The organism is Pedococcus sp. P3_C7 (assembly GCF_056402615.1).
In genome coordinates, this window is the sequence record NZ_JBFUHC010000001.1 from 56812 (window position 1) to 113248 (window position 56437).

Annotated in this window: 51 protein-coding genes and 2 riboswitches (2 of these 53 running past the window's edge); of the genes, 28 read left to right on the forward strand and 23 right to left on the reverse strand. The window is 70.8% G+C overall.

The genetic code is table 11. From position 1 onward, the window contains the following. The 3 genes in view from AC1DS4_RS00270 to AC1DS4_RS00280 are tightly spaced (at most 17 nt apart) and all read right to left on the reverse strand, a layout consistent with a single transcriptional unit that may run on beyond the window. A protein-coding gene (locus tag AC1DS4_RS00270) for an AAA family ATPase (RefSeq protein WP_477613403.1) crosses the window boundary here: on the reverse strand, window positions 1-193 show its beginning. 791 nt of this gene lie to the left of the window's left edge; the window shows 193 of its 984 coding nt (coding positions 1-193); it begins with the start codon at window positions 191-193; the stop codon falls past the left edge of the window. A 6-nt stretch (window positions 194-199) separates the two neighbouring features. Next, window positions 200-697 carry a hypothetical protein gene (locus AC1DS4_RS00275; protein WP_477612455.1) on the reverse strand — a complete coding sequence of 166 codons (498 nt, stop codon included), beginning with the start codon at window positions 695-697 and terminating at the stop codon, window positions 200-202. 17 nt (window positions 698-714) lie between these two features. Beyond that, a complete protein-coding gene (locus AC1DS4_RS00280) occupies window positions 715-1443 on the reverse strand; it encodes a DUF4129 domain-containing protein (protein ID WP_477612456.1) in 729 nt (242 codons plus the stop codon). A 212-nt stretch (window positions 1444-1655) separates the two neighbouring features. Here AC1DS4_RS00280 and AC1DS4_RS00285 point away from each other — a divergent pair, with 212 nt between their 5' ends. From AC1DS4_RS00285 to AC1DS4_RS00295, 3 genes are all read left to right on the forward strand, one after another. Continuing rightward, entirely contained in the window at window positions 1656-2663 is a 1008-nt protein-coding gene (locus AC1DS4_RS00285) for a sigma-70 family RNA polymerase sigma factor (RefSeq protein ID WP_477612457.1), read from the forward strand. Then, a complete protein-coding gene (locus AC1DS4_RS00290) occupies window positions 2660-3283 on the forward strand; it encodes a TIGR03086 family metal-binding protein (protein ID WP_477612458.1) in 624 nt (207 codons plus the stop codon). Before AC1DS4_RS00285 ends, AC1DS4_RS00290 begins: the two co-directional genes overlap by 4 nt. A gap of 120 nt (window positions 3284-3403) precedes the next feature. Beyond that, on the forward strand, window positions 3404-4105 hold the full coding sequence (locus AC1DS4_RS00295) for a hypothetical protein (protein WP_477612459.1): 702 nt from the start codon (window positions 3404-3406) through the stop codon (window positions 4103-4105). Here the strand turns inward: AC1DS4_RS00295 and valS are convergent. Next, window positions 4036-6657 (reverse strand): valine--tRNA ligase, encoded by a 2622-nt coding sequence (gene valS, locus AC1DS4_RS00300; protein ID WP_477612460.1) that lies wholly within the window; start codon window positions 6655-6657, stop codon window positions 4036-4038. The genes AC1DS4_RS00295 and valS overlap by 70 nt on opposite strands. 142 nt (window positions 6658-6799) lie before the next feature. On the opposite strand from valS, the gene AC1DS4_RS00305 reads away from it, so the two are divergent. Further along, window positions 6800-7543: a lysophospholipid acyltransferase family protein gene (locus tag AC1DS4_RS00305; RefSeq protein ID WP_477624649.1), complete on the forward strand. Its 744-nt coding sequence runs from the start codon at window positions 6800-6802 to the stop codon at window positions 7541-7543. Between the two features lie 38 nt (window positions 7544-7581). Here AC1DS4_RS00305 and AC1DS4_RS00310 read toward each other — a convergent pair whose 3' ends face one another. The 8 genes from AC1DS4_RS00310 to AC1DS4_RS00345 all read right to left on the reverse strand — a co-directional run bounded on the left by AC1DS4_RS00310 (window position 7582) and on the right by AC1DS4_RS00345 (window position 17433). Continuing rightward, the gene (locus AC1DS4_RS00310) at window positions 7582-9123 is read right to left on the reverse strand and encodes a hypothetical protein (RefSeq protein WP_477612462.1); all 1542 of its coding nucleotides are present in this window, start codon (window positions 9121-9123) and stop codon (window positions 7582-7584) included. A gap of 185 nt (window positions 9124-9308) precedes the next feature. After that, window positions 9309-9845, reverse strand: a complete 537-nt coding sequence (locus AC1DS4_RS00315) for an NUDIX hydrolase family protein (protein ID WP_477612463.1) — start codon at window positions 9843-9845, stop codon at window positions 9309-9311. Window positions 9846-9934: 89 nt separating this feature from the next. Further along, a complete protein-coding gene (locus AC1DS4_RS00320; protein WP_477612464.1) occupies window positions 9935-11290 on the reverse strand; it encodes an FAD-binding oxidoreductase in 1356 nt (451 codons plus the stop codon). Further along, window positions 11287-12129, reverse strand: coding sequence for an ECF transporter S component (locus AC1DS4_RS00325; protein WP_477612465.1), 843 nt, complete (start codon window positions 12127-12129; stop codon window positions 11287-11289). Before AC1DS4_RS00325 ends, AC1DS4_RS00320 begins: the two co-directional genes overlap by 4 nt. Further along, a complete protein-coding gene (locus AC1DS4_RS00330) occupies window positions 12129-13817 on the reverse strand; it encodes an ABC transporter ATP-binding protein (protein WP_477645974.1) in 1689 nt (562 codons plus the stop codon). Before AC1DS4_RS00330 ends, AC1DS4_RS00325 begins: the two co-directional genes overlap by 1 nt. Beyond that, window positions 13814-14905 carry an energy-coupling factor transporter transmembrane component T gene (locus AC1DS4_RS00335; RefSeq protein WP_477624652.1) on the reverse strand — a complete coding sequence of 364 codons (1092 nt, stop codon included), beginning with the start codon at window positions 14903-14905 and terminating at the stop codon, window positions 13814-13816. Before AC1DS4_RS00335 ends, AC1DS4_RS00330 begins: the two co-directional genes overlap by 4 nt. A 6-nt stretch (window positions 14906-14911) precedes the next feature. Next, on the reverse strand, window positions 14912-15784 hold the full coding sequence (locus AC1DS4_RS00340; protein ID WP_477612468.1) for a hypothetical protein: 873 nt from the start codon (window positions 15782-15784) through the stop codon (window positions 14912-14914). Beyond that, window positions 15784-17433 carry a prenyltransferase/squalene oxidase repeat-containing protein gene (locus AC1DS4_RS00345; RefSeq protein WP_477612469.1) on the reverse strand — a complete coding sequence of 550 codons (1650 nt, stop codon included), beginning with the start codon at window positions 17431-17433 and terminating at the stop codon, window positions 15784-15786. Before AC1DS4_RS00345 ends, AC1DS4_RS00340 begins: the two co-directional genes overlap by 1 nt. Window positions 17434-17536: 103 nt before the next feature. Further along, window positions 17537-17663, reverse strand: a riboswitch (cobalamin riboswitch). A gap of 369 nt (window positions 17664-18032) precedes the next feature. Between AC1DS4_RS00345 and ileS the strand changes: the two genes are divergently transcribed. After that, window positions 18033-21341 carry an isoleucine--tRNA ligase gene (gene ileS, locus AC1DS4_RS00350; protein WP_477612470.1) on the forward strand — a complete coding sequence of 1103 codons (3309 nt, stop codon included), beginning with the start codon at window positions 18033-18035 and terminating at the stop codon, window positions 21339-21341. A gap of 20 nt (window positions 21342-21361) precedes the next feature. Beyond that, window positions 21362-22747 (forward strand): bifunctional folylpolyglutamate synthase/dihydrofolate synthase, encoded by a 1386-nt coding sequence (locus AC1DS4_RS00355; protein ID WP_477612471.1) that lies wholly within the window; start codon window positions 21362-21364, stop codon window positions 22745-22747. 30 nt (window positions 22748-22777) lie between these two features. Here the strand turns inward: AC1DS4_RS00355 and AC1DS4_RS00360 are convergent, their stop codons facing one another. Further along, window positions 22778-22909 (reverse strand): hypothetical protein, encoded by a 132-nt coding sequence (locus AC1DS4_RS00360; protein ID WP_255358323.1) that lies wholly within the window; start codon window positions 22907-22909, stop codon window positions 22778-22780. Between the two features lie 188 nt (window positions 22910-23097). Here AC1DS4_RS00360 and AC1DS4_RS00365 point away from each other — a divergent pair, with 188 nt between their 5' ends. Continuing rightward, the gene (locus tag AC1DS4_RS00365; RefSeq protein WP_477612472.1) at window positions 23098-23496 is read left to right on the forward strand and encodes a DUF4233 domain-containing protein; all 399 of its coding nucleotides are present in this window, start codon (window positions 23098-23100) and stop codon (window positions 23494-23496) included. On the opposite strand, the gene AC1DS4_RS00370 is transcribed toward AC1DS4_RS00365, so the two are convergent. Continuing rightward, complete coding sequence (locus AC1DS4_RS00370; RefSeq protein WP_477612473.1) at window positions 23396-24115, reverse strand: DUF998 domain-containing protein; 720 nt, start codon at window positions 24113-24115, stop codon at window positions 23396-23398. The genes AC1DS4_RS00365 and AC1DS4_RS00370 overlap by 101 nt on opposite strands. A gap of 43 nt (window positions 24116-24158) precedes the next feature. Between AC1DS4_RS00370 and ndk the strand changes: the two genes are divergently transcribed. Next, window positions 24159-24587: a nucleoside-diphosphate kinase gene (ndk, locus tag AC1DS4_RS00375; protein ID WP_477612474.1), complete on the forward strand. Its 429-nt coding sequence runs from the start codon at window positions 24159-24161 to the stop codon at window positions 24585-24587. A gap of 45 nt (window positions 24588-24632) precedes the next feature. Here ndk and AC1DS4_RS00380 read toward each other — a convergent pair whose 3' ends face one another. Continuing rightward, window positions 24633-25160 carry a MarR family winged helix-turn-helix transcriptional regulator gene (locus AC1DS4_RS00380; RefSeq protein WP_477612475.1) on the reverse strand — a complete coding sequence of 176 codons (528 nt, stop codon included), beginning with the start codon at window positions 25158-25160 and terminating at the stop codon, window positions 24633-24635. A gap of 68 nt (window positions 25161-25228) precedes the next feature. Here AC1DS4_RS00380 and AC1DS4_RS00385 point away from each other — a divergent pair, with 68 nt between their 5' ends. The 8 genes from AC1DS4_RS00385 (at window position 25229) to AC1DS4_RS00420 (ending at window position 34220) form a co-directional block, all read left to right on the forward strand. Beyond that, window positions 25229-26488 carry an MFS transporter gene (locus tag AC1DS4_RS00385; protein ID WP_477612476.1) on the forward strand — a complete coding sequence of 420 codons (1260 nt, stop codon included), beginning with the start codon at window positions 25229-25231 and terminating at the stop codon, window positions 26486-26488. A gap of 84 nt (window positions 26489-26572) precedes the next feature. Then, a complete protein-coding gene (gene mreB / locus AC1DS4_RS00390; protein WP_477613404.1) occupies window positions 26573-27586 on the forward strand; it encodes a rod shape-determining protein MreB in 1014 nt (337 codons plus the stop codon). 36 nt (window positions 27587-27622) lie between these two features. Further along, window positions 27623-28444 (forward strand): rod shape-determining protein MreC, encoded by an 822-nt coding sequence (gene mreC, locus AC1DS4_RS00395; protein WP_477612477.1) that lies wholly within the window; start codon window positions 27623-27625, stop codon window positions 28442-28444. Window positions 28445-28446: 2 nt separating this feature from the next. Beyond that, entirely contained in the window at window positions 28447-28938 is a 492-nt protein-coding gene (locus AC1DS4_RS00400; protein WP_477612478.1) for a rod shape-determining protein MreD, read from the forward strand. A 16-nt stretch (window positions 28939-28954) separates the two neighbouring features. Next, the gene (gene mrdA, locus AC1DS4_RS00405) at window positions 28955-30973 is read left to right on the forward strand and encodes a penicillin-binding protein 2 (protein ID WP_477612479.1); all 2019 of its coding nucleotides are present in this window, start codon (window positions 28955-28957) and stop codon (window positions 30971-30973) included. Between the two features lie 48 nt (window positions 30974-31021). Then, window positions 31022-32416: a dihydrolipoyl dehydrogenase gene (gene lpdA / locus AC1DS4_RS00410; RefSeq protein WP_477612480.1), complete on the forward strand. Its 1395-nt coding sequence runs from the start codon at window positions 31022-31024 to the stop codon at window positions 32414-32416. Between the two features lie 62 nt (window positions 32417-32478). Then, a complete protein-coding gene (locus tag AC1DS4_RS00415; RefSeq protein ID WP_477612481.1) occupies window positions 32479-33066 on the forward strand; it encodes a GNAT family N-acetyltransferase in 588 nt (195 codons plus the stop codon). Beyond that, window positions 33024-34220: an acyltransferase family protein gene (locus AC1DS4_RS00420; protein ID WP_477631939.1), complete on the forward strand. Its 1197-nt coding sequence runs from the start codon at window positions 33024-33026 to the stop codon at window positions 34218-34220. The genes AC1DS4_RS00415 and AC1DS4_RS00420 overlap by 43 nt, the downstream gene beginning before the upstream one ends. 5 nt (window positions 34221-34225) lie before the next feature. On the opposite strand, the gene AC1DS4_RS00425 is transcribed toward AC1DS4_RS00420, so the two are convergent. Further along, window positions 34226-34615: a TfoX/Sxy family protein gene (locus AC1DS4_RS00425; protein WP_477612483.1), complete on the reverse strand. Its 390-nt coding sequence runs from the start codon at window positions 34613-34615 to the stop codon at window positions 34226-34228. A 218-nt stretch (window positions 34616-34833) separates the two neighbouring features. On the opposite strand from AC1DS4_RS00425, the gene rpsO reads away from it, so the two are divergent. Both rpsO and AC1DS4_RS00435 read left to right on the forward strand, forming a co-directional pair. Beyond that, complete coding sequence (gene rpsO / locus AC1DS4_RS00430) at window positions 34834-35103, forward strand: 30S ribosomal protein S15 (RefSeq protein WP_140737145.1); 270 nt, start codon at window positions 34834-34836, stop codon at window positions 35101-35103. Between the two features lie 131 nt (window positions 35104-35234). Next, on the forward strand, window positions 35235-37652 hold the full coding sequence (locus tag AC1DS4_RS00435; RefSeq protein WP_477612484.1) for a polyribonucleotide nucleotidyltransferase: 2418 nt from the start codon (window positions 35235-35237) through the stop codon (window positions 37650-37652). A 100-nt stretch (window positions 37653-37752) separates the two neighbouring features. On the opposite strand, the gene AC1DS4_RS00440 is transcribed toward AC1DS4_RS00435, so the two are convergent. Then, a complete protein-coding gene (locus AC1DS4_RS00440) occupies window positions 37753-38457 on the reverse strand; it encodes a helix-turn-helix transcriptional regulator (RefSeq protein ID WP_477612485.1) in 705 nt (234 codons plus the stop codon). Window positions 38458-38592: 135 nt separating this feature from the next. On the opposite strand from AC1DS4_RS00440, the gene AC1DS4_RS00445 reads away from it, so the two are divergent. The 5 genes from AC1DS4_RS00445 (at window position 38593) to AC1DS4_RS00465 (ending at window position 44145) form a co-directional block, all read left to right on the forward strand. Continuing rightward, on the forward strand, window positions 38593-39822 hold the full coding sequence (locus tag AC1DS4_RS00445; RefSeq protein ID WP_477612486.1) for an NAD(P)/FAD-dependent oxidoreductase: 1230 nt from the start codon (window positions 38593-38595) through the stop codon (window positions 39820-39822). Window positions 39823-40022: 200 nt separating this feature from the next. After that, a complete protein-coding gene (locus AC1DS4_RS00450; RefSeq protein ID WP_477612487.1) occupies window positions 40023-42566 on the forward strand; it encodes an ExeM/NucH family extracellular endonuclease in 2544 nt (847 codons plus the stop codon). 86 nt (window positions 42567-42652) lie between these two features. Next, window positions 42653-43405 (forward strand): 4-hydroxy-tetrahydrodipicolinate reductase, encoded by a 753-nt coding sequence (gene dapB, locus AC1DS4_RS00455; RefSeq protein WP_477631940.1) that lies wholly within the window; start codon window positions 42653-42655, stop codon window positions 43403-43405. Next, window positions 43406-43753 carry a hypothetical protein gene (locus tag AC1DS4_RS00460; RefSeq protein ID WP_477612489.1) on the forward strand — a complete coding sequence of 116 codons (348 nt, stop codon included), beginning with the start codon at window positions 43406-43408 and terminating at the stop codon, window positions 43751-43753. It begins immediately after the preceding gene. A 23-nt stretch (window positions 43754-43776) separates the two neighbouring features. Further along, window positions 43777-44145: a VOC family protein gene (locus AC1DS4_RS00465; protein ID WP_477612490.1), complete on the forward strand. Its 369-nt coding sequence runs from the start codon at window positions 43777-43779 to the stop codon at window positions 44143-44145. A 9-nt stretch (window positions 44146-44154) separates the two neighbouring features. On the opposite strand, the gene AC1DS4_RS00470 is transcribed toward AC1DS4_RS00465, so the two are convergent. Genes AC1DS4_RS00470 through AC1DS4_RS00490 form a run of 5 tightly spaced genes read right to left on the reverse strand, consistent with a single transcriptional unit; the run spans window position 44155 to window position 47237 of the window. Then, window positions 44155-44469: an AzlD domain-containing protein gene (locus tag AC1DS4_RS00470; RefSeq protein WP_477612491.1), complete on the reverse strand. Its 315-nt coding sequence runs from the start codon at window positions 44467-44469 to the stop codon at window positions 44155-44157. After that, window positions 44466-45272 (reverse strand): AzlC family ABC transporter permease, encoded by an 807-nt coding sequence (locus AC1DS4_RS00475; protein WP_477612492.1) that lies wholly within the window; start codon window positions 45270-45272, stop codon window positions 44466-44468. The genes AC1DS4_RS00470 and AC1DS4_RS00475 overlap by 4 nt, the downstream gene beginning before the upstream one ends. After that, on the reverse strand, window positions 45269-45865 hold the full coding sequence (locus AC1DS4_RS00480) for an N-acetyltransferase family protein (RefSeq protein ID WP_477612493.1): 597 nt from the start codon (window positions 45863-45865) through the stop codon (window positions 45269-45271). Before AC1DS4_RS00480 ends, AC1DS4_RS00475 begins: the two co-directional genes overlap by 4 nt. Window positions 45866-45899: 34 nt before the next feature. Next, the gene (locus AC1DS4_RS00485; protein ID WP_477612494.1) at window positions 45900-46367 is read right to left on the reverse strand and encodes a dihydrofolate reductase; all 468 of its coding nucleotides are present in this window, start codon (window positions 46365-46367) and stop codon (window positions 45900-45902) included. Between the two features lie 60 nt (window positions 46368-46427). Further along, the gene (locus AC1DS4_RS00490) at window positions 46428-47237 is read right to left on the reverse strand and encodes a thymidylate synthase (protein WP_477612495.1); all 810 of its coding nucleotides are present in this window, start codon (window positions 47235-47237) and stop codon (window positions 46428-46430) included. A gap of 195 nt (window positions 47238-47432) precedes the next feature. Between AC1DS4_RS00490 and dapA the strand changes: the two genes are divergently transcribed. Beyond that, a complete protein-coding gene (dapA, locus tag AC1DS4_RS00495; protein ID WP_477612496.1) occupies window positions 47433-48323 on the forward strand; it encodes a 4-hydroxy-tetrahydrodipicolinate synthase in 891 nt (296 codons plus the stop codon). Continuing rightward, on the forward strand, window positions 48320-50005 hold the full coding sequence (locus AC1DS4_RS00500) for a ribonuclease J (RefSeq protein WP_477631941.1): 1686 nt from the start codon (window positions 48320-48322) through the stop codon (window positions 50003-50005). Before dapA ends, AC1DS4_RS00500 begins: the two co-directional genes overlap by 4 nt. A 124-nt stretch (window positions 50006-50129) precedes the next feature. Here AC1DS4_RS00500 and AC1DS4_RS00505 read toward each other — a convergent pair whose 3' ends face one another. After that, window positions 50130-51539, reverse strand: a complete 1410-nt coding sequence (locus AC1DS4_RS00505; RefSeq protein ID WP_477612498.1) for an aminotransferase class V-fold PLP-dependent enzyme — start codon at window positions 51537-51539, stop codon at window positions 50130-50132. 40 nt (window positions 51540-51579) lie between these two features. Beyond that, window positions 51580-51692, reverse strand: a riboswitch (SAM riboswitch). Between the two features lie 390 nt (window positions 51693-52082). On the opposite strand from AC1DS4_RS00505, the gene AC1DS4_RS00510 reads away from it, so the two are divergent. The 3 genes from AC1DS4_RS00510 to AC1DS4_RS00520 form a co-directional block, all read left to right on the forward strand. After that, window positions 52083-54821, forward strand: coding sequence for an FtsK/SpoIIIE family DNA translocase (locus AC1DS4_RS00510; RefSeq protein ID WP_477631942.1), 2739 nt, complete (start codon window positions 52083-52085; stop codon window positions 54819-54821). A 61-nt stretch (window positions 54822-54882) separates the two neighbouring features. After that, window positions 54883-56196, forward strand: coding sequence for a multidrug effflux MFS transporter (locus tag AC1DS4_RS00515; protein ID WP_477631943.1), 1314 nt, complete (start codon window positions 54883-54885; stop codon window positions 56194-56196). Window positions 56197-56277: 81 nt separating this feature from the next. Further along, window positions 56278-56437: the start of an ion channel gene (locus tag AC1DS4_RS00520; RefSeq protein WP_477612501.1), read on the forward strand. It continues 503 nt past the right edge of the window; only the first 160 of its 663 coding nucleotides appear in the window; it begins with the start codon at window positions 56278-56280; the stop codon falls past the right edge of the window.

A 56437-nucleotide genomic window follows, 5' to 3' on the forward strand; every position in this document is an offset into this window, starting at 1 on the left:
CCAGTCCCAGTGCCTGCGCGAAGGACCTCGCCGCGAGGGTCTTGCCCAGCCCGGGGAAGTCCTCCATGAGCACGTGACCACCGGCCAGGATGCCGGACAGGACGATCTCCAGGCTCTGCCGCTTGCCGACGACAGCGCGTTCGACCTCGGCGAGGATGGCGGTCGCGCGGGACGCGACCTGGTCGAGGGTCAGGGTCACTTAGAGCTCCTCCAGAGTGGTGATGAACGCCGCGAGCTGGGCGGCGGTGACGCGAGTGGTCGGGCTCCCGGCGAGGTATGCCGTGAGCTGGGGTCCCAGCGCGACGGTGGCGTCGGCGGTGGTGTCGTCAGGCGTCGTGCCCTGGGCGAAGGTCAGGCCGCGGCGGTCCCGCAGTCTTTCCACGGCGAGGCCGCTCAGGGCGGCATGGAGCCGGGCGGCGGAGGCCGAGTCGCCCGAACCGGCTTCACGGATGTCGACAGCCAGGCGGCTGATCCGCGAGTCGGCGCCGCGGGGCGGAGCTGACTCCGTGAACGTGTTGTCCCAGTCCGTCGACTGCCGGGACTGCCACAGCCACTGGGCGAGCACGGCGAGGGCCGCGAGCATGGCCAGCGCGGCAAGGAGCATCCCCGCGTTGCCGAGGACGGGGACCGACACCGCGAGGGCGCCCACGGCCACAGAGACGCCGAGGACCACGAGAATCAGCTGGGCAGGTGCCAAGCCGGAGAGGCGGCGGATCACCGTGCGGCCGCCCCGGCCCGGCCAGCCCTGGCCTGCGCGAGCTGGGCGACGGTCCGCTGGAGCTCGGCCTGCACCTGCACGAGGGCCACGCGCGCCGTCGTGCGCTGCTCCTCGGTGATCGGGTGACGGGAGAACCGAGCCTCGCGGTAGAGCGCGGCCAGGGTGTCCAACGGTGCCCGGTCGACCCGGTACGAGCGCAGCACCGTGCTCACGAGCTCGGCCGACGTGCGCGAGTCGTCGTCCCTCACGCCGGCGCTGCGGACGGCGTCCTCGAGCGACACCCAGGCGGCGATCACGGCGTTGGCGGGGGTGCCCCGGGCGAGGAGCTCCACGCCCTCGCGGGCGCCCTCGAGCAGGACCTCGGGGAGGACGTCGACCGTGCCCTGCGGAGCGGCGGCATCGGCGCGCGTCGCCCAGCGGTCGCGCAGCGCCCGTCCGATGGCCACCAGCACCACGATCACGACCACCGCGAGCACCAGCTTCATCGCGAAGCCGACCAGGCTGACCAGCAAGGGGTCGCTCGTCCGGACCGGTGCGGCCTTCAGGCCCTGGTTGGTGGCCGAGGCGATGGGGCCGGGTCCGTACTCCTCGCCCGGAGCCTTGGAGTCGGGGCCGGAGAAATCCTGCCGCGCGAAGACTCCGACCGGTCCGGCCGCGGACACCCAGGCGGCGAGCAACAGCGTTGCCAGCGTCCCCACGCCCAGGCCCAGTCCACGTCGCGTCACGGTCATCGACCTTAGGGATCTGGGCCCGCTGTGGCGAGCGAATCGCCCCAATCCGTGCACAGTTCGTTACGCAGCGATGAGTTCTGCACTCCCGCAGGGTCTGTCCTCATGTGGCACCGGTGTGCCTAGGCTGGACCAGCTGGTCGGAGGACTGCTGGCTGGGCGGACCAGCTCCTCGGAGGGCTGTGGACGGGACGACGAAAGGGGACCTGATGACCGAGGTGCGCGAGCGGCCTGACGTGGAGGACTTCCCCGAGGCCACCGACGGCTTCAGGCGAGAGCTGACGGCCCACTGCTACCGCATGACGGGGTCGATCCACGACGCAGAGGACCTCGTCCAGGAGACCTACCTGCGGGCGTGGCGGGCCTATGCCGCGTTCGAGGGGCGCTCGTCCGTGCGGACGTGGCTCTACCGCATCGCCACCAACGTCTGCCTCACCGCCCTCGAGGGCAAGGACCGCCGGCCGCTCCCCGCTGGGCTGGGGACGCCGTCGAGCAGTGCCGGCGACCAGCTGGTGGAGTCCACCGAGGTGTCCTGGCTGGAGCCAGCCCCGGACCCCCTGGTAGCGGGGGAGACGTCCGACCCGGCCGCCATCGTCGCGCAGCGCGAGAGCATCCGGTTGGCCTTCGTCGCGGCCCTCCAGCACCTGCCGGCCCGCCAGCGCGCCGTTCTCATCCTGCGCGACGTCCTGCGCTGGAAGGCCTCGGAAGTCGCCGAGGCGCTCGAGACGAGTGAGGCCGCGGTCAACAGTGCGCTGCAGCGCGCCCACGCCCAGCTCGCAAAGGCTCGCGTCACGCAGGACGACGTGCAGCCCGAGCTCGACCCGCAACAGCAGGAGATGTTGGACCGCTACGTGAAGGCGTTCTGGGACAAGGACATCACCGCCATCGTCGGGATGCTCACCCGCGACGCAGTGTGGGAGATGCCGCCGTTCACGGGCTGGTACCTCGGGGCAGAGAACATCGGCCGGCTCATCGACACGCAGTGCCCCGGTGGTGAGCACGACATGCCCATGGTCGCGACGAGCGCCAACGGCCAGCCGGCGTTCGGTCTCTACATGCGTCAGCGCGACGGGTCGTTCGCCCCGTTCCACCTCCAGGTGCTCACGCTCGACCGCACAGGCAAGGTCAGTCACGTCGCGGCGTTCTTCGACGCGGCGCTGTTCGACACGTTCGGGTTGCCCGCCTCGCTATCGGCCGGCTACACCGGTCCCTCGTGAGGCCGCAGGTGCCCGCCGCGACCGGTCACAGCCGGCCGCCCAGCGCAGTGGAGCTGCTCGAACGGGCCATCGCGTACACCCGTGCCAGCCTGGTCCTGGTGACCGAAGCCGACCTCGACCGCGCGACGCCCTGTCACGGGTGGTTGCTGCGAGACCTGCTCGGCCACATGGACGACTCGCTCGAGGCGATGGCAGCCGCGGCCCAGGCCACCTCGCTCAGCCTGGTGCCCTCCGTGCCACCGACCGAGGGCGCCGACCTCCTCGACAGCATCTGCATCCGGGCTCGGGGACTGCTCGGCCACTGGCAGCCGGTGCGTGGCGGCGCGGCGGACGCCGACATCGACGTGGCCGAGCTCAGCCTGCCCCGTGAGCTGCTCGGGGCGGTCGGCGCCCTCGAGATCGCCCTCCACGGATGGGACGTCGCCGAAGCGATCGCCCAGCCCAGGGCCATCCCCCCGGAGCTCGCCATGGACCTGTGGCCGGTGGCTCGCGACCACATCACGGCCGCCGACCGCCCTTTCCGCTTCGGTTCGCCGGTCGAGGTGTCGGACTGGGCGACGCCCGCGACGCGCCTGCTGGCCCACGCTGGCCGGTCCGCGCGGTGGTGCACACCGGTCTGAGCCTCGCCCCCGCCGGCACCTCGCCGGCAGCCCGCCGGCAGCCCGCCGGCGCCCGTGCTGGCGCCCCTGCCGCGAGCCGGACCGGTAGAAGTTTGCGGCCCCACCCGCGAGGATGGGGCCATGTCCTCGGGGTTCCGGTTGCGCAGCGGTGACATCGGCCCCATCCAGCAGAGTCCGGTGACCTGTGGGTCGGCCTGCCTCACCGTCGCCCGGATGCTCGTCAACCCGGCCTTCGCACGCTGGATCACCACGGGTGAGGGCCCGCGCGGTGACGCACCCGCGGGAGCGACCGAACAGGAGCGGTTCGCGGCATACGAGCGCGTCGTCATGCGGCGCACCAACCGCCTGTATGCCGGGGGACGACGACTCAACCTGCCGTGGCCGCGCGCACTGGGCACGCCACCCTGGGGCGCCCGCAAGGAGCTCGAGTTCGGTGCCTCCCGCCGGGGCACGGACTACGAGCTGCGACCGGTGCGGCAGCTCACGCGGGGGGGACTCCGGGAGGCCCATGCCCGGCTGGTCGAGGTCGTGGCCGACGGCGAGCCCGCTCTGCTCTACATCGGCAACGGCCTGCTGCCGCGACACGTCACCCTCGTCCTGCCGGGTGACGGTGACCGCGTCCTGGATGTCTACGACCCGGCGACCGGTCAGGTGACCCTGCTCGACGAGGGACGCTTCGCCAGCCGTGAGCTGCGGATCGCGGGCTGGGATGTTCCGTGGATCACGGTGCAGCCCAACGGAACTCGTCGAGCTCAGGCCTTCGGCTTCTCCACCGGGATCAGTTCGGCGTCGCGCACCTCGGGCATCTCCGCCTCCGCGTAGTCGACAGTGCCGGTGATTCGGCCCGCCGCGCGCAGGTCGGCCTCGGCAAGCCGCACCCGCTCCGCCCACTCGGCAGAGCCGGCCAGCACGATCGAGGCCACCTCGGCACGCATGCCGACCTTGGCCTCCGACTTGGCCTTGCGCACGCCCGCCAGGGCCTCGCCCACGGCCGTCAGGACGTCCGTGTCGCCGCCGGCTCCCGCCGCCGTGTCCGCGGTCGTCGGCCAAGGGGCACGGTGGACCGAGCCCTCGTGCCACCACGACCACACCTCTTCGGTCACGTAGGGCAGCATCGGCGCGAAGAGGCGCAGCAGCACGTCGAGGGCGATGCGCAGGGCGGCCCTGGCTGACGCGGCCTCGGCCTCGCCCTGGCCGCCGTATGCGCGGTCCTTGACCAGCTCGAGGTAGTCGTCGCAGAAGGTCCAGAAGAACGTCTCGCTCACCTCGAGCGAGCGCGTGTGGTCCCAGCCCTCGAACCCTGCGGTCGCCTTCGAGACGACGTCACCGAGCTGGGCGAGCATGGCGCGGTCGAGCGGGTTGGTGACGGCCGTCTCAAGCTCCCCGTCAACCTCCCCGAAGGAGAGGGCGAACTTCGTGGCGTTGAGGATCTTGATCGCCAGGCGACGACCGACCTTCATCTGCCCGGTGTCGTAGGCCGCGTCGGCGCCCAGGCGCCCACTCGCCGCCCAGTAGCGCACGGCGTCGGCGCTGTGCTCCTTCACGACGTCCTCTGGGGTGACGACGTTGCCCTTGGACTTGCTCATCTTCTTGCGGTCGGGGTCGAGGATCCACCCTGACAGGGCGGCGTTGCGCCACGGGACCGAGCCGAACTCGAAGTGCGACCGGACGACGGTCGAGAACAGCCAGGTCCGGATGATGTCGTGCCCCTGGGGGCGGACGTCCATCGGGAACACGCCCGCGAACAGCTCGGGGTCGTCGCGCCAGCGACCGGCGATCTGCGGAGTCAGCGACGACGTCGCCCACGTGTCCATGATGTCGGGATCGCCGACGAAGCCGCCGGCCTGACCGCGCTGTGACTCGTCGTAGCCTTCGGGAGCCTGGGCCGCGGGATCCACCGGCAGCTGGTCCTCCGCCGGCACGAGCTGCTTGTCGAAGACCGGCTCGCCGTTGTCGTCGAGCGGGTACCAGACCGGGATCGGCACACCGAAGAATCGCTGGCGCGAGATCAGCCAGTCGCCGTTCAGGCCGCTCACCCAGTTCTCGTATCGGGCCTGCATGAACGCCGGGTGGAACGAGACCTGGCGACCGCGCTCGATCATCTCGGCGTTGAGCTCCGCGTCGCGCCCGCCGTTGCGGATGTACCACTGCCGGGACGTGACGATCTCGAGCGGCTTCTCGCCGCGCTCGTAGAAGTTGGCCTTGCGCTGGGTGGGCTTCGGCTCCCCATCGAGGTCACCGGACTCGCGCAGGGCAGCCACGATCGCCTCGCGTGCGCTGAAGGTGGTCTTCGTCGCGACGTGCTCGGAGAACAGCTGCTCGCCCGGACCGCCGACCAGCCACTCCGGCACCTCGGCCTGGATCCGGCCCGAGCGGGTGATGACGGACCTCGTCGGCAGCTGCAGCTCACGCCACCACAGCACGTCGGTGAGGTCGCCGAACGTGCAGCACATCGCGATGCCGGCGCCCTTGTCGGGCTCGGCGCCCGGGTGGGCGACCACGGGGATCTCGACCCCGAACAGCGGTGAGCGGACCGTCGAGCCGAACAGGCCGGCATACCGCTCGTCGTCGGGGTGGGCGATCAGGGCCACGGCGGACGGGATCAGCTCGGGCCGGGTCGTCTCGATGTAGATCGGACCGTCCTCGCCGTGGAAGGCGACGCGGTGGTAGGCGCCGGGATAGTCACGCGCCTCCAGCTCGGCCTGGGCGACTGCGGTCTGGAAGGTGACGTCCCACAGCCCTGGCGCCTCGGACTGGTATGCCTCGCCGCGCGCGAGGTTGCGCAGGAACGCCTGCTGCGCAGTGGCTCGCGAGTGGTCGTCGATGGTGCGGTAGCTGATGTCCCAGTCGAGGCTGAAGCCCATCCTCCGGAACAGCGACTCGAAGGCCTTCTCGTCCTCGACCGTCAGCTCGTCGCAGAGCTCGATGAAGTTCTGCCGCGAGATCGGCAGGGTGTCGGCTGCCTTGAGGCTCTTGGCGTCACCGCGGTGCGGCGGCTCGAAGTCCGGGGCGTAGGGCAGCGAGGCGTCGCCGCGCACGCCGTAGTAGTTCTGCACTCGCTTCTCGGTGGGCAGCCCGTTGTCGTCCCAGCCGATCGGGTAGAACACCTCGAGGCCCTGCATCCGCTTGTAGCGCGCCATGCAGTCGGTGTGGGTGTAGGAGAACACGTGCCCCATGTGCAGGCTGCCGCTCGCGGTCGGGGGCGGGGTGTCGATCGAGAAGACCGCCTCGCGACCCTTCCCGAGTGCTGCAACCCGGTCGAACGCGTAGGTGCCCTGGTCCCGCCATACCTGCGCCCACTTGTCCTCGAGCCCGTCGATCGAGGGCTTGTCGGGGATCGTGGCGGCGCCGGACGTGGTGGGTGCATCGGTCATGGCGTGAATCTTCCCATCCCCCCGCGCTGGGTGACGAACTGGTTGCGGGTATGCCGCGTCCGGGCCCGCGTCAGGGCCCACGTCCGCCTGCCCGGCCCGCTTCGCGCGCCCTGCGGATCTGCTGCACCCCTAGGGTGGCCCCATGGAGCCCGTCTACACCCCCGTCATCGGGTTGGCCCGCGCGTTGTTCGCCGCCCAGGGCCTCAAGATCACCCTGAAGGGCACTGAGCACCTGCCGAGGCACGGGGGAGCGGTGATGGCGATCAACCACACCGGGTACTTCGACTTCACGTATGCCGGGCTGGCGGGTGTCGACGTCGGGCGCTACGTGCGCTTCATGGCCAAGAAGTCGATCTGGTCCAACCCGGTGGCCGGGCCGTTGATGCGGGGGATGAAGCACATCCCGGTCGACCGCGAGGCCGGTCTGGGGTCGTTCGACGCCGCGCGCGACGCGCTGCGCGCCGGCGAGATCATCGGGGTGTTCCCCGAGGCAACCATCTCTCGGTCCTTCGAGCTCAAGGCGTTCAAGTCCGGCACCGTGCGCCTCGCGCAGGAGGCCGGGGTCCCCGTGCTGCCGACCACGATCTGGGGTTCGCAGCGAGTCTGGACCAAGGGGCAGCCCCGTCGGATGGGCCGGCACGGCATCCCGCTGCTCATCACGGTCGGCCCTCCCATCGAGGTCGGCGCCGACGAGAACGCCGTGGCCGCCACTGCACGGGTGAGGGCAGCCATGGACGCCCAGCTGCGCGCGGACCAGGCGGTCTATCCGGCGTGGCCGGACTCCGAGCGACACCTGCTGCCGGCACGCCTGGGCGGCACCGCGCCGACCCCCGAGGAAGCGGACGCCATGGACGTTGCCGACCGCCGCCGCCGTCGCACGACCTGACCGTCGTTGCGGCGCCGGATGACGGTCGGCGCCCGTGCTCAGGACTTGTTGTGTCCGGCTGCCTTGCCGTTGGCCTTGGGCTTGTCGTGGCCCAGCGCCTTCCCCTTCGACGTGGCCTTGCCGTGGCCCAGGGCCTTGCCCTTGCCGCGACCCTTGTCGTTGGCGTTGGAATCGGCCCTTGCGGCGACTTTGGCGGCGGCTTTGACGGCCTTGTCGTTGGCCCTGGCGCTCACCCTGGCCTGGCGGATGGCCCTGCGGGTCTCCCGCGCCGAGGCGTGGCCGTTGCCGTGGCCGTTGCCACCCGACACCCCGGGCCCGCTCGGCGGCGGGACGACCGGCGGCGTGCTCGGCGGTGTGCTGGGCGGGGTGGTCGGGGGAGTGGTCGGTGTGCTCGGCGTGGTGGGCGTGGTCGGGACCTCGGTGGGCGTCGACGGCGTCGAGCCCTGGGGGACGAAGGACGCCAGCACGATCTCGGTTCCCTTCGACCGTCCCGGCAGGGTCACTGTCTGAGGTGTCCTGCCACCGCCCGTTGCCGGTGGCTCGTCGGTGCCGGGCCGACCTGGCACGACCGGTGGGTTCTCGGTCGTGGCGTCACCATCGGAGGACGGAGACCCCGGGCGGGCCGGACCCTCTGCCGTGACGAGCGGACCCCCTCCGTGATCGCCGAAGAGGCCATCGATGGCCACGGTGATGAGACCGCTCATCGCAGCCGCCATGCCCACGCCACCGACGGCGAGCCCCCACACACCCACTCCGACGCCGACCCGGGCCGGCCGGCTCAGGGCCCCCGTCACAGACCCGACGGCAGCCAGGGAGATCGCCGGCGGGGACCCGGTGGCGGCTGCCTCCAGGCCGAGTAGCTCGGCCAGGGGGAGCTGCTCGACAGCGCCCACGGCCGGTCCGGCTTCGGCCCCGATGGCCGCGCCCACCGCGCCCGCGGTCACGATGGTCGTGGGGGGCGCAGCGTGGGCGGGGCCTTTCGCCGTCGGTGCCGGACCAGCGAGGGCTGCTGTGATGAGCGGGGTGACGAGCCGCACGTCGGCGACCTCGCCATCGCGACCGGGAGCGCGGAGGGCCTCGGTCAGCTCCCCGAGCGACATCGTCAGGCGCTGCTCGCTGCTCTGGACGAGGGCCAGCACGTCAGTGGGCTCGTGGTCGGTCAGGCGGGACGTGGCATCGCGATCCAGGTTGGCGACGAGCCCCATCGCGAGCACCTCCGCCTGCTCGGGTGGGCACGCCCGCAGGGTCTCGATGGCGTGGTCCACGTCGTCGCCGGTCGTCGAGGCGGTCTCGGGTGCGGTGCTCCCGGTGTCAGTCCTCAGGCTGCCTGCCGCGGCGGCCCGAGCCGAGCCGATGATGAGCTCGAGCCAAGCGTCCTCATCGGGAGGGCAGGCCATCAGCTGAGGGAGTGCCGCGGTCCACGCGCCGAGGGCCAGGTCTGACAGGGCGGCGGGGTCAGCGTCGGTCGTGACGCGCAGGTACCGCATCAGCACCGGGTTGGTGGCCGCGTACAGTCGTGCGAAATCGTCCTCGACGCCCCCCTGGGCGCCGAGGAGGTATGTGGCGATTTCCCACGGCACGCGCCCATTCTCCTCCGGTTGACGGTCAGTCTGCCTCAGCCGTTCGGCCCGGAGTTGGCGATTTCAGTTGTGGATCCGGTGCTCGACGTGCTTAGCCGCAGGTCACAGGGCTGACCGAGTCGGATGACGCCTGGCAGCGTGTCCGATGTCGGCGGGCTGAGACGGCGTGTCCGATGTCGACGAGCTCAGACGGCGTGACCGAGGTGGGCCATCGCCTGACGCAGCAGCGCGCCGTGGCCACCGTCCATCTCCTCGAGCAGCGAAGGGGCCACCGCCTCGTCGGGGGTGAGCCAGGCCAGGTCGAGGGCGTCCTGCTGCGGCTGGCAGTCGCCCGCGACCGGGACGACGAATGCGAGTGACACCGCGTGCTGCCTCGGGTCGTGGAACGGGGTGACGCCCGGTGTGGGGAAGTACTCGGCGACCGTGAACGGCAGGGGGCTCGCCGGGATCTGCGGCAACGCCATCGGCCCGAGGTCCTTCTCGATGTGCCGGATCAGGGCGTCGCGCACGCGTTCGTGGTAGAGGACGCGACCCGAGACGAGCTCGCGGTTGATCGCTCCGTCGGAGGCTCGCAGGAGCAGGCCGACTGCGGTGAGCGCCCCCCGCTCGTCCACACGTACAGGGACGGCATCGACATAGAGGATCGGCAACCGCTCTCGCGCCGCATCGAGCTCCTCGCGGGTCAACCAGGACTCACTGCGGCCGAGTTCGAGGTGGCTCATGTCCCTGTTTCTACCAGTCACCCCACCGCATCACCTTTATCGGGTCACTACACCTGGACCCGACAAGGGTGGGAACGGCGGGAGAAGGGTCAGGACCAGTAGACCCGGCCGGGGTTGAGGATCCCGCGCGGGTCGAAGAGGGCCTTCACGGCGCGCTGGCGCTCCAGCTCCCGCTCGCCGAGCTCCTGCGCCAGCCACGGGGCCTTGAGCGTGCCCACACCGTGCTCGCCGGTGATGGTGCCGCCCATCTGCAGGGCGGCCGTGATGATCTCGGTGAAGGCCAGGTGCGCGCTCTCGCGACTGGCCGGGTCGGCGGGGTCGAAGAAGATGCTGGGGTGCAGGTTTCCGTCGCCCGCATGCCCTGCCATGACGATCTCCAGTCCGCGCTGGGCGGCGATGGCCTGCCCGGTCCGGATGAGGTCGGTGAGCCGTCCGACCGGCACGCAGACGTCCTCCAGGTAGCGGGCGCCCTTGGCCTCCAGCGCCGGGCTGAGCGCCCGCCGCCCGGCGAGCAGCAGATCGGCCTCCGTGGGGTCGTCGGCCACGGCGACGTCCACGGCACCCGCGTCGGCGAGCACCGCGGCATACCGTTGCACGTCCTCGGCCGTGTGGTCGGGGCGGTCGGACTGCACGAGCAGGGCGGCCTCGCAGTCCTGCGGGAAGCCGTAGTCGGCCAGCGACTGCACGGCGGCGATGGCGGCTCGGTCGAGCAGCTCGACGAGCGAGGGCACGTGACGTTCGAGCCGCAGGCCGACGATGGCGCGCCCTGCCGCGTCGAGCGAGTCGAACGTCGCGAGCACCGTGAGCGCGGGGTCGGGCGCAGGCACGAGCCGGGTGGTCACCTCCGTGATGACGCCGAGGGTGCCCTCGGACCCGACGAACAGCCCGGTCAGGTCGAGTCCGGCCACACCCTTGGCGGTGCGGTGGCCGGTGCGGATCACCTCGCCCCCGGGCAGCACAACCTGCAGGGCGCGCACGTAGTCGGCGGTGACGCCGTACTTGACGCAGCACAGCCCGCCCGCGTTGGTCGCGACGTTGCCGCCGATCGTGCAGAACGCCGAGCTCGCGGGATCGGGTGGGTAGAACAGGCCCTGCGCCGCGGCGGCGTCCTTGAGGTCCTTCGTCACGACCCCGGGGCCTAGCACCGCCAGGCCCTCGAGCGGGTCGATGGTGGTGATCCGGTCGAGCCCCTCCAGGTTGAGGACCACGCCGCCCTCGATCGCCACCGAGCTGCCCGTGAGGCTGCTGCGGGCACCTTGGGGCACGACCGGCGTGCGCGTCTCGTGGGCCCACCGCATTACTTCGACCACGTCGCCCAGGTCTCGGGCCCGCACGACCTCGAACTGGTGGGGAGCCGTGGCACCCACCGACTCGTCCACGGCGTAGGTGGCCTTGACGTCGGGGTCGGTGACGGCGCGGATGGGCAGCGAGGTGTCCGTGCTCATCCTCGGAGCGTATGCCGCGGGGCCGGCTCCTCGCCGCTGCGCCGGTCCACGAAACCCGCCTCTGCGTCGAAGGCGGCTCGGCGGGAGGCCCGCCGCAGGGTCCCGAGGACCGCTCGGCCGGTGACCGCGATGAGGACGACGTTGGTCAGGGCTCGCCCGATGTCCCACCAGAGCGAGGTGGCCAGTGAGAAGACCCCGAACCGGCGCAGGTTCTCCCAGGGGGCGGCACCCGCCACGAACGAGACGTCGCTGGCGAGCCCGCTGGCGAACGGCCAGAAGGAGAAGTTGAGGGCCACGCCGTAGAGGAGCCCGGACACCGCGCCATAGGCGGCCAGCGTGACGAGCTCCCAGCGCGCCGGCACGCGGGGCAGCAGGCCTGCGCCGAGGCCGACCCAGGCGGCGCCCAGCATCTGATAGGGCAGCCAGGGCCCGACACCGCCGGTGATGAGCGCGGACGCGAAGAGCGTCGTGGACCCCAGGACGAACCCGAAGCCTGGACCGAACACCCGGCCCCCGAGGACGAGCAGGAAGAAGACCGTCTCCAGACCGGCGGTGCCGGCGCCGAGCGGGCGCAGCGCGGCACCCACGGCCGACAGAACGCCGAGCATCGCCACCGCCTTGACGTCGAGCCCTCCCTCGCTGATCTCGAACAGCACCACCGCCATCAGCAGCGGCAGGAGCAGGGCGAACAGGAGCGGCGCGTCGGCGCTGTGGCCGAGGCGGGAGTCCGCGGTGGCGAACAACGGCCAGCCGAACGCGAGCAGCCCGGCGACCGACACGAGGACGAGCGCCACGGTGGAGCGAGGACGAAGCGCGATCACCCTGATCGGTGAGGCCATCAGCGCACCCCTCCCGCCGTCGCCGTGACCGCGGCCTGCACCTGGTCGAGCCGGAGGAGCCGGGTCGGCGCGAGGACCTTGGCGACCTGAGGCGCGAACGCGGGGGAGTCACACAGGATGTTCGCCGCCGGGCCGTCAGCGACCACCCTGCCTTCCGACATCACGACCACGCGGTCGGCGACGTTCGCGGCGAACTCCACGTCGTGGGTCGCCACCACGAGGGCGCGGCCGCTGGCCGCGAGGTCGCGCAACAGGTCGCCGAGGACCGCCTTGGCGGGGTAGTCCAGACCGCGTGTGGGCTCGTCGAGCAGCAACGCGCCCGGTGCGGCAGCGAGCTGGATCGCGAGAACGAGGGCGAGCTGCTGCCCCTCGGAGAGGTCGCGTGGATGGTGGTCGTCGGGTATGCCGGGTGCGAGCCTGTCGAGGGTGGCCCGCGTCGAGCCGGGCTCCGCTGCCGCCTCGTGGTCGGCCTGGCGGCACTCGGCTCCCACCGAGTCGAGGTAGAGCAGGTCTGGCGCACTCTGGGGCACCAGCCCGATGTGGCTGCGCCGGACCTTGGGGGACTCGGTGGCGGGGTCGACCCGGCCACCCGTGGCGGTGAGGACGGTGACCTCGCCCGCGCTGCGGCTGCCCGTGCCGTGCAGGGCCCACAGGAGCGAGGACTTGCCGGAGCCGTTGCGACCCATGAGGACAGCGACCTCTCCATCGTGCAGGGAGAGGTCGACCGAGCGCACGGCGGCCACGCTCCCGTGCCTGACGTCCACGCCCACGGCTGCAACCCGATCGTGGCCACCCGTGGTTGAGGTGACAGGCGCGGGAGCGGTGGGGGACCCGTCGGCGGCAGCGTCTGCGGCGCGGGTCAGGTCCCGTCGAAGGGTGGTCGCGGCCCGCCTGGCGTCACGGACCGTCAAGGGCAGCGGTTGCCAGCCGGCCCATCGACCGAGGTGGACGACCGGTGGGGCGAGCGGAGCGGTGGCCATGACGTCCCGCGGGAGGCCGTCGCTGACCGTGCCGTCGTCCGCCACCAGGATCACGCGGTCCGCGGTGCCGACGATGCGCTCGAGCCGGTGTTCGGACAGCACCACTGTCAGGCCCAGGTCGTGGACCAGGCGCGACAGCGTCGCGAGGACCTCCTCGRCTCCCGTCGGGTCGAGCGCCGACGTGGGCTCGTCGAGGACCAGCAACCGGGGGCTCGCGGTGAGGACCGAGCCGATGGCGACGCGCTGCTGCTGGCCACCGGACAGGTCGCGCAAGGGCGCATCCCGCAGGTCCGCGATCCCGAGCAGGTCGAGCACCTCCTCGACGCGGCGTCGCATCGCCGGGGGATCGAGGGCGAGCTGTTCGAGCGTGTAGGCCAGCTCCTCCTCCACCGTGTCGGTCACGAAGCCGGCCAGCGGGTCCTGCCGCACCACCCCCACGATGCCGGCGAGGTCCCTCGGACGGTGCGTGCGGGTGTCCCGACCGCAGACGGTGACCCGTCCGGAGAGGTGGCCACCGGTGAAGTGCGGGACGGTTCCGTTGACGGCGCCGAGGAGGGTGGTCTTCCCCGAGCCCGTGCGGCCGGTGACGACGACGAGCTCCCCCTCCTCGAGCACGAACGACGCCTCGCGGAGGGCGGGGCGGGGGCTGCCGGCATACCGGATGGTCACGGCGTCGAACACGACCGGCGCCCTGGGGTCGGTGCTCATCGACCACCACTCCTTCGGGCTGCCGGAGGGGCCGGAGCCACGAGGGCGGGCACGGCGGCCAGCAGGATCCCCAGCACGGCGAGGAGTGGCAGCGCCGGTGCCGCCAACGGCTGGATCGGCAGGGCGAGGGCGTCGGGTGCTCGCCCGGCCTGGACCACCATGAGTGCAGCGGCCGCCACCCCGGCCCCGGCGACCAGCCACTCCGGGAGGGCCCACGGGTCGGGCCGGTAGACGCTGCGCTGCACGCTTGCGCCACCGACGCGCACGCCGATGGCGGACAGGGCCAGCCCCAGGGCAAGCATCGGCATCCCGATCACTGCCGGTGCGGTGCCGTCGAGCAACCCGTACATGCCGACCCCGGCGCCCATCAGCCCGGAGAGGGTCAGCGCCCCGGTGAGGCGGCGGGTGGCGGCCGACTGCTCGGAGCGTCGGCCGTAGCCGCGCGAGTCCATCGCCGAGGCGAGGGACAACGACCGGTCGAGGGTGTCCTGCAGCACGGGCAGGGCGACCCGGCCGACCGACCTGATCCCGCCACCGCCCTCGCCGCGCAGCACCCTGGCGCGACGCACGCGTTGGACACTCTCGGCGAGCTGCGGGGCCACGGTCACGGAGATGACGACGGCGGTGCCGATCTCGTGCAGGGCGCTGGGCAGGGCGCGAAGCAGCCGTTTGGGGTTGGCCAGCGCGTTGGCGGCCCCGATGCACGCGATCAGGCTCGCGAGGCGCAGCCCCTCGGCGGCGGCAGCGAGGACGCCCTCGAGGTAGAGCGGGCCCAGCACCGTGATGCCGGGGAGCTCGACGCTCGGCAGCCAGTAGAGCCGCGTGGTGCCGAACTTGAAGCCCACCAGCACGTGCAGCACCACCCTGAGCACGATGATGAACCCGCCGAGCACGAGGTAGAGCCGGAACGCACGCGACCACGGCGAGCTGCCGCGCCTGGCCGCGACGACCAGGCTGGCCACGCTCACGGCCAGCAGCAGCAGGAGCGGGTTGTTCGTGCGCGAGCAGGCCACCGCCAGCCCGATCGCCCACACCCACCAGGCGACGGGGTGCAGGTGACGGGACAGCGGTGTGCCGGCGGCGCGCACGAGCGGCTACGCGGTTCCTCGACGACGCACTGCGAGGTATGCCGCGCCGGCACCGACCAGCCCCACCAGACCGAGGCCAGCGAGCAGGGTCAGCGGCGAACCGGAGTCGGGCGTGGCCGATGCTGCGTTGTCCGACTCACCGCTGCCGGTGGAGCCGGCGGAGGTGGTGCCCGATGACGTCGCGGAGGTCGTGGTGGTGCCTGGCGAGGTCGTGGTGGTCGACGGCTTGGCGCCCGGAGTCGCGCTGCTCGGCGATCCCGGCCGGGTGCCGGCGCCAGCGCCTGTGCCGGCACCGGCGCCGGCCGCGGGGGTCGAGCCGGAGGTGCTGGAGCTGCTGGGCCGGGCCGGGGTGGTGCCCGCGGGTTTGGGTGCGGGTGGCTTGCTCGACGAGCTGGAGGCGCTCGGCTTGGGCGACGGCTTGGGCGTGCTCGGGCTGGCAGCCGGAGGCGGGCTGCTGGGGGCGCCGCCGGACCCGAACGCGAACCCGATCACGGTGCCCGGGGCGGGGTTGTAGCTGGCCACCCCCGAGCTGCTGTAGGTCCACGATCCACCGCGCGAGGCATGGAAGAACGCCCAGTAGGCGTTGGCCGGCGGCATCTGGACGCACGGGTCGCTGGCCGGTGTCCCGTTGATCCGGCACACGACGGTGCCGGGGTAGCGCTGGGGGCTCACCACCGTGGCCACGGCCTTGAGGGCGGACATGGCCGACGCCGGATCGCCAGGCGCGCAGGACGTTGACGAGCTGGATCCGTAGTCGATGACGACGGTGACCCCGGACGTGCCCGAGCACGCCGCCGCCTGGGCGGCCCCGCCCGGGAGGGCGAGGCCGCCGGCGACGACGAGTCCGGCGACGGCGACGAGGCGCGCGAGCAGCCGCATCAGGCGTGCACGCCCTTGCGCCGTGCCAGCACGATGGCCCCTGCTCCGGTGAGCAGCAGCAGCGCTCCGAGGAGGGTCGCCGCCGCCACATCGGCACCGGTGAAGGCCAGGTTGCCGGGCACGGCCGATCCGGGGTCGGAGGGGTCGGCCGGCGCCGGCGCGGCCGCGGTGGTGCTGGTGCCGGCACTGTTCGAGCTCGTCGAGCTGGTCGAGGAGGTCGTGGTGGAGGTCGTGACCGCGGGGCAGTCGAGTTCGGGCGCCGTGGCGTCGGCGCCGACGGCCGACACTGCGTACAGCGGCGTGCCGGCGAGTGCGAGGGCGGCCTGCGACGTCGAACGACGGTCCTGGTCCACAGGGGCTGCGGCGGTTCCGGCGTCTGCCTGGTCGTCGTAGGCGGTCTGGTCGTAGGCGATGCCACCGCGAACGCCTGCCGGGAACGTGCAGCCGTACTGCAGTGCGGCGACGAACGATGCGGCGCGACGAGCATTGGCGCTGCGTCCACCTGCCAGGAAGGCCTGTCCGGCGAGACCGGTGGTGTTGGCGTTGAGTCCTGTCTGGGGTCCGCCGCCTCCGACACCCCCCGACGCTGCCTGGCGCGTGGCGAGGTAGTCGAGGCCTGCGCTGACCTGAGCCGTCGCGCCGCCGATCGCGATCAGGGCCTGGACGGCCATGGCCGTGGCATCCGGGTCCGCGGAGGCAGGATCGGTGCAGCCGGCATCGGTCATGAACAGCAGGAAGCCACCGTTCGAGCACTGCTGGGTCAGCAGGTACGCCCGCGATGGGGCGCTCGTGGTGACGGCGGCCCGGTGCAGTCCGATGAGGGCGAGTGACTGGCCGAACGTGTTCGAGAAGTCGCCGTACTGCGACTGGTCCGAGAACCGGCCGTTCTGTGCCTCTCGCGCCTGCAGGGTCGCGACGAGGTTCTGACCCCCGAAAGCGGTCGGGTCCACACCTTGCGCGATGGCGACGTTGAGGAGCTTCGCGACCGCGCCCGCCGCGATCTCATTGGGATCGCCGAAGCCGACGTAGTCGAGGACGTGGTTGGCGAGGTACGCGGTGGTCAGGGCGGCCTCATCCTGCCCGGCCCCCGCTGCCGCGAGCGCCAGCACGGCGTCCGCGGTGACGCCGTAGTCGGCGAACGTGCCGAAGCCGGGGACCACGGTGGAGAAGTGGTGCTGGCCTGCGGCAAGCTCCCTGACGAGGTAGCCGGCGGCGACCAGGGCCGGGTCGGTGGAGGTCTCGGGGAGGACGGCGGCAGCGTTCAGCCCATACCGGCCCGCCCGGCCGCCGGGGACCAGTCCGAGGGTGGGGGAGGTGGTCTTGGCGGCGCTCGACTTGGTCAACCCGGTGGTGGCGGTCGTGGTGCTGGGAAGGGTGCTCGTCCCGGTGGTGGTCGAGCCTGTGGCGGACGTGGTCGTCGAGGTGTCGCTGGGGGGCGGGGTCGTGGTGGTGGCCGAGGTCGAGCCGGTGGGCTCGCTCGTGGCGCTGCCGGTCCCGGTGCTCGTGGTCCCGGTGCTCGTCGTGCTCGTGGTGCTGACCGGGGTGGGCTCGGTCGTCCCGGCGAACGCCGCGCCGGGCAGGACCAGGGCTGCCCCCAGTGTCAGGGCCAGTGCAGCGGCCGGACGGGCGCTGCGGAGGGTGCGGTGCATGGTGCCTCTTCACTGCGAACGGTGTCGCGACGGGTGCACCGGCACCAGAACGTGAAAGACCCCCGGCGTCGCTGGAGCGACATCGGGGGGCGGCCTCGGACCTGGTGTCCGGGCTCCGCCCCGCGTACCTCGACGGAAATGGAGCCGCTTCGCGATCCAGGTGTTCCGGCTCGCCGCGTTTCACTGCGGCCTACGGTTGCGGGTCAGCGCCGGAGTTGGACCGGCTTCCCCTGGTGTCGCGTCGTGGTGTTGCCCTGGGGCAACGCCGCTCAGACTACACCGCAGCACGGTGCCCTTCCGCCGCGCGGACGTGCCCTTCGTCACGGCCCGCTAGACTTGGGTGCACAGGCACTGAACCGGCCATCACCGGGGAGCCTCCGGAAGAACGGTCACGGCGCCACGCGGCATACGCGCGGGGTGGTGGCTCACTAGAACCGGACGGGTGGGTCCGTCACAACCTCGAGCAAGAGCGGTCGTATGCCGCGGGCCTCCTCGGGCGCGTGGGTGCGGCAAGCGAGGTGGTACCGCGGTGCCGCCGGGAATCCCGGCGATGTCGTCCTCGTGTGAAGAACACGAGTGATGTGAGGACCGCCGACACCATGACCTATCCGAAGGTCTCCAGCCACACCGAGCCCTCTGGCGTGCCCGCCTCGCCCCGATTTCCCGAGATCGAGGAGCGGATCCTCAGGTACTGGGACGAGGACGGCACCTTCGTCGCGTCGGTGGAGAACCGGTCGGCGGGCACGAACGGTGACAACGAGTTCGTCTTCTACGACGGGCCGCCGTTCGCCAACGGGCTGCCGCACTACGGCCACCTGCTGACCGGCTACGTCAAGGACCTCATCCCGCGCTACCAGACGATGCGCGGACGCCGGGTCGAGCGACGGTTCGGGTGGGACACCCACGGGCTCCCCGCGGAGCTCGAGGCGATGAGCCAGCTCGGCATCAAGACCAAGGACGAGATCCTCGAGCTCGGGCTGGAGAAGTTCAACGCCAAGTGCCGCGAGTCCGTGCTGAAGTACACGGGGGAGTGGCGCGACTACGTCACCCGTCAGGCGCGCTGGGTGGACTTCGACAACGACTACAAGACCCTCAACCCCGACTACATGGAGTCGGTCATCTGGGCCTTCAAGGCGTTGTACGACAAGGGCTACGTCTACGAGGGCTTCCGCGTGCTGCCCTACTGCTGGAACGACCAGACCCCGCTGTCCAACCACGAGCTGCGCATGGACGACGACGTCTACCAGAACCGCCAGGACCCGGCTGTCACCGTGGGCCTGCGCCTGGAGACCGGCGAGCTCGCGCTGGTCTGGACGACGACGCCGTGGACCCTGCCCGCGAACCTCGGCATCATGGTCGGCCCCGACATCGACTACGTCGTGGTCGAGTCCGACGTCACCGGCACCACCGAGCGCTACCTCATCGGTGAGGCGCGCCTCGCGGCCTACGCCAAGGACCTGTTCGGCGCAGACACCTCCGACGGCACCGACCCGGTCGACCCGCAGTCGCGCGTCGTGGAGCGGCTCAAGGGCAGCGACCTCGTCGGCCGGTCGTTCACCCCGCCCTTCTCCTACTACCTGGGCCACGAGCGTGCGCACAGGGTCTTCCCGGCGGAGTTCGTCACCACCGAGGACGGCACCGGGCTGGTCCACACGGCCGGCGCCTTCGGTGAGGAGGACAAGATCGTCACCGATGCCGCCGGCATCGAGCCGGTCATCCCCGTCGGTCCCGACGGCTGCTTCACCTACCCGGTGACCGACTACGAGGGTGTCCAGGTCTTCGACGCCAACGCGATGATCATCGACCACCTGAAGGCTCGGACGCGCGGTGAGGGCGAGACTGGTTCGGTCACCGAGGGCACCGTCCTGCTGCGCCGGGAGACCTACGACCACTCCTACCCGCACTGCTGGCGCTGCCGGCAGCCGCTGATCTACATGGCTGTCTCGAGCTGGTTCGTCGAGGTCACCAAGTTCAAGGACCGGATGCTCGAGCTCAACGAGCAGATCACCTGGGTGCCCGAGCACGTCAAGCACGGCCAGTTCGGCAAGTGGCTCGAGAACGCCCGCGACTGGTCGATCTCACGAAATCGCTTCTGGGGCAGCCCCATCCCGGTGTGGAAGTCGGACAACCCGGAGTACCCACGCCTTGACGTCTACGGCTCGTTCGCCGAGCTGCAGGCCGACTTCGGCGTGGAGGTCACGGACCTGCACCGGCCGTTCATCGACAACCTCACGCGGCCGAACCCCGATGACCCGACCGGGCAGTCCACCATGCGCCGGGTCGAGGACGTCCTCGACGTCTGGTTCGACTCGGGGTCGATGTCGTTCGCGCAGGTGCACTACCCGTTCGAGAACGCCGAGTGGTTCGAGCACCACTTCCCGGGTGACTTCATCGTCGAGTACATCGGCCAGACGCGGGGGTGGTTCTACACCCTGCACGTCCTGGCGACGGCGCTGTTCGACCGACCTGCCTTCTCGTCCTGCGTGAGCCACGGCATCGTGCTCGGCTCGGACGGCCAGAAGATGTCGAAGTCCCTGCGCAACTACCCCGACGTGCGTGAGGTCTTCGACCGCGACGGCGCCGACGCCATGCGGTGGTTCCTCATGTCGAGCCCCATCCTCCGGGGCGGCAACCTGGTCGTGACCGAGCAGGGCATCCGTGACGGCGTGCGCCAGGTGCTCATCCCGCTGTGGAACACCTGGTACTTCTTCTCCTTGTACGCCAACGCTGCTGGTGGCGGACAGGGCTACGAGGCGAAGTGGTCGACGGCCTCCACCGACCCGCTCGACCGCTACCTGCTGGCCAAGCTCGGCGAGTACGTCCGCACCATGCAGGAGCAGCTGGACGGCTACGAGGTCGCCAACGCCTGCGAGACGACCCGTGGCTTCCTCGACGTGGTGACCAACTGGTACGTCCGCCGCTCGCGCGAGCGCTTCTGGGACACCGGGACGGGCACGGGCTCGGGTTCGGAAGGCCGCGGTGCGGAGCAGGCGTTCGACACCCTCTACACCGCCCTCGAGGTCGTCTGCCGCGTGGCGGCGCCCCTGCTTCCTCTCACCACCGAGGAGATCTGGCGAGGACTGACAGGCGGCCGTTCGGTGCACCTCACCGACTGGCCGGACCACACCGACCTGCCGGCAGACCACGCCCTGGTCTCGGCCATGGACCGGGCCCGCGAGGTCTGCTCCGTGGCGTCGTCCCTGCGCAAGGCAGGTGGTCTGCGGGTGCGACTGCCACTCCAGGACCTCACCGTCGTGACGTCAGACGCGTTGTCGCTCAAGGACTTCGGCGGGATCATCGCCGACGAGGTCAACGTGCGCACTGTCACCCTCCGCGACCTCGGCGACGCCAGCGAGGCCGACTTCGGCATCACGCAGCGGCTCACCGTCAATGCCCGGGCAGCCGGTCCGCGGCTCGGGCGTGACGTCCAGCAGGCCATCAAGGGCAGCAAGTCCGGCGACTGGTCCGTGGCGCCCGATGGCACGGTGACTGCTGGGGGGCTGGACCTCGTCGAGGGGGAGTACACCCTCGAGATGGTGGTCGACTCGGAGCAGCAGGGCGGGGCCAAGGCCACGGCGATGCTGCCCGGTGGCGGCTTCGTGGTGCTCGACACCGAGGTCACCGCCGAGCTGGCCCAGGAAGGTCTCGCACGTGACGTCGTGCGGGCTGTCCAGCAGGCCCGCCGTGAGGCCGGTCTCGACGTGTCGGACCGGATCTCGCTGACCGTCACGGGGTCCCCGGCCGTCTGGGAGGCGACTGTGGCCCACCAGGCCCTGATCGTCGAGGAGACCCTGGCGACCCAGTTCGGCAGTGCCCCCCAGCTCGACGCGCTGCCCCAGCGCGAGGACGTCGCGGAGGCCACGGTCGGCGACGGCGAGCCGGTGCGCATCAAGGTCATGAAGCTCTGACGGAAGGAAGACTGAAACCCATGCCTGCCCCTGATGCCGCCCAGCGCGAGGCCGCGCACAACCTCGAGGTCATCAAGGCGATGCGAGAGGCCGAGGAGGCCATCCTCGCCCGCGCCCCCGAGCACGACCTGCAACCGAGCCTGGACCGGATCGCCGCGGTCATGGAGCTCCTCGGCGACCCCCAGCGCACCTACCCGGTCATCCACCTCACGGGGACCAACGGCAAGACGTCGACGACCCGGATCATCGACTCGCTGCTGCGTGAGATGGGCCTGAAGACGGGGCGGTTCACCTCACCCCACCTGCACAGCGTGCGCGAGCGGATCGCTTTCTCCGGCGAGCCGATCAGCGCCGAGAAGTTCCTCGAGGCCTACGACGACGTGCTGCCCATCATCGAGATCGTCGATGCCCGGTCGGTCGCCGACGGGGGGCCGCGGATGACCTACTTCGAGGTCCTCGTGGCCGTTGCGTATGCCGCGTTCGCCGACGCCCCCGTCGACGTCGCCATCGTGGAGGTGGGCTTGGGCGGCAGCTGGGACGCCACCAACGTGGCTGACGGTTCGGTCGCCGTCGTCACTCCCATCGCGCTGGACCACCAGCACTTCCTCGGCAACGACGTCGTCGACATCGCCACCGAGAAGTCCGGCATCATCAAGCCCGACTCCGTGGCGGTCATCGGTGTCCAGGAGCCGGACGTCGCCCAGATCCTCGCCGACCGTGCGGCCGAGGTCGGCGCCCGGATCGCGTTCGAGGGCAACGACTTCGGCTTGCTGACAAGGGACGTGGGTGTCGGCGGGCAGCAGATCGCCATCCGTGGTCTGGGTGGCGACTACGAAGACCTGTTCCTGCCCCTCCACGGCGCGCACCAGGCGCACAACGCCACGCAGGCCCTGGTCGCCGTGGAGGCGTTCTTCGGTGGGGGAGAGCAGCGGCTGGATCCCGACATCGTCCGGGCGGGCCTCGCCCGGGTCGCCTCGCCGGGTCGCCTCGAGATCGTGCGGCGTTCACCGACCGTCATCGTGGACGCAGCGCACAACCCCGCTGGCGCGATGGCACTGCGGGACGCCCTGGAGGACTCGTTCAACTTCGCGAAGATCGTGGGAGTCATCGCCATCCTCAAGGACAAGGACGCCACCGAGATGCTCGAGATCCTCGAGCCGGTGCTCGACCACGTGGTGGTCTCGCGCACGACCTCGCCCCGCGCCATGAGGCCTGACGACCTGGGTGAGCTGGCCGTGGACATCTTCGGCGAGGACCGGGTCACGGTGGTCCAGGACCTGCCCGACGCCCTGGACGTCGCGGCGGGACTCGCCGACGAGGGCGGCGTCGGGGGCGGTGTGCTGGCGACGGGCTCGGTCACCACTGCCGCCGAGGTGCGGATGCTGCTCGGCGCGACCGACGTCTGAGCCGGTCGCGCCGACAGCGTGTGGGTACGGCTACTTCTTGCCGATCTGCCCCACGTCGAGGTGGGTCTTTGCGTCGGCCTTGGCGTGCTTCTCGGCGCGCTTCTCCTTGATGGACTTGCCGGCCTTCTTGGCCAGGTGTTGTCGAGGTGACTTGTCGGCCATGGTGGTGCTCCCAGCGCTAGGAAGCCTGAATGACTCCGTTCTGTGACAGTACGCCAGGTCCGGCGCTCTCGGCCCGGCCACACGGCATACGCTCGGAGCATGTTCGGGAAGCTGATCGTCCTCGCCATCGTGGTCGCCGTGGCCTTCTGGCTGCTCACCAGGTTCCGTGACTCCCACCGGGGCGGTCGATGAAGGGCATCGTCTTCTACGGCGCGCTCGGCAAGTTCACCTGGCGGATGCTCGCGACCGTGCTCGGCAGCCAGGGGGTCGTGGTGTTCCTCGGCGCGCTGGTGGCCCGTGGCCTGGCCAGCGCCGAGGGTGACGACCGCAGCCATGCCTGGTTGTGGACCGGTGTCGGTCTCGCAGTGCTGTGCTGGCTCGCCGCCGGGATGATGCGTCGGCCGTGGGGGGTGACGCTGGGGTGGCTCATCCAGGTGCTGACCTTCGCCAGCGCGGTGGTGGTGCCCGCGATGCTCGGTGTCGGGCTCATCTTCCTGGCGTTGTGGGTGGGCTCGCTGGTCCTGTGTCACCGGGTGGAGGAGCAGGTGGCGGCGCGGCAGCGGGCCGACGTCGCCCAGCAGCAGTAGCAGCACCGGTCGCAGCACCGGTCGCAGGAGCAGCTGCCAGGAGGGCCAGCGGGAGCCACAGCTTCGCCGGCCAGATGGCGGCGCGCTCGGCCAGCCCCGACCAGTGGTCGGCGCCGAGCAGTCCCGCGAAGGTGACGACGCCAGCGAGGGCCACGCCGGCGAGGACCAGGCCAGCGCTGCGCAGTCGGCCAGGCGTCGACAACCGCGCGTGCAGCAGCAGGGCGAGCGGCTGCGCCACGAAGACCGGGAGCGCCACGAGGGAGTGGGCCAGGGGGTGGGTGTCCACGGGCAGGAGCCCGACGCCGACCGAACCCAGCCCGGCCACGACCCACAGCCAGCCGACCAAGGCGGGTCGTCCGTGCGCCCTGAGCAGCGGGAGGGCGCCCAGTGCCTGGAGGATCCCGAAGAGGATGAACGTGAGGTCCATCAGCACCGGGGCGGACGAGCACCCGACCTCGTGGGGCGAGCAGGACGTGCCGAGGGCGCTGATCGTGTCGTCGGCCAGCGAGTACTGCACGCCCGCGAGGAGAGCCAGCGCAACCTCGATGACGAGGTAGGCAGGCTGGACCAGCCACGCGGCATACCTGACGTCCTTGCTCGTCCCCGCCACCTCTTGCACACCGCGACGCTAGTCCCTGCCGTTGCTCGGTAGGCTGGCGGCCGTGACGACTCAGACCGAACGCTCCCTTGTCCTGGTCAAGCCCGACGGCTTCGCCCGCGGCCTCAGTGGCGAGGTGCTTCGCCGCATCGAGGCGAAGGGTTACACCCTCGCCGCGCTCGCGGTGACCACCCCCACCCGCGAGCAGCTCGCCGAGCACTACGCCGAGCACGAGGGCAAGCCGTTCTACGAGCCGCTCGTCGAGTTCATGTCCAGCGGTCAGGTGACCGCCGTCGTCATCGAGGGCAACCGCTGCATCGAGGGGTTCCGTGCGCTCGCCGGAGCCACCGACCCGACGGCCGCGCTGCCCGGCACCATCCGTGGTGACCTCGGCCGTGACTGGGGCAAGAAGGTCCAGGAGAACATCGTGCACGGCTCGGACTCCGCGGAGTCGGCTGCCCGCGAGATCGCGATCTGGTTCCCGAACCTGTAGTCGCTGGGGCCCGGACAAGCCTCAAAGCCCTGGAAGCACTGAGGGCTAGGACGTCTCGAGGTCGTCGAGACCGCTGATCACCACTTCGAGGAGCGCCGCCAGCTGGTCGCGCTCCTCGCGGGTCAGGCCGGCGAGGATGTCGGACTCGACGACGTTGGCCTCGCGCACCGCCGCCTCGAACAGCTCCCAGCCCTGCTCGGTGAGCTCGACGAGGACTCGGGTGCGGTTCTCCGGATCGGGGGAGCGGCGCACCACACCGCGTTCGGTCATCCGGTCCAGCCGGTGCGTCATCGAGGACGCGGCCACGTTCGTCGCGTCGGCCAGCCGGCTCGGCGTCAGCGTGCCGTCCGCCGTGGCCAGCTGTGCCACCACCGACCACTCGCCGTGGGAGAGGTCGAGGTCCACGAGCTGGCGCGTGTACCACTGCTCGAGCTTGCGGCCCAGGGAGTTCACCGCCGTGATCACGCGCTGCACGGACTCGTCGCCGCCTGCCGCGACGTAGGTCGCCACGGCTTCCCGGTACTGCTCCTGGGCGCTCTGGGCGCCTTTCACGTTCTTGGACCTCGGGGGCATGCCGTCATCTTCGCATGCTAAGATTTCGATATCAAAATATTCGAACTCGAAGAACTGTTGAAGTGACCATGCGCGCCCGTCTGTTGATCCTCGCCTCTGCCGTAGCCATGCTCGGCTGGGGCACTGTCCTGCCCTACCAGTACGCCTACGCCGCGACGACGCGCGGCTGGGGGTCGCTGGTTGCGGCGGCAGCATCGAGCCTGTTTTCGGTGGGCGCGCTCCTGGCCGCTCCCGTGGCTGGCCGCCTCGCAGACCGCATGTCGCCCGTCATGGTCGCGGTGGGCGCCAAGGTGGTCGCCGCGGCTGGTGCCGCCTCCCTCATCTGGGCGGACGGCCCGGTGTCGTTCCTCGTCGGCATGTTCGTGTTCGGCCTCGGGATCACCGCCGCGGGTCCCGCCCAGTCCGTGCTCGTGCTGCGCTGGGTGGGCGGCTCCGACCGCCGCCGGGTCTTCGCGTGGCAGTTCACCGGCCAGGCCCTCGGCATGGCCGTCGGGGCGTTCGGCGCCGGTTACGTCGTCGACCTCGACCGCGCTTCCGGCATGTGGCCCGCCTTCGCCGGCGCGGCTGCCGGCTTCCTCGTCTCCGGCCTCCTCCTGCTGGCCGCAGGTGCCAGGCGATGGGGTATGCCGGTGGGCTCGCTCGACGAGCCCGGCCTTGCCTCCGAGGGGGTCGGCTCGGCCGGCCCGCGAGAGGCACTGCGCGCCATCTGGGCCATTCCGGCCCTGCGCTGGACGGCGCTGGTCACGGTCACGCTGGCCCTGGGCTTCTACGCCCAGTTCGAGTCGGGGCTCCCTGCCTACGCCCTCACGGTCCTGCACGTGGAGGAGACCACCATCGGCCTGGCTGCCGCCGTCAACTGCGTCGTCATCATCGCGCTGCAGATGCTGGTCGTCAGGCTGACGGCCAAGCGCAGCGGGGCGACCCTGCTGATGGGTGTGGGCGCCATCTGGACGCTGTCCTGGCTGGTGCTCGCCGCCTCCTCGCTCGCCCCTGAGCTGTCCGCGGCCCTGTTCGTCACGACGTTCGGGATCTTCGCGGTCGGCGAGACGATGTATGCTCCCGTGCTCAACCCGCTGACCGCCAGCCTGGCTCCGTCCGGCCTCGTCGGCACCACGCTCGGCCTGTTCACTGCGCTGCAGACCGGTTTCTCGGCCGCCGGCCCGCTGGTGGCTGGGGTGGTGCTCGGGGCGGGCTTCGGAGGCCTGTTCATCGGCCTGCACGTGGCAATCAGCCTGCTCGCCGTGTTCGGGGCTTGGCGGCTGCGTGTGGCGATGCGCCCACGGCGGTCGGCCGTGCCGCGCCGCGTCGAGGCCGAGCTGGCAGCCTGATCCACGCGGCATACCTCACCTTGCCACCCGCAAAACGGCCGTTGCGACGCAACCCGGGAGTTGCAACTCCCGTTTGGCGGCTGGATGACGTGGGGTCGAGACCTGGCGATCGACCTGGGCACCGCCAACACCCTGGTCTACGAGCGGGGTCGCGGCGTGGTCCTCGACGAACCCTCGGTCGTGGCCGTCGAGGCAGCCACGGGCAAGCTGATCGCCGCAGGCGCGCGGGCCAAGGAGATGCTCGGTCGCACGCCGGGCCACGTCCGAGCGGTGCGGCCGCTGGCCGACGGGGTCATCTCCGACGCCGACGTGACCGAACAGATGCTGCGGTACTTCGTCGACCAGGTGCGTCCCTCCCGACTGGTCCGTCCCCGGATGGTCGTCTGCGTCCCGAGTGAGGTCACGGGAGTCGAGCGCCGTGCCCTCGAGGACGCCGCGGTGCGCTCGGGCGCTCGCCGGGTCTACGTCATCGAGGAGCCCATGGCTGCCGCCATCGGGGCGGACCTGCCGGTCAACGAGACCTCGGCCTCGATGGTGGTCGACATCGGCGGTGGCACGACCGACGTCGCCGTCATCAGCCTCGGAGGGATCGTGACGGCCCGTTCGGTCCGCGTCGGTGGCGACGAGATCGATGAGGCGGTGATCGCGCACGTCAAGAGCGAGTACTCCTTGCTGCTGGGGGAGCGCAGCGCCGAGGACATCAAGGTCGCGGCGGGATCAGCCTTTCCCCTCAGTCAGGAGACGAGTACCCGCGTCCGGGGCCGCGACCTGGTCAGCGGCCTGCCCAAGACCGTCACCATCTCCAGCCAGGAGGTCCGCCGAGCGATCGAGGGGCCGGTGCTGCAGATCGTCGAGCTCGTGCGGGCGACGCTCGACGTCTGCCCACCGGAGCTGGCAGGCGACATCCTCGACAACGGGATCACGCTGACGGGCGGGGGAGCGCTGTTGCGCGGACTCGACGAGCGACTCCGGCACGAGCTCGGCGTCCCGGTGCGGGTGGCCGACGACCCGTTGCGGGCCGTCGTGCGCGGCTCGGGACGATGCATCGAGGAGTTCTCGACCCTCCAGCGGGTCCTCATCGACACCCGCCGTTTCTGACCGATGCGTGCCCCCTCCCGACTCAGGCTCCTGGTGGTGCTGGTGGTCTTGACCGTCGTCGCCCTCTGCGTCGACGTGTCCGGTGGCCGGGGTGTGGCACCGCTGCGGTCGGCGGGTGGAACGGTGCTCGGGCCGCTCGAACGCCTCCTGTCAGCCCGGGACCCCCAGGGCACCCGGGACCCTCAGGACCCCCACGACCTTCAGGAAATCGTGGATGCCCGCGTCCCGCGCGACGAGGTCCTGCGCGCCCAGGCTTCGCAGAAGTCCGTGACAGGGCAACAGCTCCAGGGGCTCCTGGACTCGCCCGACCTGGCCGGGGGCGCGTTCGTCCCCGCGCGGGTCGTCGCCGTCGGCCGCGAGGGGGCAGCGGGACCCGAGCGGGTGACGCTCGACGCCGGGTCGCGCGACGGTGTGCGGACCGACCTGTCCGTGGTCGGCGTCGACGGTCTGGTCGGGCGCGTGGTGACGGTCTCCCCGTGGACCTGCGACGTGCTGCTCGTCGGCAGCGCTGACCTCCTCGTGGGCGTGCGGGTCGGAGCGGCCGGCACCCTGGGCGCGGTGGGCAGCGGGGCCCAGGGCGCACACCGTCGTCCTGCGGGCGAGCTCAACCTCACCGTCGTCGAGCGCGGTCTGGTGCGGACGGGTGACGCGGTGACCACGTTGGGCAGCGTCGGAGGATCGCCCTTCCCCCCGGGGCTGAGGGTGGGCACCGTGGAGCGCGTCGACGACGCCCCCGGCGACCTCACGCCCACGGCCTCCGTCCGCCCCGCGACCGACGTGACCACCCTTGGAGTGGTCGGCATCCTGCGCACCGGTCCGCGCTCCACGCCGAGGCCGGCCGTCACGGGTGGGGGCTGACCGTGCCCGTGCCCAGCCTCGCCCTCACCCTTCGTGGCCTCCTGCTGCTGGTCGCCGCCGTGGCCACGGTGACCCTGGCTGCCCGCTCGCAGCTGGTCCTGCCCGACCTGGTCCTCCCCGTCGTGGTGGCCGGCGCCCTGCGCACCGGCGCCGCCCGCGGTGCGCTGCTCGGCCTGGCGGGTGGCTGGCTGGTCGACCTGATGCCACCAGGTTCGGCGGTGCTCGGCACCGCAGCCCTGGTGTATGCCGCGGCCGGGCTCCTCGCCGGGGCCGGAAGGCGCGAGGGAGAGACGCCGTTCGGCTGGGTCGCCGTCGTGGGACTGGGTAGCGCCGCACTCGTCGCGACCGGACGGCTCGTGGTCGCGATGCTGTCGGGGGCGGCTGTCGACTGGCACGTCGTCGGGCTGCGCCTAGTGCTCACCGCGCTGCTCTGCGCGATGTTCGTGCCCGTGCTCGTCAACCTCGAGCGGCGACTGGCCCGAGGACGACGATGAAGCGCGGGTGGCGAGCGTGAGGCGCTCGCGCATCGCGCGGGACCACTCGCCTCGGGTGTGGGTCCTCGGACTCGTGGTGCTGTGCTTCATGGGCACGCTCCTCGGTCGGTTGGGGCAGGTCCAGATCGTGGGCCACGAGGATTACCAGCGGGCAGCGGCCACCCTCAACACCCGCACGGTGACCGAACCTGCCGTCAGGGGCCGCATCCTCGACCGCACCGGTCTGCCCCTCGTGGACAACACGACCGAGACCGTGGTCACCGTCGACCGGGGACAGCTCGTCGAGTCAGAGGACGGTGGGCGCGACCTCGTCCATCGCGTGGCCCGTGTGCTGGGGGCGGACTTCGACCAGCTGTGGGGGCGCACCCAGCTCTGCGGGGTGCAGGGCGCGCCACCGGCGCCGGTCTGCTGGGCCGGATCCGCCTACGTGCCGATCCCGTTGGCAAGCGGCGTCGATCCCCGCAGGGCACTGAGTCTCCTCGAACGTCCGGATCTCTTTCCGGGAGTGGGGGTCTCGGCTCAGCCAGTGCGGGACTACCCCGCCCAGCGGACCGTCAACGCGGCTCACGTGCTCGGCTACCTCGCTCGATCGGACGCCGAGGACGTGGCGGCGTCGAGGGGCGCGATCGGCGACCTCGACCTGGTGGGTCGGTCCGGGCTGGAGCAGCAGTACGACACCCAGCTCCGCGGCACCCCTGGGACCAGCACGGTCGCAGTCGACCCCCGCGGCATCGTCACCCGGACGCTCGGGCAGACCGACCCCGTTCCCGGTCGGGACGTCGTCACCAACCTCGACGCCAGGGTGCAGGCCGCCGCGGAGGCTGCCCTGGCGTCGGCCGTCGCCTCGGCGCGCAAGCACGGTCACCGGGCTGACTCCGCGGCGGCGGTGGTCCTGGACGTCACCAATGGTGGTGTCGTCGCGGCAGCGAGCTACCCGTCCTACGACCCGGATGTCTGGACGGGGGGCGTGACCCCGGCCGAGCTCGCGCGACTCACCGACGCGTCAGCCGGGACCCCGCTCGTCTCCCGCGTGACCTCGGCGGCGTTCTCGCCCGCCTCGACCTTCAAGGTGGTCAGCCTGCCTGCCGCTGTCAGGGCCGGGAACTCGCTCGACGGGACCTACAATTGCACGTCCGGCTACACGATCGGGAACCGCAGGTTCGCCAACTTCGAGTCCCGCGCCTATGGGCGGATCTCCCTGCGCAAGGCGGTGGAGGTCTCCTGCGACACGATCTTCTACGACTTCGCCTACCGGTCCTGGTTGGCGCAGGGCGGGCTCGCGGCGAAGTCCGATGCCAGGGACCCTTTCGTCGCGATGGCCGACGCGTTCGGCCTCGGACGGGCCACGGGCATCGACCTGCCCGGCGAACAGGCCGGGCGGATCCCCGGCCGTACGTGGAAGCAGCGGCAGTGGGACCAGACCCGCACCGAGACCTGCAGGCACGCCAAGTCCGGTTACCCGGAACTGCTGGCCACCGACCCGAGCCGCGCGGCATACCTCAAGGGGCTTGCCGTCGAGAACTGCCAGAGCGGCTTCCAGTTCCGTGCCGGGGACGCGGCCAACTTCGCGATCGGGCAGGGTGACATCACGGTCACGCCCCTGCAGATGGCTCAGGTCTATGCAGCCATCGCCAACGGTGGAACGCTCTGGAAGCCGGAGGTCGCGCGCGCCTTCGTCGCTCCTGGGGGGTCAACGGGCGGGGCCACCGAGCGGGTCGCTCCCGTCAGGACGGGGACCGTGCCCTTCCCCGCCGGCACGCTGTCCTTCCTCCGGGGCGCGCTCGTGGGGGTCGTGACCTCGGGCACCGCCAGGGGAGCGTTCGCCGGCTTCCCGCTCGACCAGTGGCCAGTGGCGGGGAAAACCGGGACCGCAGAGGCGTTCGGCAAGCAGGACACCGCCTGGTTCGTGTCCTACGCACCGGCCACCAGACCTCGGTATGCCGTGGCGGTGGTGGTCTCGCAGGGGGGCACCGGAGGCGAGGGGGCCGCACCCGTTGCCCGGCGGATCCACGAGGTCCTGCGCACCCTGAGGTAGGGATGGGCGAAGTGGGGCGATGGCAGGACAGTCAGTAGGCTGACCGCCATGGCTGACTTCGATGTCGTAGTTCTCGGTGCTGGTCCTGGCGGGTACGTCGCGGCGATCCGCGCCTCCCAGCTCGGTCTCAAGGCCGCGGTGGTCGAGTCCAAGTACTGGGGCGGGGTCTGCCTCAATGTCGGGTGCATCCCGTCCAAGGCGCTCCTGCGCAACGCCGAGCTGTCCCACATCCTGACGCACGAGAAGGACAAGTTCGGGATCGAGGGCGACGCAACGATGGCGTTCGGCCCGGCCCACGCCCGCTCGCGCGCGGTGTCCGCCGGCATCGTCAAGGGCGTCCACTTCCTGATGAAGAAGAACAAGATCACCGAGATCGACGGCTGGGGCACGCTGACCAGCCCGACCTCGATGGACGTCGCACTCAGCTCCGGCGAGAAGCAGACGGTCACCTTCGACAAGCTCATCATCGCCACCGGTGCCACGACCCGGCTCATCCCCGGTACGTCCCTCTCGGACCGGGTCGTGACCTACGAGGAGCAGATCCTCACCGACCAGCTGCCCCAGTCGATCGTCATCGCCGGGTCCGGTGCGATCGGCGTCGAGTTCGCCTACGTCATGAAGAACTTCGGGGTCGACGTGACCATCGTGGAGTTCCTCGACCGGATGGTGCCGACCGAGGACGCCGAGGTGTCCAAGGAGCTGCTCAGGCACTACAAGAAGCTCGGGGTCACGGTCCTGCTGTCGACCAAGGTCGAGTCGATCGACGACAGCGGCGAGAAGGTCAAGGTCACGGTGTCGCCCGCCGCAGGTGGTGAGTCGACGGTCATCGAGACGGACAAGGTGCTGCAGGCCATCGGCTTCGCCCCGCGCCTCGAGGGTTACGGCCTCGAGTCCCTCGGCGTGGCCACGGAACGCGGAGCCATCGTCATCGACGACCACTGCCGCACCAACGTCGACAACGTCTATGCGATCGGCGACGTGACCGGCAAGCTCATGCTGGCCCACACGGCCGAGGCGCAGGGTGTCGTCGCGGCCGAGACCATGGCCGGGGCCGAGACCATGCCGGTCGAGTACGACTTCATCCCCCGGGCGACGTTCTGCCAGCCGCAGATCGCCTCGTTCGGCTACACCGAGGAGCAGGCCCGGGGCAAGGGCTTCGACGTCAAGGTCGCGAAGTTCCCCTTCTCGGCCAACGGCAAGGCGATGGGACTCGGCGACGCCGTCGGCTTCGTCAAGGTCGTGGCCGACGCGAAGCACAACGAGATCATCGGCGCCCACCTCATCGGCCCCGAGGTGACCGAGCTGTTGCCCGCGCTGACCCTGGCCCAGAAGTGGGACCTCACCGCAGACGAGGTCGCCCGCAACGTCTTCGCCCACCCGACGCTCTCCGAGGCGGTCAAGGAAGCAGTCGAGGGCATCGCCGGCCACATGATCAACCTCTGATCGCCACCTCGCCGATCCTTGTCGTCTCGCCGTCCGCTCACGGACAGTTCGGAGTTCCCGGTATGCCGCGCGTGAGCCTGCCGATCACGACCGAGAGGCTCGTCCTGCGCAGCTTCCGTCCCGGTGACGAGGACGACGTCTTCACCTACCGGTCGGTGGCGTCGGTCGTGAGGTACATCCCGGGCGAGCCCAAGACCCGCGAGCAGGTGGCGGACCTGGTGGCCGAGCGGGCCACGGCTGGCCGGCTCGACGAGAAGTCGCCGATCCTCACCCTCGCGGTGGAGCTGCACGGGCGCGTCATCGGCGACGTGCTCATCCACCTCGACGGACTCGACGGCCACGACGGACGGCAGGCCGAGATCGGCTGGGTGTTCGCCCCCGACGTGGCGGGTCAGGGGTACGCCACCGAGGCGGCCCGTGCCATCACCGAGGCCGCGTTCCGAGAGGTCGGGGTCCACCGCGTGTGGGCCCAGCTCGAGCCTGTCAACACCGCGTCGTCGCGCATCTGCGAACGGCTGGGCATGCGACGCGAGGCACTGTTCGAGAGGGCCTCCTGGTTCAAGGAGCAGTGGACCGACCTGGCGATCTATGCGCTCCGCGCCGACGAGTGGTCGGGCCGGGCGACAGAGGGTGCTGGGGCCGGCTCCTGACTTCCCCGAGGGCGACTCCGACGCCGAGCTCGGAGCGCCGCTCGCCGCTGCCCGCGCTGACCGGACTGCGCGTCCTGGCCGCGGCGTGGGTCGTGCTGTTCCACTACCGGCCCGACCTCGAGGCGCTCGCTCCGTGGACGGTGCCTGCCGACACCCTGATGCGTGCGGGGTACCTCGGCGTGGACTTGTTCTTCCCCTTGAGCGGTTTCATCTTGGCCTACAACTACGCCGACTCCATGCGGGCCTTCTCCGGGCAGTCGACCGTGTCGTTCATCCGCAGCCGGTTCGCGCGCGTCTGGCCGGTGCACTTCGTGGCGCTCAACATCGACCTGGGCATGGCTGTCGCCATGGGCACCCTCGGGATCGGCGAGGGCGGGCAGCGGCGCACGCCCGCGGCATACGGGCAGAACGTGCTCATGGTGCAGAACTGGTTCAACGACCGCCCGAGCTTCAACGGTCCGGCGTGGTCGATCGGCTCCGAGTGGTTCGCCTACCTCGTGGCACCGGCGCTCTTCGTGCTCGCGGCGCGCGTGGTCAGGGCGCGCAGCTCCCTGCTGCTCGCCGCCCTGTCGTATGCCGTGATGCTCACCGTCTTCGCGGCGTTCGCCCTGCCCAACGGCAACCTCGAGCACATGTTCTACGTCCGCATCATGGGGGAGTTCGTCGCAGGGATCTTCCTCTGCCTCGCCTGGGTGCGTGGCGGTGTGGCCCTCGGACGACTGGCTCCGCTGCTGCCGTCCGTCGTGCTCGTGGTGGCCCTGGTCCCGGCGGTCGCCTCAGGGGACTACTGGATGGCCCCGGTGATGGGGCTGGTCGTGGCGGTCGTGGCGACGGCCGGCGGCTCGGTCGGGCGCTGGCTGTCCACGCCGCTCATGGTGGCCGCGGGGGAGGTGTCGTACTGCCTCTACATGACGCACTACCTGATGCGTCCTGTCGTCACTGGGCTGCGCGAGTGGGGCGACGACGCGTGGTGGACGGCGGGTCTGGCAGTTGTGGCCGTGGTGCTCGTCCTCGGGGGCGCCGCCTGGCTGATGCACGTCGTGGTCGAACGCCCGGCGCGCACGCTCTTGCACGCGCGTTCGCTGTCCGCGACCCGCCCGGCGCCCGAAGCCCAGACCGAACGTGAGCCCGAACTCGTGGGCGCCCACGGCTGAGCGGCCTACGTCGTGGGCTCGGTTGCCCGCTTGGCGGTTGCCTTCTTGGCGGTTGCCTTCTTGGCCTTGGGCGGCAGGGTGGCGATGTGGTCCCGCGCCCGGTCCGTCCAGGTGGACGTCTCCTCGTCGGACAGGTCGGAGGGCAGCGACAGCCATCCGTTCATGGGGCGCTCGGCGGGTCCGAACGGGCCGCTGCCGGGGAGGGCCTGCAGCTCCTCCAGCCCCGCGGGGTCGAGCTTGACCCCGACGTCCTCACCGAACAACCCGGCGTACATGTTGCCGTTGACGAACGCGCCGACACTGCCGAACATCGGCTTGACCTCAACGCCCGGCGCGTCGCTGATCAGGCTGCGGAAGCGGGTCTTGGCCTCGTCACTGTGCTTGGGCATCTGCATGTCCCCATCCAACACTGCTTGCGCCGGCTGGGGGAGCCTGCAGCGGCGCACGCGCGGTGCACCGGCGGTGCATCGGCGGTGCATCGGCGGCGATTAGGGGCCCAACCCGCCCGCTGGTAACCTTGCAACCGCCGTAGACCGGCCGCGGATCCAGAGAGCCCAGGTGAACCAGCCCTGGCGCACCGCGCAACGATCACACAAAGGAGCAGTGCCGACTCATGCCGTTGAGCCTCGACGTCAAGAAGAAGATCATGTCCGAGTACGCCACGCACGAGGGCGACACCGGTTCCCCCGAGGTTCAGGTGGCGATGCTGACGCAGCGCATCCTCGACCTCACCGAGCACTCGCGCCAGCACAAGCACGACCACCACAGCCGCCGCGGCCTGCTCCTCCTGGTCGGCCAGCGTCGCCGGCTCCTGCGCTACCTCGAGAGCGTCGACGTCGAGCGTTACCGCTCGCTGATCAAGCGCCTCGGTCTGCGCCGCTAAGCATTCGACAGGGACGGTCCTCCATGAGGGCCGTCCCTCTCGCATGGGGCCGGCACTGATGCCGCCCAGCACGACAGAAACCAGTGCACAACGACGATGCACCGGGACTACAGATAAAAAAGGAGGGCCCAATGGAGGGTCCAGAGATCCACTTCGCCGAAGCGACCATCGACAATGGTTCGTTCGGCACCCGCACGGTCCGGTTCGAGACCGGACGCCTGGCCAAGCAGGCCGGTGGCGCAGTTGCCGCCTACCTGGATGAGGACACGATGCTCCTCTCCACCACCACCGCCGGGAAGCACCCCCGCGAAGGTTTCGACTTCTTCCCCCTGACGGTCGACGTCGAGGAGCGGATGTATGCCGCGGGCAAGATCCCCGGCTCGTTCTTCCGCCGCGAGGGTCGCCCGTCCACCGACGCGATCCTCACCTGCCGGCTGATCGACCGCCCCCTGCGCCCGACCTTCACCAAGGGTCTGCGCAACGAGGTCCAGGTCGTCATCACGGTGCTCGCGCTCAACCCCGACCACCAGTACGACGTGCTCGCCATCAACGCGGCCAGCGCCTCCACGCAGATCTCGGGTCTGCCGTTCTCCGGTCCGATCGGTGGCGTCCGCGTCTCCCTGATCGACGGCCAGTGGGTTGCCTTCCCCAACTTCTCGGACATCGAGCGCTCGACCTTCGACATGGTCGTCGCCGGCCGCATCGCGGGCGATGACGTCGCGATCATGATGGTCGAGGCCGAGTCCACCGAGTCGACCTGGAACCTCGTCAAGAACGAGGGCAAGCAGGCTCCGACCGAAGAGGTCGTCGCCGAGGGCCTCGAGGCCTCGAAGAAGTTCATCAAGGTCCTGTGCGAGGCCCAGGCCGACCTGGCGAGCAAGGCCGCCAAGCCGGTCCAGGAGTTCCCGATCTTCCTCGACTACGAGGGCGACGCGTATGCCGCCGTCGAGGCTGCGACCTCGGACGACCTGGCGCAGGCGCTCACCATCGCCGGCAAGCAGGAGCGCGAGGACCGCATCGACGAGCTCAAGGACTCCATGAAGGAGAAGCTCGCCGGTGAGTTCGAGGGCCGCGAGAAGGAGCTGTCCGCGGCCTACAAGTCCGTGCAGAAGAAGCTGATCCGTCAGCGCATCCTGCGCGACAAGGTCCGCATCGACGGCCGTGGCCTCGCCGACATCCGCGCCCTGGGCGCCGAGGTCGAGGTGCTGCCGCGCGTGCACGGCTCGGCCATCTTCGAGCGTGGCGAGACCCAGATCATGGGCGTCACCACGCTGAACATGCTCCGCATGGAGCAGCAGCTCGACACCTTGTCGCCGGTGACGCGCAAGCGCTACATGCACAACTACAACTTCCCGCCCTACTCCACCGGTGAGACCGGTCGGGTGGGTTCGCCGAAGCGTCGCGAGATCGGTCACGGAGCGCTCGCCGAGCGTGCCCTGATGCCAGTGCTGCCGACCCGCGAGGAGTTCCCCTACGCGATCCGCCAGGTGTCCGAGGCTCTCGGCTCCAACGGCTCGACGTCGATGGGCTCGGTCTGCGCGTCCACCCTGTCGATGCTCAACGCCGGTGTGCCGCTGCGCGCCCCGGTCGCCGGCATCGCGATGGGCCTCATCTCCGAGGAGGTCGACGGTGAGACGCAGTACGCCGCGCTGACCGACATCCTCGGTGCGGAGGACGCCTTCGGTGACATGGACTTCAAGGTCGCCGGAACCCGCGAGTTCGTCACGGCCATCCAGCTCGACACCAAGCTCGACGGCATCCCCGCCTCGGTGCTCGGCGGCGCGCTGACCCAGGCTCGCGACGCGCGCCTGCACATCCTCGACGTCATGAACGAGGCGATCGACGCACCCGACGAGATGAGCCCCTTCGCTCCTCGCGTCATCTCGGTGCAGGTCCCGATCGACAAGATCGGCGAGGTCATCGGGCCGAAGGGCAAGATGATCAACCAGATCCAGGACGAGACCGGCGCGCAGATCTCGATCGAGGACGACGGCACGATCTACATCGGTGCGACCGACGGCCCCTCGGCCGAGGCCGCCCGGGCGCAGATCAACGCCATCGCGAACCCGCAGATGCCGGAGATCGGCGAGCGCTTCCTGGGCACCGTGGTCAAGACCACGACCTTCGGTGCGTTCATCTCCCTGCTGCCGGGCAAGGACGGCCTGCTGCACATCTCCGAGGTGCGCAAGCTCGTCGGTGGCAAGCGGATCGAAGCCGTCGAGGACGTCCTGGCCGTGGGCCAGAAGGTCCAGGTCGAGCTCAAGGAGATCGACCCGCGCGGCAAGCTGTCGCTGGCGGCGGTGCTCGCGGAGGGCGAGGGCGGCGACGCTCCCGCCGCCGAGGGTGACGCGCCTGAGGCCAGCAGCACCGAGGGCGACGCCCCCGAGGCCGAGGCCGGCGAGTCCACCGACGACCGTGGCGAGCGTCGTGAGGGTGGTCGCAGTCGCAACCGCCGTCGTGGCGGCCGTGGCGAGCGCGGTGGCGAGGACCGTGGCGGCGACGCGCCCGAGAGCGCGGCTCCGGCCACCTCGGAGGACGCGGCCGGCTGAGCCGACGCACACCAGCCTGACGAGCGGGCCGGCACACCTCAGGGTGTGTCGGCCCGTTGGCTTTGCCCCCGGTGGGCGAGGAGGCGATGCGCCACGCGCGTCAGGGCACCTGGCGGGCGCGCACGCAGCAGAGGTCTGCGGCAGGTTCGAGGCGGGTCTGCACGTGTCGGCACCCGAGGGCTTCGACGGCGCCGGTGACCAGGGCGAGGTTGATCCCGCAGACGAGGTCGGTGTGGTCCCGCGCGAGCCGGTCGAACGGACAGTTGGCCAGCTCGAGCTCACGCTCGTCGTCCGTGGGAGAGGGCTCGTAGCCGTGCCGGGCGAGCAGCTCTGACACGGCGCGCAGCTCAGCGCGCGGGCCGCGTGGGAGCGGGCTGCCCGCTGCCAGGGCTCGACCCGCGTCAGTGGCCGCGTCGTCGATCGCCCGGTCGAGCGACACCCGGTCGCGCCCGACCCGCTCGACGGCATCGGCGAGGACCGCGGCGGCCAGGTCGTAGTGCCGAGCCGGGAGCGACACCGACACCTCGGCACGGGCGCGCCGGTAGAGCTTGGACGGCCGGCCGGCGCCGGGGCCCGCTCGACCACTCAGGCGGCGGAACTCGACCTCCAGCAGGCCCTCGTCGACGAGCCGGTCGAGGTGGAACTTCACGGAGTGCAGTGGCAGCCCCACGGCCTCGGCCGCCTGCTCACGACTGACCGCCGTGCGTTGCCGCGACACGTGGTCGTACAACGCCCGTCGTGACGGCTCCGCGAGGGCGCCCACGGACCCGATGCTGTCGTGCACGTCGTGCGCTTCCGGCGACATCAGGCTCCTCGAGCGACTCGTTGACTAACGGGGACGCCGCTCCTAAAGTCAATCTAACACTGTTTTAGAAAGTACAGCAGGTAGTCGGGTAGTCCAGCAGACAGCCGAGCAGAGAGCCGAGCCAGAGGATGACGCATGACTGACGACCGGACCTTCGTCGTGATCGGTGGCGGGCTGGCGGGCGCCAAGACCGCCGAGGCCCTGCGAGGGCGGGGCTTCGAAGGGCGGGTGGTGCTCTTCGCGGGCGAGCCGCACCTGCCCTATGAGCGACCGCCGCTGTCGAAGGACTACCTCAAGACGGGGGAGAAGCTCGAGGACGTGTTCGTCCACGACGAGGACTGGTATGCCGGTCACGACATCGACGTGCGCACCGGCACCACGGTGGCCAGCATCGACCGCGACGACCACGAGGTGGTGGCCGACACAGGTGAGCGCACGGCATACGACCGCGTGGTGCTGGCGACCGGGTGCGCTCCGCGACGGCTCACCATCCCCGGTGCCGACCTCGACGGGGTGTACTCGCTGCGCACCATCGAGGACAGCCAGGCGATCCGTGCGGTGCTCGTGCCGGGACGGCGGATCGTGTTCATCGGTGGCGGCTGGATCGGACTGGAGGTGGCGGCTGCGGCGCGCGAGGCCGGTGCCGACGTCACGGTGCTGGAGGCGCTCGACCTGCCCCTGGTGCGGGTGCTCGGCCCGACGATCGCCGAGGTGTTCGCGGACCTGCACCGAGCGCACGGGGTGGACCTGCGTACCGGGGTCACCGTCGAGGCCGTGGAGGGCGAGTCTGCCGTGACGGGGGTGCGGCTCGCGGACGGTTCGGTCGTGCCGGCGGACGCCGTCGTCGTGGGGATCGGGGCAACGCCCAACGTCGCGCTCGCGCAGGCTGCGGACCTGGACGTCGACAACGGCGTGACGGCGGACGCGGTGGGGCGCACGAGCGACGCGGACATCTTCGCGGTGGGTGACGTCGCGAACGTCGAGCACCCGTTCCTCGGGCAGCGGATTCGCGTCGAGCACTGGGCCAACGCCCTCAACCAGCCCTCGCTGGTGGCAGCGGCCATGCTCGACCAGGAGGGGCCGGAGGCGGAGCTGCCCTACTTCTACACCGACCAGTACGACCTCGGGATGGAGTACCACGGTCTCGGGAGCCCGGACGACGAGGTCGTCGTGCGCGGCGACCTGTCGGCGCGGGAGTTCGTGGCCTTCTGGCTGCGCGACGGGCGGGTGACCGCCGGGATGAACGTCAACGTGTGGGACGTCGGTGATGCGGTGAAGGGCCTGATCCGGTCGAAGGCCGTCGTCGCGCCTGACCGGCTGGCAGACCCTGGGGTCCCGCTGGACGAGCTGGGCGCGAAACCCTGACCTGACCTTTACCTTCCGGACCTGTCCCAGCCGTTTCGCATTCGCCGTCGGCGTGGTGTGATGCTCCATCGGCCCGGACCACCGTCCCAGGGCTGTCAATCCTGAGTTCGTGGAGGACTGCTGTGCGCGTACCCCGCAAGCACGTGTTGGGAGCGGTGGGCGCCATAGCCCTCACCGCTGGAGTTGTTGCCGTCGCCCCGATGAGTGCGCTGGCAGCGCCCTCGGTCGGTGCGCCGGTAGTGATCAACGAGGTCTACGGAGGCGGCGGCAACACCGGCGCGACGTACCGGAACGACTTCATCGAGCTGGTCAACACCAGCGCGTCCACGGTCAACCTCAACGGCTGGTCGGTGCAGTACGCCGGCTCGACCGGGGTCTCGTGGCAGGTCACCGGGCTCGCCGGGTTCCTGCCGGCGGGCGGCAGCTACGTCGTCCGGGAGGCTGCTGGGACCGGCGGCTCCACCGAGGTCCCCTTCGACGCTTCGGGAACCATCGCCATGGCCGGCGGCGCAGGCAAGGTGGCGCTGGTCAACAACGTCACAGCGCTCGGCGGGACGGCCAACCCCTGCACCGCCAAGTCCGGCACCAACCCGTGCTCGGCCCAGCCCTCGGTCGTCGACTTCGTCGGCTTCGGCACGGCGAACGACTACGCGGGCACCGGACCGACGGCCGCGCCCAGCAACACGGTGTCGGTGAGCCGCAAGGCCGGTCCGCAGAACACCGCCGACAATGCTGCCGACTTCGTGGCCGGGGCGCCGAGCCCGACGGCCTGCGGCACCACCTGCACCACCCCGCCCGCCCCGGCCGAGAAGACGATCGCCGAGATCCAGGGCACGGGTCCGAGCACCCAGCTGTCTGGGCAGACGGTGACCACCAAGGGCGTCGTCACGGCGGCCTACCCCACGGGTGGGTTCCACGGCTTCTACCTCCAGACCCAGGGGACCGGTCCCGAGCCGAGCTCCTCGGGCGCCTCGGACGGCCTCTTCGTCTTCCAGACGGGTGGCTCCGGCAGCCCCCTCGACCCCGACGTCGAGGTCGGCAACTACATCCAGGTGACCGGTGCCGTCAGCGAGTTCCGCAGCTCGTCCTCCGACCCGGGGACCCTGACCGAGATCACCGCGTCGGCCTCGAACATCAGCGACGCCGGCGATGAGTTCAGCCCTGTCCAGGCGCTGACCGTGCCGTGGCCGACCACCGATGCAGGGCGTGAGTCGATCGAGGGAATGCTCTTCCAGCCCCTCGGCGACTACACCGTCACCAACACCTTCGGCACCAACCAGTTCGGCGAGGTCGGCCTGGCCGTGGGTGACCACCCGCTGCTGCAGAACACCGAGGTGGGCGCCCCCGGCAGCCCCGAGGCCGCCGCCGTGGTGGCCGACAACGCCAGGCGTGCGGTCACCCTCGACGACGGTGCCTCCAGCAACTTCACGGCGAGCAGCTTCAGCCCGGCGACGTGCGCCGGCCGCCCGATCCCGTGCCTGCTCAACGGCGACCTGACGCCTGCGTACGTCTCGAACACCAAGCCGGTCAGGGTCGGCGAGGCGGCCACCTTCAGCGCTCCTGTCGTCGTGGACTACCGGTTCAACCTGTGGCGCTTCCAGCCGACGGCCCAGGTGGTCGGGCCCGACAACGCGACGTCGCCGGTGGCGTTCGAGAACACCCGAACGGCTGCGCCCGACACTGCCGACATCAACCAGCTCGGCACACCCGACCTCAAGGTCGCGTCGTTCAACGTCCTCAACTACTTCACCGATCTCGGTGACGCCGACCCGACCTGCGTGGCGTTCTACGACCGCGACGACAACGGCGACACGGTCCGCGGCGTCGACGGCAGCCCCTGCACCCGCCGTGGTGCCTGGGATGCGGCTGACCTCGCGCGCCAGACCGAGAAGGAGGTGTCGGCGATCACCGCCCTCGACGCCGACGTCGTCGGGCTGATGGAGATCGAGAACTCCGCACGTTTCGGTCACGACCGTGACGCTGCCCTGGCAGCGCTGGTCGCCGCGCTGAACGAGAAGGCGGGAGCGGGCACCTGGGCCTTCGTCCCGTCCTCGACCGACCTGCCCTCACCGGACGAGCAGGACTTCATCACCAGCGCCATCATCTACAAGGCGGCCAACGTCATGCGCGTCGACCGGTCGCGCGCCCTGGGCGACCAGAGCCAGGACGGCCAGGCCTTCGGCAATGCCCGTGAGCCGATCGCCCAGACGTTCAGGAAGAAGACCGGCAAGGGCGACAAGTTCCTCTTCGTCGTCAACCACTTCAAGTCCAAGGGTTCGGCTGGTCCGTTCCCGGGTGACGCTGACAGCGGTGACGGCCAGGGTGCGTCGGTCACCAGCCGCATCCTGCAGGCGCAGGCCCTGCGCGACTGGGTGCCCGGCGTCGCGGCCGAGTACGGCGCCAAGGGGATCGTCATGGCGGGTGACTACAACTCCTACACCATGGAGGACCCGCTGGACGTCCTCTACAAGGCCGGCTACACCGACGTGGGCAGCCGCTTCGACCCGAACAGCTACTCGTACTCCTTCAGCGGGCTCTCCGGTTCGCTGGACCACATCCTCGTCAACGACTTCGCGCTGCGGATGTCGACCGGGGCCGACCACTGGAACATCAACTCCGGTGAGTCGGTGGCCATGGAGTACAGCCGGTACAACTACCACTCGACCGACTTCCACGACCCGGGCCCGTACCGGTCGTCCGACCACGACCCGGTGGTCCTCGGCCTCACGGCCTTCGTGAAGTAGTCGAACCAGCGCCGCGAGCGACGGGTCCGGTCTCCCGAGTGGGGGACCGGGCCCGTCGTCGTGGACGGGTGGTTACGCTGACCACCGTGAGTGACACGATCAAGGTGGCCGTGATCGGTGCGGCAGGACGCATGGGCGGCCAGGTGTGCCGGGCGGTCACCGACGCGCCCGACCTGGAGCTGGTGGGGCGGTTCGACCAGGGCGACGACCTCGGCGACCTCGGCGGTGCCGGTGTCGTCGTGGAGTTCTCGGTCCCGTCCGCTTCCCCGGCGAACGTGGCGCACTGCGTCGACCGCGGCGTGCACGTCGTCGTGGGCACGACGGGATGGGACGAGGGGCGCCTCGCGACGGTGCGCGACCAGCTCGCCCAGCACCCGTCAGTGGGCGTGCTCATCGCCCCGAACTTCGCGATCGGCGCCATCTTGATGATGCGCTTCGCCCAGCAGGCCGCGCGTTTCTACGAGTCGGTCGAGGTCATCGAGCTGCACCACCCCGACAAGGTCGATGCGCCGTCGGGCACCGCAGCCCGCACGGCCGGCCTCATCGCCGCGGCCCGCGCCGACGCCGGCCTCGGTGCAGTCCCGGACGCCACCACCCAGGACCCCGACGGGGCACGCGGAGGGCGGGTCGACGGCATACCGGTGCACTCGATCCGACTGCGCGGGCTGGTCGCCCACCAGGAGGTGCTGCTCGGTGCTGAGGGCGAGCTGCTGACCCTGCGCCACGACTCGTTCGACCGGACCTCCTTCATGCCCGGTGTCCTCGCGGGGGTGCGGGAGGTCGGCGCCCACCCCGGGCTGACCGTCGGGCTGGAGCACTACCTCTGCCTGGACGCCTGAGTGCGCGAGAAGGTCACCGCTGTCGTCCTGCTCGTGGTGCTGGGCTTCTACTCCGCGACGATCGGCTGGCGAGGGGTCGAGCTGGTCCGGGACGGGCGTCCGGTCGCTGTGCTGTTCGGCGTCGCGGTGATCCTCATCCCCGTGGTCGCCCTGCTGGCGATGGTGCCGCTGGTCAGGCTCGCCCGCGACGGATCGCGGATGATGACCCAAGCCCGGGAGTCCGGCGCGCACGGCGCGTGGGCTGACGAGCTCCACCAGGCCGAGGCCTGCCGGGTCGCCCGGGATCGCAAGGGCGAGCAGGCGCACTACCGCGCCGCCGTCAGGGCCTGGCGGACCTCGCGTCCCTGACGCACCCGGCATACCGTGGTGGCATGCACCGTTCGCGCATCGGCATCGTCCTCATCGACCACCCGGGCGAGCACTACGACGCGGGCCTCGCCTTCTGGGCCGGTGCCCAGGGTGTGCGTCCGGTCGAGGACGGTCCCTATGCCAGCGTCGGCGAGATCGGGTCGCTGAACCTCGAGGTCCAGCGATTGGAGGACGGACCGCCGCGCGTCCACCTGGACATCGAGACGGACAACGTCCGCGCCGAGGTCGCGCGACTGACGGCGTTGGGCGCGACCACCGTGGACGACCGGGAACGCTACGTGATCATGGCCGATCCGGGTGGGGTGATCTTCTGTGTGGTCGGGATCCAGACCGGCGACCGGTTCCTCGAGGATGCGCGGGAGTGGCCCTGACCGCTGCGGTCAGGGCAGACCGAGCAGCCTCAGCCCAGCCGCGACCGCGGCGGCCAGCACCACCACGACGATGAAGGGCGCCCGCAGCAGCAGCGCCAGCATGGCGACACCGACGGCGGCAGCGCGGGAGTCGAGGGTGATCGCGCCCGAGCTCGAGGTCAACGTCTGCACGCCGACGAGGGCGGCCAACAAGGCGATGGGCAACGCCGAGGTGATCCGTGTCGTGCGTTCGCCCTCGAGCCACGACGTCGGCACGACGTAGCCGAGGTACTTGAGCAGGAAGGCCAGCCCGCACGCGATGAGCAGCGCGGTCCACGTGCTCATGGCGTGCCCCCCGGCCTCGCGGCCCCCGGCCTCGCGCCCCCCGGCCTGGCGGTCCCCGGCCCGGAGTTGCCAGTCCGCGGCGACACCTCGTCGGGCCACTGGTGCGGCGGCGGTGGGTCGTGGTGGGCGCGTCGCCACACGCCCGCCAGGAGTGCGGTGCAGGCGGCGACCAGGACGGGGACACCGGCGGGAGCATGCGGCGCGACGAGCACGGCGATCAGTGCGGCCAGCACTGCGATGGCGACGGCATCCCTCGACTTCAGCCGCGGCCACAGCAGGGCGCAGAAGGCTGCGGCCGCGGCGGCGTCGAGTCCATAGCGGCGGGGGTCGCCCATGGCATCGCCCACGAGCGAGCCGACCAGCGTCGTCGCGTTCCAGAGCACGAAGACCCCTGCGCCCGTCACCCAGAAGCCGAGTCGCGCGGCGACCGTCTCGGGCTGCGCGACACTGACCGCTGTCGACTCGTCGATCGTCAACTGGGCTGCGAAGACCTTCCGGAGTCCCCGGACGTCCAGCATCCGCGCGACCTGCAGCCCGTACAGGCCGTTGCGGACGCCGAGGAGCGTGGAGGTGGCGATGGCGGCGGGCCCCCCGGCCGCCCCGGCGGCCATGACCCCCACGAACGCGAACTGCGAACCCCCCGAGAACAGCAGCAGCGACAGCACCTGCGTCTGGAGGATCGACAGACCCGCAGCCACCGACAGGGCGCCGAAGCTGACGCCGTAGGTTCCTGTTGCCACCGCTACCGACAGGGCTTGGCGCACGACCTGGGAACGTCGCTCCGGGGTCAGGGTCGAGCTCACGGGCCCGGAGGTTCCGGCGTGATGTCGGCGACCAGGCGGACCTCGCGCGCGGTCCCACCGTCGGGAGAGACCACCCGGTCGCGGAACGCGCCGTCCGGGTTCAGCCCTGCATCGAGGAGGAACGCCCGAGTGGCTTCGTCGCCGGCCAGCACCCAGGTGTGCAACCGGTCGGCGCCGGCGCCGCGCAGGGTGTCGACGGCCGCGTTCAGCAGCCGTGACCCGTGGCCGACCCGACGCGCCTGCGGGTGGACCGCGAGCGCAGACAGCTCACCGGTGCCCGGGGACGCATCGGGGTCCTGGCTCGGGCCGATGGCCGCGAACCCCACGACCTGGTCGCCCGCACAGGCCGCGAGCAGCCGGTAGACCCCTGGGGGAGGCGCGGCAAGGGACTGGCGCCAGACGGCCGCGAAGGCTTGTGGCTCGAAGGTCTCCAGCACCTCCGCCGGCAGCACCGCGGCATACGCCTCGCGCCACACGGTGGCCTGGACGAGCCCGACGGCGGGGGTGTCGGTCTCGCGCGCCACCCTGACGCTGGCGTCGGCGAGTGGTCCGGGGGAGGAGGTGTGACCGACGTGGTCGTGCTGGTGAGCCATGGCCTGCATCCTGCCATCGGTGTTTCGAACCTCGTCAGGCGCGCTCGTACGTCACCCAGCTGAAGCCGTCGCGCCGCTCGCGCCGGACCTCGTGCCAGTGGCTCGCGTCGATGTCGGGAAAGCGCACATCACCCTGGGGCGACTGGTCCACCTCGGTGATCAGCAACCGGTGCGCCCACGGCATCGCCTCGGTGTAGACCTGCCCACCGCCGCAGACGAACACCTCGGCCGCGGGACCGGCCAGCGACAACGCCTCGCTGAGCGAGTGGGCCGTCTCCACGTCGGGGTGGCTCCAGTCGGGCTGGCGGGTCACGACGATGGTCCGGCGACCCGGCAGCACCCGGCCGATCGAGTCGAAGGTCTTGCGTCCCATGACCATCGGATGGCCCATGGTCGTCCGCTTGAAGTAGGCGAAGTCCTCGGGCAGGTGCCACGGCATGTCGTTGTCGGCCCCGATGACGCCGTTGCGGCCGACCGCGGCAATGAGCGTCACGTTGGTCATGGGCACAGGGTAGCGACCACGCGGAGGTCACCGCCGGGCCCGCACGGTCCGCGGCCTGACTCAGACCGCGATGGGCGCCTTGATCGAGGGGTGCGCCTGGTAGCCGACCAGCTCGAAGTCGCCGAGGTCGAACTGGTCGATCTCCTTGCCGGACGCGATCTTCATCTGCGGCAGGGGGAGGGGCTCTCGGGTCAGCTGGAGGGTGGCCTGTTCGACGTGGTTGGAGTACAGGTGGGCGTCGCCGAGGGTGTGCACGAAGTCACCGGGCTCGAGGTCGCAGACCTGCGCCACCATCATGGTGAGCAGCGCGTAGGAGGCGATGTTGAACGGGACGCCGAGGAAGATGTCGGCCGAACGCTGGTAGAGCTGGCAGGAGAGCTTGGGCCGGTGCCCGTCCACCGCGGGGGACACGTAGAACTGGAACATCGTGTGGCACGGCGGGAGCGCCATCGAGTCGACGTCGGCGACGTTCCAGGCCGACACGATGTGCCGACGGCTGTCAGGGTTGGTGCGGATCGACTCGATGACCTTGGCGATCTGGTCGACGTGGCCGCCGTCCGGGGTCGGCCAGGACCGCCACTGGTAGCCGTAGACCGGCCCCAGGTCGCCGTTCTCGTCCGCCCACTCGTCCCAGATGGTGATGCCGCGTTCCTGGAGCCACCGCACATTGGAGTCGCCGCGCAGGAACCACAGCAGCTCGCCGATGATCGACTTGAGGTGGAGCTTCTTGGTCGTGAGCACCGGGAAGCCCTCGGACAGGTCGAACCGCATCTGGTAGCCGAACACGGAGCGGGTGCCGGTGCCGGTGCGGTCGGACTTGTCCGTCCCGGTCGTCATGACGTGGTCGAGGAGGTCGAGATACTGCTGCACGGACGCAGCGTAACGCCGGGCGGCGACAGGGCACCGAAGCAGACCAAAACCGCAGCGTATGCCGCGTGGCCGGCGCCGCGGCATACCTCGGTCGCCGCGTCGATGCCGCCAGCTCGGCGTCACCTTCCCGCCAAATTGCGTCCCGGTCGGTGTCCGCCGCGCGGGGCGTGCTCTGCGGGGCGATAGCCTGCAGGCATGAGCACCTCGTCCCCGTTCGGCCGCGTCCTGACCGCCATGGTCAGCCCGATGAAGCCCGACGGAAGCCTCGACCTCGAGGGCGCCCGCCGACTGGTCGCCCACCTGCTCGACAGCGGCCACGACGGCATCGTCGTCAACGGCACCACCGGTGAGTCCGCCACCCTGAGCGACGACGAGTCCATCGAGATGGTGCGCCTCGTCGCCGAGGCCGTCGACGGTCGCGCGGCGGTCGTCGCCGGGGTCGGCTCCAACGCCACCGCACACAGCGTCGAGATGGCCGGTCGTGCGGCGGAGGCCGGCGCCACCGGGCTCCTGCTCGTCTCGCCCTACTACAACAAGCCGACCCAGCGCGGGCTCGTCGCGCACTGCCACGCGGTGGCCGACGTGACCGACCTGCCGGTCATGCTCTACGACATCCCGGGCCGCACCGGCATCCCGTTCGACACCGCCACGCTCCTCGAGCTCGCCGCCCACGACCGGGTCGTCGCGGTCAAGGACGCCAAGGGCGACGGGTGGGCCTCGACCAAGGTCATGGCCGCGACCGACCTGCTCTACTTCTCCGGCGACGACGCCGCGAACCTGCCCTGGCTCGCCCTCGGTGCCATCGGGGTGGTCAGCGTCGTCGGCCACGTCGCCGGCAAGGACTATGCCGCGATGGTCGCAGCCGTCGACGGCGGCGACCTCGACGGCGCCCGAGACATCCACCGACGGCTGGTCCCCGCCGTCGACGCCATCATGAGCACCTCCCAGGGTGCGATCATGGCCAAGGCCGCGCTCGTCGAGCTCGGCGTCATCGACCACGCGACGGTGCGCTTGCCGCTCGTCGAGTCACCACCGGAGCACCTGGACATCCTGCGCGCCGGTCTCAAGGAGTCTGGCCTGCTGTGAGTCATCCCCACCCCGAGCTGAACCTGCCCCGGCCGCTCGCGAAGAACGGCGTGCGCATCATCGCGCTCGGCGGTCTCGGCGAGGTCGGCCGCAACATGGCGGTCATCGAGCACGACGGCCAGCTGCTCGTCATCGACTGCGGCGTGTTGTTCCCTGAGGACCACCACCCCGGCGTCGACCTGATCCTCCCCGACTTCGAGTACCTCGAGGACCGGCTCGACGACATCCAGGCGATCGTGCTGACCCATGGCCACGAGGACCACATCGGCGCGGTGCCCTACCTGCTCAAGCTGAAGCGCGACATCCCGATCGTGGGGTCGATGCTGACACTGGCGCTCATCGAGGCCAAGCTCAAGGAACACCGGATCACGCCGTACACCCTCGGGGTCAGAGAGGGGATGCGCGAGAAGCTGGGCGTCTTCGACTGCGAGTTCGTGGCGGTCAACCACTCGATCCCGGACGCCCTCGCGGTGTTCGTCCGGACACCCGGCGGAACGATCCTGCACACCGGTGACTTCAAGATGGACCAGCTGCCGCTCGACAACCGGCTCACCGACCTGCGCGCGTTCGCGCGGCTGGGGGAGGAGGGCGTCGACCTGTTCATGACGGACTCGACCAACGCCGAGGTGCCCGGCTTCACGACGCCGGAGAAGGACATCGCGCCGGCCATCGACAAGGTCTTCCGCGACGCGGAGCGCCGGATCATCGTGGCCTGCTTCTCCTCGCACGTGCACCGCGTCCAGCAGGTGCTCAACGCCGCCGAGACGGCCGGCCGCAAGGTCGCCATGGTGGGCCGGTCGATGGTGCGCAACATGGGGATCGCCGCCGAGCTGGGGTACCTCCACGTGCCCGACGGCGTGCTCGTCGACGTCAAGAAGCTCGACAAGTTCCCCGACGACAAGGTCGTCCTGATCTGCACGGGGTCGCAGGGCGAGCCGATGGCGGCCCTGTCGCGGATGGCCAACCGTGACCACCGCATCGACGTGGGAGAGGGCGACACGGTCCTGATGGCCTCGTCGCTCATCCCCGGCAACGAGAACGCCGTCTACCGCATCATCAACGGCCTCATGCGGCTCGGTGTCAACGTCGTGCACAAGGGCAACGCCAAGGTGCACGTCTCCGGCCACGCCAGCGCCGGTGAGCTGCTCTACTGCTACAACATCGTCAAGCCCCGCAACGTGATGCCGGTGCACGGCGAGTGGCGACACCTCGTCGCCAACGCCGAGCTCGCGGTCCAGACCGGTGTGCCGCGCGAACAGGTCGTGCTGGCCGAGGACGGCGTGGTCGTCGACCTCGTCGACGGCGTCGCGCGCATCGTCGGGGCGGTCCCGTGCGGCTACGTCTACGTCGACGGGTCCTCGGTGGGTGAGTTCGACGAGGCGCTGCTCAAGGACCGCCGGATCCTGCGTGACGAGGGGTTCATCTCGGTCATCGTCGTGATCGACTCCGCCACGGGCAAGATCGCCGCGGGACCGGAGATCCAGGCCCGGGGTTTCGCCGAGGACGACGAGATCTTCAGCCAGGTGCGGCCCAAGATCGAACAGGCGCTCGCCGAGGCCACCGGCAACGGCGTCACCGACTCCCACCAGCTCGAGCAGGTCATGCGTCGCGCGATCGGTGGCTGGGTCGGCGGCAAGATCCGTCGCCGCCCGATGATCATCCCGGTCGTCATCCAAGCCTAGCCTGCGCCTGCTCCACCCGAGAAGGGCGCGCTTCACCCGAGAACCGTTTCCGGGTGAAGCGCACCTTTATCGGGTCACCCGATAAAGGTGCGGCAGGTGGGGCTCGGGTATGCCGCGGGGGCGGCTACCAGGGGCGCGCGAGGTCGAGCGCGCGCGGGTCGCCGACCGGCAACCACCCCTGCGGTCCGTTGACGTAGTCGGCGCGGGGTCCGTGCTCGGCGAGCTCGGCCACGGCTGACAGCAACCGCTCGACGTGCTCAGCGGTCGTGGCCAGCCCGACACTGGCGCGGACGGCGGTCGTGGACCCCACGGCGTGGGGGTCGTCGAGCAGGGCGTCGACGCACAGGTGCGCACAGAACTTGCCGTCCCGGACCCCGATGCCGTGCTCGGCCGACAGGGCCGCGGACACCAGTGACGAGTCGACCCCGTCGATGGTGAAGGTCGCCACGGCAACGCGCTCGTGGTCCGGGCTGAAGAGGGAGTAGGTCTGCACGCCGTCGATGGCGGCCAGACCGTCGAGCAGACGCTGGCCCAGCGTGCGCTCGTGCTCCTCCACCGCGTCCGCGTGCGCCCGCAGGGCATGGCACGCGGCAGCGAGGGCGATCGCGCCGATGACGTTGGGACTGCCGCCCTCGTGGCGTGCGGCCCCCTTCTGCCACACGACTGCGCGCTCGGTCACGGACTTGGTGGCGCCGCCGCCGGCGAGGTAGGGCGCCGCAGCGTCGAGCCAGTCCGCCCGGCCTGCCAGGACTCCCGTGCCGAACGGTGCGTACAGCTTGTGGCCGGACAGCACGGCGTAGTCGACACCGAGGTCGTCCAGGTCCACGCGGCGGTGGGGGGCGTACTGCGCGGCGTCGAGGACCACCCTCGCGCCCGCCTGGCGGGCGATCGCCGCCAGCTCGCGGACCGGCCAGATCTCTCCCGTGACGTTGGAGGCGCCGGCGAGCACGACCAACCGATGGCGGCCGGGGTGGTCGCGAAGCGCAGTCCGCAGGAGCGCCCTCGCGTCGCTGATGCTGCCGGGGACCGGAAGCCGGTGGGTGCGCTGGTGGGGCCACGGCAGAAGCGCGGCGTGGTGCTCGGACTCGAAGACGAAGACCTGCGTGTGGCGCGGCAGACATCGCGCCAGGAGATTGAACGAGTCGGTGCTGTTGCGGGTGAAGACGACCTCGTCGCCCTCGCGTGCCCCGACGAACGACCGCACCTCGGCCCGCGCCTGCTCGTACCAGGACGAGGTCACCCGGGAGGCCCAGCCATTGCCGCGGTGGACCGAGGAGTAGGTGCGCACCGCCGTGTCGACGGCCTTCTTGACGCTGACCAGCGCCGGCGTGGACGCCGCGTGGTCGAAGTTGGCGTAGTCCACGGCCCCGTCCAGCGTCGGCACGAGCAGCGACTCCGACACGACCGCGGGCAGCGGGCCGACCTCGCCCAGTGACCGGGCATCGGGAACAGGGCGGAGGTGGCTCTGGGTGCGGGCGTGCGCGAGGGGGGCGCTGCGACGGAAGGCTGGTGGCGGGGTGCTCGCGATCGACATGGGTAGAGCTCCTGGTCCGGGTGGGACCCGAGAGCTCCCGAGTCCGCGCTTGCCGGCTGCGGGTGCAGTCGGCCCGGTCGTCACCCGGAGCACCCCACCGCGGAGGAGGGTTGCTGGTCAGCAAGCCGGGGCTGTGCGCTGACACTCATGACCTGTCGTCGAGGGTAGCGGCACGGGTCGAGCGGGATCCAGCACGTGGGCGTGGGTTCCCGCGATCTGAGATGGCGGAAGTCCGTGACCGCCAGGTGGCCGGAGGCAGGGCCGAGCGATCTGGCGGGGCGGGTCGGCATCGCCGTCCCCACGCGACCCTTCCCCCTGTGCGCGCCTGTGCCGACGACCACTGCTGGTCGTCGGCACAGGCCCCGCCAGACGCAAGGCCCAGCGTCCCACCGGGCGTGCGCCCTGGTAAGGGCTACCTGCCCTTCGTACCCGATCGGGGAGGGCAACTCGGCCGTTCGGGCCAGGGCGATCCGGACACATTGCCTGCGGGTGGAACGCGTGTGACGCGTGTGTCCCGTGTGACCTTCGCGTAGCCTGCGGAGCATGGCGACACGTCCGTCCACCCCAGCACGATCAAATGCAGGGTCGCGCTCGTCGGGGAGCCGGGGCACCGCAACACGCCCCGCCAACCGCAAGAGCAGCACACCCCGCAAGTCCCCAGCGCGTGGCAAGGCCAGCGGTGGCGGACTGCCGCTGCCCCTGCGCGCGGTCCGCGGCACCTGGATGGGCATGGCACACGTGGCCGGCGGCGCGGTGCGCCGGGTCGGCACCAGCGCCCGTGAGCTCGAGCCCGAGCACCGACGTGACGGGCTCGGCTTCTTCCTCATCGGACTGTCGATCCTCGTCGCCGCCCGGGAGTGGTGGGCCTTCGAGGGCGCCCTCGGCGACGTCGTGCACGCCGTCGTCGCAGGCACCTTCGGACGCGTCGCCTATGCCGTGCCGCTCGCCCTGCTCTTCCTGGGCATCCGCTTCCTGCGCGCGCCGCAAGAGGACTCGGCCAACTCCCGCCTCGGTGTCGGTCTCGGCGCGCTCGCCTTCGCCGCCTCGGGGTTGGCCCACGTCGCCGCCGACATCCCCACCCCGCCCCAGGGCGCCGACGGGATGCGTGACGGTGGCGGCATCATCGGGTTCCTGGCATCCAGCCCGCTCGAGGCGGCGGTGTCGGTCTACGGCACCGTGCCGATCCTGTTGATGGTGGGCTTCTTCGGCCTCCTGGTGATGACCGCGACGCCCGTGCACATGGTCCCCACCCGCCTCGCCGAGCTGCGCGACCACCTCCTCCACCGGGGGACGGTCGACGCCGGGAAGGACCCGCTCGCCGACGCGGTCGAGGACAAGCCCAGGCGTCGTCGCCGCGTGATCGACCCGGAGGGTCCGCTCGAGGGGGACGAGGCGTTCGAGCAGGCCGCTCTCGTGGCACCCGACGGTCGGCGGTTCCGCCCCGGCGAGAAGCGCCCCACCTCGCCCGGCGTTCTGGCCCCTTCGGCGACTGCCGAAACCACCTCGCCCGCCAAGGGCCCGGCCATCGAGGTCAAGGCCGCCCTCGAGGCGCCCCCGACGACCCCGCTGCCACAGCGAGTCGAGCAGCTCGCGCTCGCCGGCGACATCACCTACACGTTGCCCGACAACGCCATCCTTGAGCCGGGTTCCCCGCACAAGACCCGCAGTGCCGCGAACGACCGCGTGGTCGAGTCGCTGAGCCAGGTGCTCGAGCAGTTCGACATCGATGCCCAGGTCACCGGCTTCAGCCGTGGACCGACGGTCACCCGCTACGAGGTCGAGCTCGGCCGTGGCACCAAGGTCGAGCGCGTCACCGCGCTCTCCAAGAACATCGCGTATGCCGTGGCCTCGGCCGACGTCCGCATCCTGTCGCCGATCCCGGGCAAGTCCGCGATCGGCATCGAGATCCCCAACGCCGACCGCGAGAAGGTCAGCCTCGGCGACGTGCTCCGCAGCCAGGCAGCGCGGGGCAACGAGCACCCGATGGTGATGGGCGTCGGCAAGGACGTCGAGGGCGGCTACGTCATCGCCAACCTCGCCAAGATGCCGCACCTGCTCGTCGCGGGCGCCACCGGCGCGGGCAAGTCCAGCTTCGTCAACTCGATGATCACCTCGATCCTCATGCGGGCCACGCCCGACGAGGTGCGCATGGTCCTGGTCGACCCCAAGCGGGTGGAGCTCACGGCATACGAGGGGATCCCGCACCTCATCACGCCGATCATCACGAACCCCAAGAAGGCCGCCGAGGCGCTCGCCTGGGTGGTGCGTGAGATGGACACGCGCTACGACGACCTCGCGCAGTTCGGTTTCAAGCACATCGACGACTTCAACAAGGCGGTCAAGGCGGGCAAGGTCAAGCCGCTGGCGGGCTCGGAGCGGGTCATCCACCCGTACCCGTACCTGCTGGTCATCGTCGACGAGCTCGCCGACCTGATGATGGTCGCGCCCCGGGACGTCGAGGAGTCGATCGTCCGGATCACGCAGCTGGCACGGGCCGCGGGCATCCACCTGGTGCTGGCGACCCAGCGCCCGTCCGTCGACGTCGTCACCGGCCTCATCAAGGCCAACGTGCCGTCGCGGATGGCGTTCGCGACCTCGTCGCTGGCAGACAGCCGGGTCGTGCTCGACCAGCCCGGTGCCGAGAAGCTGATCGGTCAGGGCGATGCGCTGTTCCTGCCGATGGGCTCCTCCAAGACGATGCGCGTCCAGGGTGCGTGGGTCACCGAGTCCGAGATCCAGCAGGTCGTCAAGCACGTGACCGGCCAGCTCAAGCCCAGCTACCGCGACGACGTCACCGTGGTGGCGGCCAAGAAGCAGGTGGACGACGACATCGGCGACGACCTCGAGCTGCTGCTCCAGGCCACCGAGCTCGTCGTGACGACCCAGTTCGGCTCGACGTCGATGCTCCAGCGCAAGCTGCGCGTCGGGTTCGCCAAGGCAGGTCGGCTCATGGACCTGCTCGAGTCCCGCGGGGTGGTGGGTCCGTCCGAGGGTTCCAAGGCGCGCGACGTGCTGATCAAGCTCGACGACCTGCCCATGACCTTGGCGCTCATGCGTGGGGACGAGGTGCCCGAGATGGAGCCGGTGTTCGACGGACAGGCGGCGGATCCTGACGACACGGGTGTCGAGCGGACGGACGAGGTCGCCCTTGCGGGTTCCGGCTACACGCCCGGTTACGCGCCCGACTCACGCTACGACAACGACCCGGTGGCGAGAGGGCTCGCCGGTCGCGAGGAAGTCGAGGAGTCCCTCGACGCCTGGGAGCTCACCGGCAGGGACTGACCAGCCCAGAGATGAAGGGCGCGGGATGAAATAGACCTGTGCCCTTCGTCGTTGCGCAGAGGTGACTGCCGCTCCCGAGACCCTGACTGACGCCACCGCCCCGACTCCGACAGCCCCGACTTCGACCGCGACCTCCACGCGCAGGCCGTCACCGCATCCCAGCACCGGTGTCCAGCCGGCCCCGACGGGCCGTTCGTACCTCCGCTTCGTCCTCGTGCTCGGCGCGTTGATCGCGATCGGTCCGCTGACCATCGACACCTACCTGCCGGCGCTGCCGTCGATCACCCGCGACCTCGCGGCGTCGGAGTCGGCCGTGCAGGGCACGCTGACCGGCATCCTGCTGGGCATGGGGCTCGGGCAGCTCCTCGTCGGGCCGCTTGCGGACGCCATCGGACGCCGCCGACCACTCATCGCCGGGCTGGCGCTGCACATCGCGGCCTCGGTGTTCTGTGCGTTCGCCCCGACCATCGAGCTGCTCACCGTCGGCCGGGCGATCCAGGGGCTGGGCAACGCGGCCGTGTCCGTGGTTGCCATGGCGATGGTGCGCGACCTCTTCGCGGGGTCGGCTGCCGCGACGATGCTGTCCCGCCTGATGCTCGTCATGGGTCTCGCGCCGGTGCTCGCCCCGACCTTGGGCGGCTTCATCCTCCGGCTCACCTCGTGGCGCGGGGTGTTCGTCATCCTCGCCGTGGCGGGTGTGCTCCTGGTGACACTGGCCAGTCTCGCCCTGCGCGAGACGCTTCCTGCGGAGCGACGCAGGCCGCTGGCCCTCCGCCCGGTGCTCAACACCTACGGCATGCTCCTGCGCGACCGCACCTTCGTCGGGCTCGTCCTCATCAGCGGCCTGATGTTCGCGACGCTGTTCTCCTACATCGGCGGCTCCTCGTTCGTGCTGCAGGACATCTACGGCCTGAGCGTGACCCAGTTCGGGCTGGCCTTCGGCCTCAACTCGCTGGGCTTCCTCACCGGGTCGCAGGCGAACCCCTTCCTGCTCAAGCGGTTCCAGCCGCGCCAGCTGGTCCGGGCGGGCGTCTCGATCGGTGCGGTCGCCGCACTGGTGCTCCTGGCGTCGGCGATCACGGGTGTCGGTGGGCTGACCACGGTCCTCGTGCCGCTCTGGTTCCTCTTGTTCGCGTGCGGTCTCACCCTGCCGAACACCCCCGCACTGGCCCTGACCCGGCACGGTGAGGCCGCGGGGACCGCTGCTGCCCTGCTCGGCGCGTCGCAGTTCGTCATCGGTGGTGTGTCCGCCCCCCTCATCGGCGCGATGGGTTCGGGCTCAGCCGTCCCGATGGCGCTGGTCATGGCGGTCACTGCCTGCCTCGCGGCCGTGGTGGCCGCCCGGACGCTGCGCGTGAGGGTCGTCACGAACTGAAGCACGCCACCTGACGACTCGGCGCCCACCCTGGGGACTCGGAGACCCTTGGGACTCGGCGCACACCCTTAGGGTGTCGCCATGCGTGAATGGTTCAACGCCGTCAAGGGGCACCCCAGTGGGGTGCTCCTCGCGGCGCAGCTGCTCGAGGTGCTGGCGTACCCCTTTGCGGGGGACACGCCGCTCGGGCGCACGCTCATCGGGGTGTTCGGCGTGCTGGTGCTCTCGATCGCGGTCTATG

Coding starts and splice junctions, on each gene's coding strand:
- AC1DS4_RS00415 (WP_477612481.1), top strand. CDS start 32,479: ATGCCGCGCGTGAGCCTGCCGATCACGACCGAGAGGCTCGTCCTGCGC.
- AC1DS4_RS00465 (WP_477612490.1), top strand. CDS start 43,777: ATGCACCGTTCGCGCATCGGCATCGTCCTCATCGACCACCCGGGCGAG.
- lpdA (WP_477612480.1), top strand. CDS start 31,022: ATGGCTGACTTCGATGTCGTAGTTCTCGGTGCTGGTCCTGGCGGGTAC.
- AC1DS4_RS00305 (WP_477624649.1), top strand. CDS start 6,800: ATGGAGCCCGTCTACACCCCCGTCATCGGGTTGGCCCGCGCGTTGTTC.
- AC1DS4_RS00365 (WP_477612472.1), top strand. CDS start 23,098: ATGAAGGGCATCGTCTTCTACGGCGCGCTCGGCAAGTTCACCTGGCGG.
- AC1DS4_RS00485 (WP_477612494.1), bottom strand. CDS start 46,367: ATGACCAACGTGACGCTCATTGCCGCGGTCGGCCGCAACGGCGTCATC.
- valS (WP_477612460.1), bottom strand. CDS start 6,657: ATGACCGATGCACCCACCACGTCCGGCGCCGCCACGATCCCCGACAAG.
- AC1DS4_RS00440 (WP_477612485.1), bottom strand. CDS start 38,457: ATGTCGCCGGAAGCGCACGACGTGCACGACAGCATCGGGTCCGTGGGC.
- AC1DS4_RS00470 (WP_477612491.1), bottom strand. CDS start 44,469: ATGAGCACGTGGACCGCGCTGCTCATCGCGTGCGGGCTGGCCTTCCTG.
- AC1DS4_RS00315 (WP_477612463.1), bottom strand. CDS start 9,845: ATGAGCCACCTCGAACTCGGCCGCAGTGAGTCCTGGTTGACCCGCGAG.
- AC1DS4_RS00480 (WP_477612493.1), bottom strand. CDS start 45,865: ATGGCTCACCAGCACGACCACGTCGGTCACACCTCCTCCCCCGGACCA.
- ileS (WP_477612470.1), top strand. CDS start 18,033: ATGACCTATCCGAAGGTCTCCAGCCACACCGAGCCCTCTGGCGTGCCC.
- AC1DS4_RS00345 (WP_477612469.1), bottom strand. CDS start 17,433: ATGCACCGCACCCTCCGCAGCGCCCGTCCGGCCGCTGCACTGGCCCTG.
- AC1DS4_RS00425 (WP_477612483.1), bottom strand. CDS start 34,615: ATGCAGATGCCCAAGCACAGTGACGAGGCCAAGACCCGCTTCCGCAGC.
- AC1DS4_RS00340 (WP_477612468.1), bottom strand. CDS start 15,784: ATGCGGCTGCTCGCGCGCCTCGTCGCCGTCGCCGGACTCGTCGTCGCC.
- AC1DS4_RS00295 (WP_477612459.1), top strand. CDS start 3,404: ATGTCCTCGGGGTTCCGGTTGCGCAGCGGTGACATCGGCCCCATCCAG.
- AC1DS4_RS00435 (WP_477612484.1), top strand. CDS start 35,235: ATGGAGGGTCCAGAGATCCACTTCGCCGAAGCGACCATCGACAATGGT.
- AC1DS4_RS00355 (WP_477612471.1), top strand. CDS start 21,362: ATGCCTGCCCCTGATGCCGCCCAGCGCGAGGCCGCGCACAACCTCGAG.
- rpsO (WP_140737145.1), top strand. CDS start 34,834: ATGCCGTTGAGCCTCGACGTCAAGAAGAAGATCATGTCCGAGTACGCC.
- dapA (WP_477612496.1), top strand. CDS start 47,433: ATGAGCACCTCGTCCCCGTTCGGCCGCGTCCTGACCGCCATGGTCAGC.
- AC1DS4_RS00380 (WP_477612475.1), bottom strand. CDS start 25,160: ATGCCCCCGAGGTCCAAGAACGTGAAAGGCGCCCAGAGCGCCCAGGAG.
- AC1DS4_RS00360 (WP_255358323.1), bottom strand. CDS start 22,909: ATGGCCGACAAGTCACCTCGACAACACCTGGCCAAGAAGGCCGGCAAG.
- mreB (WP_477613404.1), top strand. CDS start 26,573: ATGACGTGGGGTCGAGACCTGGCGATCGACCTGGGCACCGCCAACACC.
- AC1DS4_RS00505 (WP_477612498.1), bottom strand. CDS start 51,539: ATGTCGATCGCGAGCACCCCGCCACCAGCCTTCCGTCGCAGCGCCCCC.
- AC1DS4_RS00325 (WP_477612465.1), bottom strand. CDS start 12,129: ATGGCCTCACCGATCAGGGTGATCGCGCTTCGTCCTCGCTCCACCGTG.
- AC1DS4_RS00510 (WP_477631942.1), top strand. CDS start 52,083: ATGGCGACACGTCCGTCCACCCCAGCACGATCAAATGCAGGGTCGCGC.
- AC1DS4_RS00285 (WP_477612457.1), top strand. CDS start 1,656: ATGACCGAGGTGCGCGAGCGGCCTGACGTGGAGGACTTCCCCGAGGCC.
- AC1DS4_RS00450 (WP_477612487.1), top strand. CDS start 40,023: ATGAGTGCGCTGGCAGCGCCCTCGGTCGGTGCGCCGGTAGTGATCAAC.
- AC1DS4_RS00320 (WP_477612464.1), bottom strand. CDS start 11,290: ATGAGCACGGACACCTCGCTGCCCATCCGCGCCGTCACCGACCCCGAC.
- AC1DS4_RS00445 (WP_477612486.1), top strand. CDS start 38,593: ATGACTGACGACCGGACCTTCGTCGTGATCGGTGGCGGGCTGGCGGGC.
- AC1DS4_RS00385 (WP_477612476.1), top strand. CDS start 25,229: ATGCGCGCCCGTCTGTTGATCCTCGCCTCTGCCGTAGCCATGCTCGGC.